This is a genomic window from Pseudomonas sp. GB2N2, from assembly GCF_054897705.1.
In genome coordinates this window covers 2,531,073-2,587,414 of the sequence record NZ_CM142701.1, presented here as the reverse complement: position 1 = coordinate 2,587,414, position 56,342 = coordinate 2,531,073, and the positions used below count along the sequence as shown (strand labels likewise).

The following is a 56,342-nucleotide window of genomic DNA, read 5'->3' as shown; positions in this document are numbered from 1 at the left end:
CGCTTCGTCGACCTGATCGAGATCGACGCCGCGAGCCGGACCAAGGTCGAAGACACCCGCGAGCTGCTCGACAACGTGCAATACGCACCAAGCCGCGGGCGCTTCAAGGTCTACCTGATCGACGAAGTGCACATGCTCTCCAGCCATTCTTTCAATGCGCTGTTGAAAACCCTTGAAGAGCCGCCGCCCTACGTCAAGTTCATCCTGGCCACGACTGACCCGCAGAAACTTCCTGCAACCATTCTGTCGCGGTGCCTGCAGTTCTCCCTGAAAAACATGACCCCGGAACGTGTGGTCGAGCATTTGACCCACGTGTTGAGCGTCGAGAACGTGCCGTTCGAAGACGATGCGCTGTGGCTGCTGGGCCGCGCTGCGGACGGTTCGATGCGCGATGCCATGAGCCTGACCGACCAGGCCATCGCCTTCGGTGAAGGCAAGGTCATGGCCACCGACGTGCGGGCGATGCTCGGCACGCTCGATCACGGCCAGGTCTATGACGTTCTGCATGCGCTGATCGAAGGCGACGCCAAGGCGTTGCTCGAGGGCGTTCGCCACCTGGCAGAACAAGGCCCGGACTGGAACGGCGTGCTCTCGGAAATTCTCAACGTGCTGCACCGTGTTGCCATCGCCCAGGCGTTGCCGGAAGGCGTCGACAACGGTCACGGCGACCGCGACAGGGTGTTGGCGCTGGCCCAGGCTTTGCCGGCCGAAGACGTGCAGTTCTACTATCAGATGGGCTTGATCGGCCGCCGTGATTTGCCGCTGGCGCCGGACCCGCGGGGTGGTTTTGAGATGGTCTTGCTGCGGATGCTGGCGTTCCGGCCCGCTGACACGGAAGACGCCCCGAGGCAACCGCTAAAGCCAGTGGGGATCAGCCAGGCCACAGTTGATTCCGCACATTCAGTGGCTGCCGCGCCGGTTGTCGCGCCGGTCGTCGCTGCGGCAGTTGCACCTGATGTTGCCGTTGTTGCTCCGGTGCCTGAGCCTGAGCCACTCGCGGCCGTTATCGAGCCTGAGCCGGTTGTCGTGCCCGAACCCGTCGCGGTTGAAGCCGTGGTCGACCTGCCATGGAATGACCCCGTCGAGCCCGAAGTCGTCCAGCAACCCGCCGTGGAGCCAGTGCTGGAAACCGCCGCTGAACAACCCGAATTGCCCCCGATGCCGCTGCCGACGCCGGACAGCGCGGTGCCGGATGCGCCGGAGTGGGCTGCTGCGCCGATCCCGGAGCCGTCCGTGGCCGACGTCGATGCCGCGACGCCCGGTGTTGACCTCGACGACGAACCGCCGCTGGACGAAGATTACATCGAGCCGGACATGGATTCGGCCTACAGCTACCTGGATGAACTGGCCAGTGAACATGCCGCCGAACCCGCGCCAGAGCCCGAGCCTGAGCCGGCCGCGATGCCCGCCACCGGTCTGGCGCTGCAATGGCTGGAATTGTTCCCGCAGTTGCCGATTTCCGGCATGACCGGCAGCATCGCCGCCAACTGCACGCTGATCGCCGTTGATGGCGATAACTGGTTGTTGCACCTGGACCCGGCGCACGGCGCCCTGTTCAACGCGACTCAGCAACGTCGCCTCAACGATGCGTTGAACCAGTTTCACGGGCGTACGCTGAACCTGAGCATGGAGCTGATCAAGCCCGAGCAGGAAACCCCGGCCCAGGCTGGGTCCCGGCGTCGTGCAAACCGTCAGCGCGAGGCCGAGGAGTCGATCCACGGTGATCCGTTCATCCAGCAAATGATCCAGCAGTTCGGCGCGGTGGTCCGTGACGATACTATTGAACCTGTCGAAGCTCTGGTCAGTCAGGGCTAATAACTGAAGGCGTCCGGCCGAACGGGCCGGGCACTGTTTTAAACCACGTACGTTGAGGTGATTCCCATGATGAAAGGTGGCATGGCCGGCCTGATGAAGCAGGCGCAGCAGATGCAGGAAAAAATGGCCAAGATGCAGGAAGAACTGGCCAACGCCGAAGTCACCGGTAAAGCGGGTGGCGACATGGTCACCGTGGTGATGACCGGTCGTCATGACGTCAAGCGCGTGACCATCGACCCAAGCCTGGTCGAAGGCCTGAGCGAAGACGACAAGGAAATGCTCGAGGCGGTGTTCGCTGCGGCTGTCAACGACGCTGTGCGCAAGATCGAAGCCAACAGCCAGGACAAAATGTCCGGCGTGACCGCTGGCATGCAATTGCCACCGGGCATGAAACTGCCGTTCTGATTCGCTAAAGCGGGTTGGACGAGCTACAAAAAAATGCCAGGCGTTGAGCCTGGCATTTTTGTTTCTGCCTGGAGGTCATGTGGCGCCTGATACGCGTTCGTTTCAGGGCAGAAACATCGAACGCCCTACCGCCACAACGGTCTGCTCCCCTATACCGCCAAATTCATCGATCAAAGGAGACGCTCACATGCCAGAAGCATTGACCCTCAACCAACGTATCGTCCTGGCATCCCGTCCTGTGGGCGCGCCCACGCCAGAGAATTTTCGCCTCGAGCGGGAAGCGCTACCCGAACTGGCCGACGGCCAGGTGTTGCTCAAGACACTTTTCCTTTCACTTGATCCCTACATGCGCGGACGCATGAGTGACGCGCCGTCCTACGCCGCGCCGGTGGAAATCGACGGGGTCATGACCGGCGGCGCTGTCAGCCGGGTCGAGCGTTCGCTGAATCCTAAATTTCAGGAAGGTGATCTGGTGGTGGGCGCTACGGGATGGCAGAGCCACAGCATCAGCGACGGCCGTAACGTGATTCCAGTGCCGTCCGGGCTGCCGAGCCCGTCCATGGCGCTGGGCGTGCTGGGTATGCCGGGCATGACGGCTTACATGGGACTGATGGAAATCGGCCAGCCCAAGGAAGGCGAAACACTGGTCGTGGCGGCAGCGTCCGGCGCAGTCGGTTCGGTGGTCGGCCAGGTGGCGAAGATCAAGGGCCTGCGGGTGGTCGGAGTGGCGGGTGGCGCGGACAAGTGCCGTTACGTGGTGGATGAGTTGGGCTTCGATGCCTGCATCGACCACAAGAGCGTGGATTTTGCTGATGAGTTGGCCTTGGCGTGCCCCAAGGGCATCGACATTTATTACGAAAACGTCGGCGGCAAGGTATTTGATGCGGTCATCCCGTTGCTCAATCCCAAGGCGCGAATTCCGCTGTGCGGCCTGATCGCTTCCTACAACGCCAGCGCGGCGCCGAGCGGTCCGGACCGCTTGCCGCACTTGCAGCGCACGTTGTTGACCAAGCGTGCACGGGTCCAGGGCTTTATCGTGTTTGATGACTACGGTGATCGTCAGCCGGAGTTTGTCAGCGCCATGGCGCCGTGGGTGCGTGATGGCAAGGTGAAGTTCCGCGAAGACGTGGTCGACGGTCTCGAGAATGCGCCCGAGGCGTTCATCGGTCTGCTGGAAGGACGCAACTTCGGCAAACTGGTGGTGCGGGTCGCGCAAGACTGAGTATTTGACGCTAAAGAGAGGCGCGGGTATAAACCGCGTCTCGTTGTTATGTCGGACGTTTCCCCCATGAGCTTCAGCCCTTTGATTCGCCAACTGATCGATGCCCTGCGAACGTTGCCAGGTGTCGGTCAGAAAACTGCCCAACGCATGGCATTGCAGCTGCTGGAGCGTGATCGCAGCGGTGGCTTGCGCCTGGCGTCGGCGCTGAACCTGGCCATGGAAGGTGTCGGCCACTGCCGGCTGTGCCGCACGTTGACCGAAGACGATCTGTGCCCGCAATGCGCCGATAACCGTCGCGACGATACTGTGTTGTGCGTGGTTGAAGGACCGATGGATGTCTATGCGGTAGAACAGACCGGTTTCCGCGGTCGGTACTTTGTGCTCAAGGGCCATCTGTCACCGCTCGACGGGCTCGGGCCGGAAGCCATCGGCATTCCGCAATTGCTGGCGCGGATCGAAGAGGCGGGCACTTTCGCCGAAGTCATCCTCGCCACCAACCCGACGGTCGAAGGTGAAGCCACGGCGCACTACATCGCCCAGTTGCTCAGCAATAAAGGTCTGATCGCTTCGCGCATCGCCCACGGTGTGCCGTTGGGGGGTGAGCTGGAGTTGGTGGATGGCGGGACGTTGGCGCATTCGTTTGCAGGGCGTAAGCCGATCGCTTTATAACGTCTGCGCGGACCCCATCGCTGGCAAGCCAGCGCCTACCAGGGCGCGTGATATTCGTAGGAGCCTGCTTGCTGGCGATCCAGGCACCTCGGTCTACCTGATTCACACAATCCTGTTGAAAACCAAGCAAGCGCTCGGTTAACGTCGCTGGACCCTTCAGTGGAGTTCGCCGATGCCTGCCTTCCAGGAATACTTCGACCCCAGCCACCAATTGGTTCGCGACAGCGTCAGACGTTTCGTCGAGCGCGAGATCCTTCCGGACATCGACCAGTGGGAAGAAGCCGAAAGCTTTCCCCGCGAGCTCTACCTCAAGGCCGGTATGGCGGGGATTCTTGGCATCGGTTACCCCGAAGCCCTGGGTGGCAGCCACGAAGGTGACCTGTTCGCCAAGGTCGCCGCCAGCGAAGAGCTGATGCGCTGCGGCTCCGGCGGATTGGTCGCGGGGCTGGGTTCGCTGGACATCGGTCTGCCACCGATCCTCAAATGGGCCCAGCCCGAGGTCCGTGATCGAGTCGTACCGCAAGTCCTGGCCGGGGAAAAGATCAGCGCTTTGGCCATCACCGAGCCCGGCGGCGGCTCCGATGTCGCCAACCTGCAAACCCGCGCCGTGCGCGACGGTGATGTCTACCGGGTCAGCGGCAGCAAAACCTACATCACCAGCGGCATCCGCGCGGATTACTACACCGTCGCGGTGCGCACCGGTGAGCCGGGTTTCGGCGGCATCAGCCTGTTACTGATCGAGAAGGGCACGCCGGGGTTCACCGTCGGCCGTCAGCTGAAGAAAATGGGCTGGTGGGCGTCGGACACTGCCGAGTTATTCTTCGACGATTGTCGTGTACCTGCCGACCATTTGATTGGCGCCGAGAACATGGGCTTCGCCTGCATCATGGGCAACTTCCAGAGTGAGCGCCTGGCGTTGGCGCTGATGGCCAACATGACCGCGCAGCTTGCGCTTGAAGAAAGCCTGAAATGGGCGCGTCAGCGCGAAGCGTTTGGCAAACCCATCAGCAAGTTTCAGGTGCTCAAGCACCGTTTGGCGGAAATGGCCACGGCGCTGGAAGTGTCACGGGAATTCACCTACCGCCAGGCGGCGAAAATGGCGGCGGGGCAGCGTGTGATCAAGGAGATTTCCATGGCCAAGAATTTTGCTACAGACACAGCGGATCGCATCACCACCGATGCGGTGCAGATTCTGGGTGGTATGGGCTATATGCGCGAGAGTCTGGTGGAGCGGCTATATCGCGACAACCGGATTCTGTCGATTGGCGGCGGGACGCGGGAAGTGATGAACGAGATTATCAGCAAGCAGATGGGGCTCTGAATCTTGCTGTGTCGCGGAGGACGCTATCGCTGGCTTGCCAGCGATAGCGTCCTCGATGGCGCCGTTTATTTATCGGTCAAGGCAAACTGCGTCAGACAAAACGTCGGAATTCCCATATCTTCAAGCCGCTGCGACCCACCTAACTCAGGCAGATCAATGATCGCCGCCGCTTCATGTACTCGTGCGCCCATGCGTCGAATCAGGTTGGCCGCCGCAATCAGCGTCCCTCCGGTGGCGATCAGGTCATCGAACATCACCACCGAATCGCCCTCGCACAGGCTGTCGGCGTGCACTTCGAGGAAGGCTTCGCCGTATTCGGTCGCGTAGCCTTCGGCCAACACGTCGGCCGGCAACTTGCCTTGCTTGCGGAACAGCACCAGTGGCTTGTTCAGTTGATAGGCCAATACCGAGCCGATCAGAAAACCACGGGCATCCATCGCGCCGATATGGGTGAAGTCGGCTTCGACGTAACGGTGGGCGAAGCTGTCCATCACCAAGCGCAGGGCCGTGGGTGACTGGAACAACGGGGTGATGTCGCGAAAGATCACGCCCGGCTTGGGGAAGTCGATCACGGGGCGGATCAGGGATTTGATGTTGAAGGAGTCGAAGACCATCGTCGAAGTGTCCTGGCAGGCTGCAAACGTCGAAGTATAACGGCATAACGGCGGCCGAGCCGTTTCGCTCAGCGGCCATCGTCGCACTCAACCTTCGATCGAGCCACCGGCCAGGGCGCAGAGCTGGATCGGGTCAAGGATGTGGATTTCCTTGCCCTCGGCGGCGATCAGCTCGTTTTGCTGGAAACGGGTGAACACCCGCGACACGGTTTCCACGGCCAGGCCCAGGTAATTGCCGATTTCGTTGCGCGACATGCTCAGGCGGAACTGATTGGCGGAGAAACCGCGAGCGCGGAAACGCGCCGACAGATTGACCAGGAACGTGGCGATGCGCTCGTCGGCGGTTTTTTTCGACAGCAGCAACATCATCTGCTGATCGTCGCGAATCTCGCGGCTCATCACGCGCATCAATTGACGGCGCAGTTGCGGCAGTTGCACCGCCAGTTCGTCGAGGCGTTCGAACGGAATTTCGCAGACCGACGTGGTTTCCAGCGCCTGGGCGGTCACCGGATGTTTTTCCGTGTCCATGCCCGACAGCCCGACCAACTCGCTCGGCAAATGGAAACCGGTGAGCTGCTCTTCACCGCCATCGCTGAGGCTGAAGGTCTTCAGGGCGCCCGAACGTACTGCATAAACGGAATCGAAAACATCGCCCTGGCGGAACAGGAACTCGCCTTTTTTCAACGGGCGGCCACGTTTAACGATTTCGTCCAGCGCATCCATGTCTTCCAGATTCAGAGAAAGTGGCAAGCACAGGGGGGCCAGGCTGCAATCCTTGCAATGGGCCTGGTGATGAGCGCGCAGTTTGACTGGCTCGGACATTTCTTCAATCCTTGTGGGAAAACACACATAAGACGTAAGGGTAACCCACGGGACGACGATCAGGCCAGCGCTGTGCCGATTTGTCACATCGCGATAAAGGGCCGCTGTCAGCGGCCGATAACCCGGTATCCACATCGACCCAAGGTACTCGCTTCATGGCCACCATCGGCGTGCTCAACCCCGGCAACAGTGGCGTGCAAACACTGCATGAACCTTCCAGCGGTTCCACCGGCGAAGAATCGACCACTGCCGCCAGTCCCATCAGTTCGCCCGTGGTCGAAGGCATCAAGGTGTCGTTGTCCGGTGCCGGTTTGGGCAAGGCCGCCGCGTCCCACGGTGATAACAAGGACATTGAAGAAAGCGGGTTGCCGGAAAACATTCAGCAGATCCTGAAGATGATTCGTCAGATTCAACGGCAGATCGAGGAGAAAGTCGCGCGCATGCAAGTGGTGATGGCCGACAAACGACTCTCGGACGAAGAGCGCAGGGCCAAGCTAGGAGCGCTGCAAGCGGCGATCAGCACGCTCAATGGCGGATTGATTACCGCCAACTTGTCCCTGTCCAAAGCCATGACCCAGCCAAACCTGACCCCGGAGCAAGTGCTGAAGACCGCCTCCCTGGCCATGAAGACTTAAATCACCCGCGAAAATCGCTGACGGTTCTGGTGTTCGAGGTATGCGTCGAACACCATGCACACCGATCGCACCAGCAAGCGCCCGGCGGGCAAGACAGTGATGCGTTCGCTGTCCAGTTCAATCAGCCCGTCCTCGGCCATGGCTTGCAGTGGGGGCCACAACTCGCCGAAGTAGCCGCGGAAATCGATGTTGAACGCCTGCTCGATGTCGGCGAACTCCACGTTGAAACTGCAAATCAATTGCTGAATCACCGCCCGCCGCACGCGGTCATCGACGTTGCACAGCAGTCCGCGGTGGGTGGCCAGTTGCGTGGAGGCGAGGGCGTTCTGGTACTGGTTCAGATCGCTGCTGTTCTGACAGTACAGGTCGCCGATCTGGCTGATGGCCGAGACACCCAGGCCAATCAAATCGCAGTGTCCGTGAGTGGTGTAGCCCTGGAAGTTGCGTTGCAGCGTCGATTCCTCCTGGGCAATCGCCAGTTCATCGTCGGGCAGGGCGAAGTGGTCCATGCCGATGTAGCGGTAGCCAGCCGCGGTCAGCTGTTCGATGGTGCGTTGGAGCATCTCCAGTTTCTGCGCGGGCGTCGGCAACTCGTCGCTGTTGATTCGCCGCTGCGGCATGAAGCGCTCGGGCAGGTGCGCGTAATTGAACACCGACAACCGGTCCGGTTGCAGGTTGATCACTTCGTCGACGGTGCGGGCGAAATTTTCCGGGGTCTGCCGGGGCAGGCCGTAGATCAGGTCGATGTTGATCGAGCGAAACTGCAAGGTCCGCGCAGCGTCGATCACCGCCCGGGTTTCCTCCAGGCTCTGCAGGCGATTCACCGCACGCTGTACCGCCGGGTCGAGGTCTTGCAGGCCGATGCTGACCCGATTGAAACCCAATTCACGAAGCAGGCCCATGGTCGACCAGTCAGCCTCGCGCGGGTCGATCTCGATGCCGTAGTCGCCGCTGTCGTCGTCCAGCAGATTGAAGCTTTTACGCAACTGGGCCATGAGTTGGCGCAGTTCGTCGTGGCTGAGATAGGTCGGCGTACCGCCGCCGAAGTGCAATTGCTCGACCTTTTGCGTCGGGTCGAGGTGGCAGGCGATCATCTGGATTTCCTGCTCCAGGCGCTGCAAATAAGGGAGGGCGCGCCCGCGATCCTTGGTGATGACTTTGTTGCAGGCGCAGTAGTAGCAAATGTTCGCGCAGAACGGCACGTGCACGTACAGCGACAACGGGCGCAGGGCCTTGCGGCTTTCGCGCAGTGCGTGAAACAGGTCGAACGTGCCGACATGGCCATCGAACTGCACGGCGGTCGGGTAGGAGGTGTAACGCGGTCCCGCCAGGTCGTAACGGCGGATCAGATCGGTGTCCCAACGAATGGCGTCGAGCATCATGCGGGCATTCCCCCGGATAGGCTGGCAGTGGCTGCGAGTCTATGGGGTGAGGCATCAGGGCATGTTGATTTGCATCAACGGCACGCAGACCTGTAGCCGCTGCCGAAGGCTGCGTTCGGCGGCGAAGCCGTCGTAAAACCAGTCACTTCGGTTTTTTCAGGGAAATTGCATTCACCGGTAAGGCGAGGACTTTGTCCTCGGACGCAGCCATTGGCAGCGGCTACAGGGGGGCTTCGCCGATTCAATGCCCCATCAGCCAATGCTGATGCGGCCCCGGCAAGGTCCAGAGGCCGAACAGCATGACCAGCAAGCCCCCGGCCATACGCACGCTGCGTTTGCGCAGCAGCGCCGTGACCCGCTCGGCCGCCAGCCCGGTGGCAAGCAGCACCGGCCAGGTGCCGAGGCCGAAGGCGAGCATCAGCAAGGCACTGTCCAGCGCATTGCCCTGGCTCGCCGACCACAGCAGCGTGCTGTAAACCAGCCCGCACGGCAGCCAGCCCCAGAGCGCACCGAGCAACAAGGCCCGGGGCAGGCTCGACACCGGCAGCAGTGTGTTTGCGACGGGTTGGATATGCCGCCACAACCCGCGCCCGAGGCTTTCGATGCGGGTCAGACCGCTCCACCAACCGGCGAGGTACAGGCCCATCGCAATCAGCAGCAACCCGGCGAGGACGCGCATGAACATCGCCGCCGGGCTGTTCGCCATCGCCCAGCCCGCCAGACCGATCAGCAGACCGGCCGTGGCATAACTGAGAATTCGCCCGAGGTTGTACGCCAGCAGCAGGCGGAAACGGCGGCTGCGTTGTTCCTTGGGAATCGCCAGGGTCAACGCACCCATCAAGCCGCCGCACATGCCGAGGCAATGTCCGCCGCCGAGCAGGCCCAGAATCACCGCTGACACTAACAGTGGCGCCAACTCAAACATGCGGCGGAGCCTTGTCGTCCGGTTTGACCGGATGGCCGCTGGCCTCGTCGACCGCCGCTGTGTGGTTCGGGTCTTGGTCGTCGAACAGGATGCTGTGGGCCGGGCCGTCGAGGTCGTCGTACTGACCGCTGTCGACCGCCCAGAAGAAGATGTAGACGGCGATGGCGACGATCAGCAACGCGGCCGGGATCATCACGTAGAGAGCTGGCATGGTGAGGCTCCATGCCCGCGCGGCTCAGGCCGGCAACGGGCGGGTTTCTGGCGTAGCGCTGGTGGCCGGCGCGCTCGGCATGCGAGTCAGGCGCAGGGCATTCAGCACCACGGTCAACGAACTGATCGACATGCCGACCGCTGCCCACACGGGCGTGATCCAGCCGAGGGCGGCGAACGGCAACATCAGGCCATTGTACAGCCCGGCCCACAGCAGGTTCTCGATGATTACCCGACGGGTGCGCCGCGCCAGGCTGAAAGCCTGCACCAGCGCGTCGAGGCGGTTCGACAGCAACACCGCGTCGGCACTGGTTTTCGCCAGATCGGTGGCCGAACCCATGGCGACGCTGATGTCGGCGGCGGCCAGCACCGGCACATCGTTGACCCCGTCCCCGAGCATCAACACCTTGCGACCTTCCCGGTGAAGCTGTTGCAGGACCTGCAATTTATCGTCCGGACGCAAACCGCCACGCGCGTCGTCAATGCCCAGTTCGGCGGCGACACTGGTGACCATCGGCGAGCTGTCGCCGGACAGCAGCAACGTACGCCAACCGCGGGCCCGGCAGGCTTCCAGCAACGCGGGCGCATCGGCACGCAAGCGGTCGTCGAGGACGAACCACGCCAGCGGCCCCTGGCTGTCGCCGAGCAGCAACCACTGGCCGGCTTCATCAGGCATCGACGGGATGGCGGCGCCACTGAGTTCGCAGACAAAACCCGCCTGGCCGATGCGCACTCGTTGTATGCCGACCACACCTTCCAGGCCCAATCCCGGTGTGCTGTGGACTTCCTCAGCGGCCAGCGGTGCCCGACCGAACGCGCGGGCGATCGGGTGTTCGGAACGGTTTTCGAGGGCGGCGGCGAGGCTCAGGCATTGATCGCTGTCGAGTGCGCCGAGCGGGCGGATCGAACGCAGCGCCAGGCGACCTTCGGTGAGGGTGCCGGTCTTGTCGAAGATCACCGTGTCGATCTGGTTCAGGCCCTCCAGCACATGGCCACGGGTCAGCAACAGACCGAGCTTGTGCAGCGTGCCGGTGGCGGCGGTGAGGGCGGTCGGCGTGGCGAGGGACAAGGCGCACGGGCAGGTCGCGACGAGCATCGCCAAGACAATCCAGAAGGCCCGCGATGAATCCAGCTCCCACCACAGCAGGCCAATGCAGGCGGAGGCGATCAGCGTCAGCAACAGGAACCATTGCGCGGCGCGGTCAGCGATCTCAGCCAGTCGCGGCTTCTCGGCCTGGGCGCGGTCCAGCAGGCGGACGATGGCGGACAGGCGGGTGTCATGGCCCAGCGCGAGGACTTCCACGGTCAGCGCGCCTTCGACGTTGAGGGTGCCAGCGGTGACGGCGTCGCCGAGCGTGCGTGGCTGCGGCAGGTATTCGCCGGTCAGCAGGGATTCGTCGATGCTCGACTGGCCGTCGAGGATCTTGCCGTCGGCCGGCAGGATCGCGCCAGGATGCACCAGAAGGTGATCGCCGACGCGCAGTTCGCTGAGCAGGATGCGCTCGCTCTGGCCGGCAGCACTTAGCCGCAGGCACGAGGCTGGCAGCAGATTGACCAGCTGCGCGGTAGCGGCTGCGGTACGTTCACGGGCGCGTCGCTCCAGATAGCGCCCGGCCAGCAGAAACAGGGCAAACATGCCGACCGCATCGAAATACAGTTCGCCGACGCCGCTGATCGCGGTCCAGATGCCGGCGATGTAGGCACTGCCAATCGCCAGCGACACCGACACGTCCATGGTCAGGTGGCGGGTGCGCAGGTCACGCATCGCCCCTTTGAAGAACGGCGCGCAGCTGTAGAACACGATCGGTGTGGTGAGGAACAGCGCGACCCAGCGCAGGATGGTGTGCAGCTCGGGGCTCAGGTCGATGTTGAATTCCGGCCAGGTTGCCATGGTCGCCATCATCGCCTGGAAACACAGCAAACCCGCCACGCCGAGTTGACGCAGGGCCAGGCGGTTTTCGCTGGCCAGTTGTTCGCTGGCGCGGTCGGCCTGATAGGGATGGGCGGCGTAACCGATGTGACGCAGTTCACTGAGCACCTGGCTCAGCGGCAGTTGCGCATCGGCCCAGCGTACATGCAGGCGATGGTTTGACAGGTTCAAGCGCGCTTCGGCGACTGCCGGCAAGCCGCGCAGGTGTTTCTCGATCAGCCAGCCGCACGCCGCGCAGCTGATGCCTTCCATGAGCAGGGTGGTTTCGGCGAGTTCGCCGTCATGGCGCACGAAGGGTTTTTGCACATCGGCGCGGTCGTACAGCGCCAGTTCGTCCACCCACTGCACCGGCAACGCTTCGGGGTTGGCCGAGGCTTCGCTGCGATGCTGGTAATAGTTCTCCAGTCCACCGGCAACGATCGCTTCAGCCACAGCCTGACAACCCGGGCAGCAGAACTCGCGGGTTTCACCGAGGACGGCCGCGGTGAAACGGCTGCCGGCCGGGACGGGCAGGGCGCAGTGGTAGCAGGGGGTTGGGGTGATCATGATGTTGGATCTATGTCGTCCGGAAGGGCCTCATCGCTGGCTTGCCAGCGATGCGCGAAGCGCGACTTTATTTTTTCAGGTCTTCGGCGCCTTGCAGTGGCTCGTCACCCAGCAGCAGGTCCTTGTCGTGACTGACCTGCTCCTCTTCGAACATGCGCCAGATATGGTCGTCCTGAGTACCCAGCAATTCGACAAAGCGGCGACCTTCGATCTTGTCGCTCAACTGACCGATGTATCGACCCTGTTCGGTTTCGCTGCGGGCGAGGGCGATCTTGCGATCCTTCTCCGGTTGGGTCGGCGAAATCAGGTTCAGTTCGAGGGTTTTCGGTTGGCTGTTGCCGCTCAGGCGCAGGTCGACTTCGCCGGTCACGTCATCCAGGTGCACGCTGGCGCGCAACAGCAGGGTTTGCGCCAGCAGTTCGCGGTCGAGCGAGCGATTGATGCCTTTGCCGGCTTCGTAGTAGTTGTCGTTGACCAGGTTGTCCGGGTTGTTCACTGCGATCGTCACCATGGACAACGTCAGCGTCACCGAACAGGCGAGGATACCGATAATGATCCACGGCCAAAGGTGCTTGTACCAGGGACTTGCGGCGTTTGCTGCGGGCATGATCACTTCTCTCAACGAATTTGTGGGCCGATGAATCGGCTCTTGGCTTCAACGTGGATGCTGTCGTCATCGGCATCCTTGAGGATGAATTTCACCTCGTTGGTGCTCGATGGCAGTTTTTCCGGGGCGATGGACAGTTCCACCGGCTGGCTGAAAATCTCGCCGGCGGCGACCTTGATCTCGCGTTTGCCTTGCAGCTTCAGGTCCGGCAAACCGGCGGCTTCCAGCACGTAGGTGTGGTCGCGCTGATCCTTGTTCATGATTTTCAGGCTGTAGACGTTTTCGATCCGGCCTTCGGCGTTCTCGCGGTACAGCACACGGTCCTTGCTGACGTCGAAACCCACCAGCGAACGCATGAAGAATGCCCCTGCCAACAAGCCCATCATCGCCAGCAGCACCACGGCATAGCCGATCAGGCGCGGGCGCAGTTTATGGGTTTTTTGCCCGGACAGGTTGTGCTCGGTGGTGTAGCTGATCAGCCCGCGCGGGTATTCCATCTTGTCCATGATGCTGTCGCAGGCATCGATGCACGCCGCGCAACCGATGCATTCGATTTGCAGGCCGTCGCGGATGTCGATGCCGGTCGGGCAGACCTGGACGCACATGGTGCAGTCGATGCAATCGCCCAGGCCCTGAGCCTTGTAGTCGACACCTTTCTTGCGCGGGCCACGACTTTCGCCGCGACGCGGATCGTAGGAGACGATCAGTGTGTCCTTGTCGAACATCACGCTCTGGAAGCGCGCGTACGGGCACATGTAGATGCACACCTGTTCGCGCAACCAGCCGGCATTGCCGTAGGTGGCGAGCGTGAAGAAACCGACCCAGAAATACGACCAGCCATCGGCCTCTCCGGTGAAGAAGTCGAGGGTCAGTTCACGGATCGGCGAGAAATAACCGACGAAAGTCATGCCGGTGACGAAACCGATCAACAGCCACATCGCGTGCTTGCTGAATTTGCGCAGCAATTTGTTGGCGCTCATCGGCGCCTTGTCGAGTTTGATGCGCTGGTTGCGGTCGCCTTCGGTGACCTTCTCGCACCACATGTAGATCCAGGTCCAGACGCTCTGCGGGCAGGTATAACCACACCAGACACGACCGGCGTACACGGTAATGAAAAACAGGCCGAAGGCGCTGACGATCAGGATTCCCGAGAGCAGGATGAAATCCTGGGGCCAGAAGGTCGCGCCGAAAATAAAGAATTTACGTTCCGGCAGGTTCCACCAGACGGCCTGATGACCACCCCAGTTCAGCCACACCGTGCCGAAATACAACAGAAACAGAAACGCCCCACCCACCATCCGCAAGTTGCGGAACAGCCCAGTAAAGGCTCGGGTGTAAATCTTTTCTCTAGAGGCGTAGAGGTCGACGCTGTTGTTCGCGTTTTTGGCGGGCGGCGTAACGTCGTGTACCGGAATCTGGTTGCTCATCGGTTACATCCCACGGCAGTGGAAAAGTGCCTCGGTCAGTGCATGCCGACCGGGGTCAGAAAGAGGTGTTGCAGTGGCGCAATGATACGCCTGAAGCTCTAGCGTAAGGGTGCGACCTTTGGTCACGTTGGTGAAAATCAATTGACGGTGTAGTGACTTGAATCAATTGACGGGTGAAATTATGGACGCTTTTGCTCAAGCGGCTAGCTCACTCGTCCCATGGATTGATCAGTGCAACACCGCTGGAGTGAAAGTCGTCGACGTTGCGAGTGACCACCGTCAGGCCGTGCACCAGCGCAGTTGCTGCGATCAGGGAGTCGCTTTCATTGGCACGGTCTGGAACATGCAGGCTGGCACAGCGCAACGCCACGGCGGCATCCACCGGAAGAATTCTCGCATCGAAGGCGGGCATGACGTGGCGCTTGAGCCAAGTGCGCAAAATCTTCCCCTGCGCGGGGTCTCGACGCTCCATGCGCAGAACACCGGTCTCCAGTTCCTTCAAGGTGATAGCTGAAATGAACATGCGTGGGGCAATGATATTTTTGGCCCAGGCGACGACATTTGCATCCGCCCGGGGTTTGCGCAGTTCGGAAATTACATTGGTATCGAGTAAAAACATCAGGACAGGTCCACGGGTCGATGAATGATCACGGCACGCTCGGTTTCGAACTCGATGTCTGCCGCTTCCGGCATCACCAATAGCTCGACAATATTGGCGTTGATGCCGGTGAGAGTTTGGTAGTCCTCAATGCTTAGCAGCACATGCGCCGGCTTGCCACGGTCGGTGATGATTACCGGGCCCTGACGCGTGGCTTTTTTGGCACTGCTTGTGTCCTGATTGAATTCACGACTGGAAATGGTGGTGATAGCTGTCATGGCAGTGCCTCCTGAAATCGCTTTGTAGAAACGTTACTACTTGGCGAGCGATCCCACAACTTTTTGCCGAAGGAGGGTGATGCCACTGGTCGGGCAAACCAGGCAGAAATGAAAACGGCCCCGTCAATTCTCATTGGCGGGGCCGTTTTTGTTTCAGGTGATCAGCTTACTCAGCGGCTTCCATCGCCGCTTTCTCACCGTGAGACAGGCTGTAGACGTACGCGGCCAGCAGGTGGACCTTGTCGTTGCCTTGCAGTTGCTCTTGCGCAGGCATCTGGCCCTGACGGCCGTAGCGGATGGTCTGCTGCAATTGAGCGAAGCTCGAACCGTAGATGAACGCGGCCGGGTGGGTCAGGTTAGGTGCGCCCATCGCGGGTGTGCCTTTGCCTTCCGGGCCGTGGCAGGCCACGCAGTTGGCGGCGAACAGTTTCTGCCCGGCCACCGGGTCAGCCTTGGTGCCTTCCGGCAACTTGCGGCCATCGAGGTTGGTCAGGACGAATGCAGCCACGTCCGAAACGCCTTGTTCGCCGATCACTTCCGCCCACGCAGGCATCACCGCGTGACGGCCGCCCATGATGGTGGTCTTGATCGTTTCCGGCTCGCCGCCCCAGCGCCAGTCGGCGTCGGTCAGGTTCGGGAAGCCATAAGCGCCCTTGGCGTCGGAGCCGTGGCAAACCGAGCAGTTGGAGGCGAACAGGCGGCCACCCATCTTCAGTGCTTGCGGGTCCTTGGCGACTTCTTCGATAGGCATGGAGGCAAACTTGGCGAAGATCGGACCGAACCTGGCGTCCGACTTGGCCATTTCCTTTTCCCACTCGTGAACGCCGGTCCAGCCGATTTGGCCGTTGGCGAACGCGGTCTGCTTGTCGTTATCCAGGTAGTTGTAACCCGGCAGCAGGCCCTTCCAGTTGCCCAGGCCCGGGTACAGAACCAGGTAGCCCAGGGCGAAGATGATGGTGCCCACAAACAACATGAACCACCATTTCGGCAGTGGGTTGTCGTACTCCTCGATCCCGTCGAAGGAGTGGCCAACCGTTTCTTCGGTGGCTTCGCTGCGCTGGCCCTTGCGGGTGGACAGCAGCAGCCAGGTCAAGGCGAAGATGGTGCCGAGACTGAGGACTGTGACGTACAGACTCCAGAACGTAGTCATTCTTTGTTACTCCTAGAAGCTTGCTCGACGTGCTTGATGGCTTCGGGATCATCCGCGAAAGGCAGCAAGGTCGCGTCTTCAAACTCCGACTTGCGCTTGGGGCTGAACACCCACAACGCCAGACCGATGAAGGCCACCATCACGACAACGGTGCCCAGGCCACGAATCATCCCGATATCCATCTAAATCACCGTTTGCTTTTGATGATGGTGCCCAGGCCTTGCAGATAGGCCACCAGCGCGTCCATTTCGGTTTTGCCCTTCACGGCATCCTTGGCACCGGCGATGTCTTCGTCGGTGTAAGGGACGCCGAGCGTGCGCAAGACTTCCATTTTCTTGGCGGTGTCTTTGCCGTCGAGCTTGTTTTCCACGAGGAACGGGTAGGCCGGCATTTTCGATTCAGGGACGACGTTGCGCGGGTTGTACAAGTGCGCACGCTGCCAGTCATCGGAGTAACGACCGCCGACACGGGCCAGGTCCGGACCGGTACGCTTGGAACCCCACAGGAACGGGTGGTCCCAGACGCTTTCACCGGCAACCGAGTAGTGGCCGTAACGTTCGGTTTCAGCACGGAACGGGCGGATCATCTGCGAATGGCAGCCGACACAACCGTTGGCGATGTAGATGTCGCGTCCTTCCAGTTCAAGGGCGGTGCGCGGCTTCATGCCTTCGACCGGCTTGTTGGTGACGTCCTGGAAAAACAGCGGAACGATCTGGGTCAGGCCGCCGACGCTGACGGCGATAACCATGAAGAAGGCCAGCAGGCCAATGTTCTTCTCGACTGCTTCATGCTTCATCAGTGAGCTCCAACTACAGCAATCTGAGCGGCGGCTTCGGCTTCAGCCGGGTTCGAGGCACGTACGGTACGCCATACGTTGTAGGCCATGAACAGCATGCCGCTGGCAAAGAACGCACCGCCCAGGGCGCGAACGATGAAACCTGGGTGGCTGGCTTGCAGCGCTTCCACGAACGAGTAGGTGAGGGTGCCGTCGTCGTTGATTGCACGCCACATCAGACCCTGGGTGATGCCGTTGACCCACATCGAAGCGATGTAAAGAACGGTACCGATGGTCGCGAGCCAGAAGTGCGTGTTGATCAGGCCGATGCTATGCATCTGCGCGCGACCGAACAGTTTCGGGATCATGTGGTAGATCGCGCCGATCGAGATCATCGCTACCCAGCCAAGAGCACCGGCGTGTACGTGGCCGATAGTCCAGTCGGTGTAGTGCGAGAGCGAGTTGACGGTCTTGATAGCCATCATCGGGCCTTCGAAGGTCGACATGCCGTAGAACGCCAGCGACACGACCAGGAAGCGCAGGATCGGGTCGGTGCGCAGCTTATGCCAGGCGCCCGACAAGGTCATCATGCCGTTGATCATGCCGCCCCAGCTCGGAGCCAGCAGAATGATCGACATCGCCATGCCCAGGGACTGAGCCCAGTCCGGCAGTGCGGTGTAGTGCAAGTGGTGCGGACCGGCCCAGATGTACAGGGTGATCAGCGCCCAGAAGTGCACGATGGACAGGCGATAGGAGTAGATCGGACGCTCGGCCTGCTTCGGAACGAAGTAGTACATCATCCCCAGGAAGCCGGTGGTCAGGAAGAACCCCACCGCGTTGTGGCCGTACCACCACTGAATCATCGCGTCCGTCGCACCCGCGTAGGCGGAGTAGGACTTGAAGAGGCTGACCGGCAGCGACATGTGGTTGACGATGTGCAGCATCGCGGTCACGACGATAAACGCGCCGTAGAACCAGTTGCCCACGTAAATGTGCTTGGTCTTGCGCTTGACGATGGTGCCGAAGAACACCAGACCGTAGGTGACCCAGACAATGGCCAGCAGAATGGCGAGGGGCCATTCCAGTTCCGCGTATTCCTTGGTGGTGGTGTAACCCAGCGGCAAGGTCACGATCGCGCCGACGATCACCGCTTGCCAACCCCAGAAGTGGAAGGCCGCGAGGCTGTCGGAAATCAGTCGCGTTTGGCAGGTTCGCTGCACGACGTAATAAGAAGTGGCAAACAGTGCACATCCACCGAAGGCGAAAATCACCAGGTTGGTGTGCAACGGGCGTAAGCGTCCAAAAGTCGTCCACGGCAGACCGAGATTCAATTCCGGCCATACAAGCTGTGAGGCGATGAAGACACCGAGCCCCATGCCAAGGATCCCCCAGACCACCGTCATGATGGCGAACTGGCGGACTACCTTATAGTTATAAGCAGTCGGACTGATTGCTGTGCTCATTCTAAGGTTCCACGGTTTGGGTGTTTTATTAGGAGTAAAAATCGGCCGCAAGTATGGAGAAAGCAGGGGGTCATTGCAACGCGCCATGACCTGAGTCAATGCTTTCAAAAGCTGATTCTGCGGCCTTTCCATGCGCCACGTAAGGACAAAATTGCTTACGAGTAAAATGTCCCGGCGAACGAAGGAGGTGAGGGGTCAGGTCGGATGTAACGGGGTGTGTTCAAACGCAACGATCAGGTCACCGACGGCAATTGGCACGACAGCCGGTATCTACCAGCCTTTGCGGCCTGTCATCGAACAGATTCGTCGAACACATCGCGTTGGGTCGACCTGGAACCGGCTCATGCCAGTCCGCATCGGAACTAGCTTAGACCCGAATCCGGGGAACCGAAAGGAGGACCATTGGGGGGTGTGACAAATGGAAGCAGCTGCAAGCGACAAGAGAGTTCTCGTCGCCTGCAGTTTTTGATTTTGCCTTTTACTTGGAGCTTGTAGCTTGAAGCTTGCCGCTCAACTGCTCTACACCTCTCGAAAGGCTGTAAACGTAAGCCGCGAGCAGTTGCACCTTATCGTTGCCGAGCAGTTCGGTCTGCGCCGGCATATGGCCCTGGCGGCCATGACGGATGGTTTGTTGCAGCTGCGCCAGGCTTGTACCGTAAATAAATCCGGCCGGTTGCGTCAGATTCGGCGCTCCCATGGCTTCAGTGCCGTGGCCGTTTGCCCCATGACAGGCTACGCACGTGGTGCTGAACAGTTGCTGTCCTGCGTGCAGATCGGCGTTGTCGCCAGCGGGCAATGGCAGGCCGGCCAGTTCATGGCGCACATAGGCGGCAACGTTCTTCACCCCGGCGTCACCGAGTATTTCGCCCCAGGCCGGCATGGCTGCCATGCGTCCGCCCATGATCGTGGACTTGATCATTTCGGCGTCGCCGCCCCAGCGCCAGTTGTTGTCGGCGAGGTTCGGAAAGCCGAAAGCGCCCTTGGCGTCCGAGCCGTGGCACACCGAGCAGTTCGAAGCGAACAGGCGACCGCCCATTTTCAGCGCTTGCGGGTCCTTTGCCACTTCCTCCAGCGGCATGGCAGCGAATTTGGCGAAGATCGGCCCGAACCTGGCGTCGGCCTTGTCCATCTCTTTTTCCCATTCGTGCACGCCGGTCCAGCCATCCTCGTAACCCGGCAGGATGCCTTTCCAGTTGCCCAGGCCGGGATAAAGGATCAGATAACCGACGGCGAACACCAGCGTGCCGGCGAACAGCATGAACCACCATTGCGGCAGCGGGTTGTCGTACTCCTCGATGCCGTCGAAGCTGTGGCCCATCGTCTGGTCGACACTGCCCTTGGTTTCGCCCTTGCGAGTGCCGATCAGCAGCCAGGTCAGGCCGATCAGGCTGCCGAGGGTCAGTACGCAAATCCACGTACTCCAGAAAGTGGTCATGACCGAGTACTCCCTGTTTCAGGTTCTTGAGTGGTGGCATCGGGCAGGGGTTCGTCGGCGAACGGCAGCAGGCGCGCTTCGGCGAATTCCGGATTGCGCTTGCGGTTGAACACCCACAACGTCAGGCCGACGAAGGCCACGAACACCACGACCGTGCCGAGGCCACGAATCATTCCGCTGCTTATTTCGCTCTCCATAAAAGAAATGACCATGATTCACCTCTTGCTCTTGATGGCAGTGCCGAGCACTTGCAGGTAAGCGACCAACGCGTCCATTTCGGTCTTGCCCTTGAGCGAGGCGACCGCGCCGGTGATGTCGTCGTCGGTGTACGGCACGCCGAGGGTGCGCATGGCCTTGATCTTGGTTTCGGTGTGGCCGCTGTCGAGCTGATTGGCCACCAGCCACGGGTAGGCGGGCATCTTCGATTCCGGCACCACGTTGCGCGGGTTGTACAAATGCGCGCGGTGCCAGTCTTCGGAGTAGCGACCGCCGACTCGGGCGAGGTCCGGCCCGGTGCGTTTCGAGCCCCAGAGAAACGGGTGATCCCAGACGCTTTCACCGGCCACCGAGTAGTGCCCGTAGCGCTCGGTCTCGGCGCGAAACGGCCGGATCATCTGCGAGTGGCAACCGACGCAGCCTTCGCGGATGTAAATGTCGCGACCTTCCAGTTGCAGCGCGGTATAGGGCTTCATGCCTTCCACCGGTTTGTTGGTCACGTCCTGGAAGAACAGCGGGACGATCTGGGTCAGACCGCCGACGCTCACGGCCAGGATCATCAGCAGCAACAGCAGGCCGACGTTTTTCTCGATGGTTTCATGTTTCATGGCGGACTCCTCAGGCCATCTGCGCGGCAGCGGCGACGTCGGCAGGCTGCGAGGCCCGCACGGTGCGCCAGGTGTTGTAAGCCATCAGGAACATGCCGCTGAGGAAGATCGCCCCGCCCACCAGTCGCACCACAAAGCCCGGGTGGCTGGCCACCAGGGTTTCGACGAAGGAGTAGGTCAGCGTGCCGTCCTCGTTCACTGCGCGCCACATCAGGCCCTGGGCGATGCCGTTGACCCACATCGACGCGATGTAGAGCACGGTGCCGATGGTCGCGAGCCAGAAGTGCGCGTTGATCAGGCCGATGCTATGCATCTGCGGCCGACCGAAAATTTTCGGAATCATGTGGTACAGCGCGCCGATGGAGATCATCGCCACCCAGCCGAGCGCGCCGGCGTGGACGTGGCCGATGGTCCAGTCGGTGTAGTGGGAAAGGGCGTTGACCGTCTTGATCGCCATCATCGGCCCTTCGAAGGTCGACATGCCGTAGAAGGCCAGCGAGACCACGAGGAAACGCAGGATCGGGTCGCTGCGCAACTTATGCCAGGCGCCCGAAAGCGTCATCATCCCGTTGATCATCCCGCCCCAGCTCGGCGCCAGCAGGATCAGCGACATCACCATGCCCAGCGATTGCGCCCAATCGGGCAGGGCGGTGTAGTGCAAGTGGTGCGGACCGGCCCAGATGTACAGGGTGATCAGCGCCCAGAAATGCACGATGGACAAGCGGTAGGAATACACCGGACGCTCGGCCTGCTTCGGCACGAAGTAATACATCATCCCGAGGAAACCGGCGGTGAGGAAAAAGCCCACGGCGTTGTGCCCGTACCACCATTGCACCATGGCGTCCGTCGCACCGGCATAGACCGAGTAGGACTTGGTGAAACTCACCGGCAGCTCAAGGTTATTGACGATGTGCAAGATCGCCACGGTGATGATGAACGCACCGAAGAACCAGTTGCCGACGTAAATGTGCCTGGTCTTGCGCTTGGCCAGCGTGCCGAAGAACACAATGGCGTAGGCGACCCAGACGATGGTGATCAGGATGTCGATCGGCCATTCCAGCTCGGCGTATTCCTTGGAACTGGTGTAACCCAGCGGCAGGCTGATCGCTGCGAGGACAATCACCAACTGCCAGCCCCAGAAGCAGAACGCGGCGATTTTTGGTGCAAACAGTTGGGTCTGGCAGGTGCGTTGCACCGAATAGAACGAACTGGCGAACAGGGCGCAACCGCCGAACGCGAAGATCACCGCGTTGGTGTGCAGAGGGCGCAAGCGGCCGAAACTGGTCCACGGCAAATTGAAGTTGAGTTCGGGCCAGACCAATTGAGCCGCGAGAAAAACCCCGAGCCCCATGCCGACGATGCCCCACACCACCGTCATAATGGCGAATTGGCGGACCACCTTGTAGTTGTAGGCGGTACTGATAGAAGTGTTCATGGTTCCCCATCCACGGTTCAGCCGAAGTGGGCGCGTGCGCAAGGCAACGTCCCCTTCGCCTGGAGTTATAGGCAGACTAAAAGCGAGGCAAGCATGGACAAAGAGCACAAAGCCAGTATTGACGGGGATCAATGGGCGCAGTGCCTGCAGGAACAGGGATGGTTGTGGAATGCCGCTTCAGCGCCGGCATCGGCGACGTTGATCCTGGCCCACGGCGCCGGTGCGCCGATGGACAGCTCCTGGATGAACGACATGGCTGCGCGCCTTGCTGCGCAGGGCGTGAACGTCGTGCGCTTCGAGTTTCCGTACATGGCGCAACGGCGTCTCGATGGCGGCAAACGCCCACCGAATCCGGCACCGAAACTGCTCGAATGCTGGCGTCAGGTGTTCGCCGAGGTGCGACGCCATGTCGCTGGGCGTCTGGCAATTGGCGGCAAGTCCATGGGCGGGCGGATGGCCAGTCTCTTGGCCGATGAGCTGGGTGCGGATGCGTTGGTGTGCTTGGGGTATCCGTTTTACGCGGTGGGTAAACCGGAGAAACCTCGGGTGGAGCATTTGGCTGCGCTCAAGACCCGGACGCTGATTGTCCAAGGCGAGCGAGATGCGTTGGGCAATCGTGAGACGGTCGAGGGGTATGCGCTGTCAATGAGTATCGAGGTGTTCTGGCTGGTGGCGGGTGATCATGATTTGAAGCCGTTGAAGGCTTCGGGGTTTACGCATGAGCAGCATTTGGCGGCTGCGGCGGGGAAGGTTGCCTCATTCATGCAGTGATATTTGCGGGGCTCCACATTGCCTCATCGCGAGCAGGCTCACTCCCACATTTGATCTCTGGGGCACTCCATTTTGTGTTCAACGCAGATCCACTGTGGGAGTGAGCCTGCTCGCGATAGCTATCTGACAGGCAATAAAAAACCCGGAGGCTTTCACCGTCCGGGTTTTTTATGACCAGCGCCATCAGCGGTTAAAACGCTCCACCAACGAATACTGGGTATTCGCCGTCCTGGTCAGCTCTTCACTCAGCAATGCAGAGTGCTGCGCCTGTTCCGAGGTTTGATCGGCCAGTTGCGAGATGTTGCTGATGTTGCGGCTGATTTCCTCGGCCACCGAGCTTTGCTCTTCGGTCGCGGCCGCAATCTGCGTGGTCATGTCGGTGATGTGCGCCACCGCTTCGCTGATCCCGACCAGGGCCTGATCCGCTTCCAGTACCCGCGCCACGCCTTCTTCCGCCTGGCGATGCCCGGCTTCCATGGTTTGCACCGCGGTGCTGGCGGTCTGTTGCAGCTTGGCGATCAGCGCGTGAATCTGCCCGGTGGACTCGCTGGTGCGCTGCGCCAGTTGGCGAACTTCGTCAGCCACCACCGCGAACCCGCGACCCATCTCACCGGCACGGGCCGCTTCGATGGCCGCATTCAAGGCCAGCAGGTTGGTCTGGTCGGCGATGCCTTTGATCACATCGACCACGCCGCCGATTTCATCACTGTCCTTGGCCAGTTGCGTCACGGTCAGGCCGGTTTCACCGACCACCACCGACAGGCGCTGAATGGCTTCGCGGGTTTCCCCGGCGATGTCGCGACCACGACCGGTCAGGCGATTGGCTTCCTGAGTGGCATCCGCGGTGCGCTGTACGTGGCTGGCGACTTCCTGAGTAGTGGCAGCCATCTGGTTGACGGCGGTGGCCACTTGCTCGGTTTCGACGCGCTGACGCTCAAGGCCGGTGGAGCTGTTGTGTGCCAAGGTGTCGGACTGCTTCGCTTGCTCGGTCAGGTGCTCGGCGGTGTCTTGCAGACGGGTCAGGCAGGTTTTCAGGCGGGCTTCCTGGCTGAGGATCGACATCTCCAGGCGCGCCTGCGCGCCGCGGCTGTCGGTGTACATCCGCGCGATCAGCGGGTCGGACGTGGTCTGCTCAGCCAGACGCAGCAAGCGCTTGAGGCCGCGCTGTTGCCAGCTCAACCCCATCAGGCCCAATGGCACTGACAAACCAGCCGCCAAGGCAAAGCCCCACTGCGACGTGAGCGTTGCACCGATCATGAAGCTCAACTGGCTGACCAGAATGAACGGCAGCCAGTCCAGAAGCACCGGCAACCATTTATCGGAGGCAGGGACCGCTGACTTGCCCTGGTTGATGCGCTGGTAGAGCGCTTCGGCGCGCTGGATCTGCTCGGCGGTGGGTTTGATCCGCACCGACTCGTAACCGATCACCTGGTTGCCGTCGAACACCGGCGTGACGTAGGCGTTAACCCAGTAGTGGTCACCGTTCTGGCAGCGATTCTTGACGATGCCCATCCATGGCAGGCCTTGTTTCAGCGTGCCCCACATGTGCGCGAACACCGCCGATGGAACGTCAGGGTGACGAACCAGGTTGTGCGGTGCGCGGATCAGGTCTTCACGAGAAAACCCGCTGATTTCAACGAACGCGTCGTTGCAGTAGGTGATCACGCCCTTTGCGTCGGTGGTGGAAATCAACCGTTGCTGGGCCGGGAACGTCCGTTCGCGCTGGGTAATGGGCTGGTTGTTACGCATGGCTTTGTCAATCCGTGAGGCTTTCAAAGGTTGTCGGCGGCGTCAGGAATTTATTGAAATTATTTTTCAATAATCAGCAGTGTGTCGCAAAACCAGCGTTGCTTCAGCTGGCCAGCATCGGATAGGTGAACAGGCCGAAATGCACCAGGTTCAATCCAAAATGCGTGGCGATGGCTGCGCCCAGACCACCAAAACGGTAGGCCAGGCCGTAGCCGATGCCCGCCAGGCTCGCCAGCAACACCCAGTGCCAGCCAGCACCCAGGTGCGCGAGGCCGAACACGAGCGAAGCGCTCAATAACGCCAGATGTTCGCCATGACGCAGGTTTTTGAAATACCGACTCAGCCCACCCTGGATGTACCCGCGAAACAGCGCCTCCTCCACCAGCGTCACCAGCAGAAGATTGTTGAACAGCCACAACCAGGCCTGATCCGGCCATTTTGGCGCCCAACTGATCACGCCCAGCCACAGCGCGCCGCCCAGCGCGAGAACGGTACTCACCGCCAGTCCCATCGCGGTGGCAACCAGGGAAAGGCGCAACGAACGCCAGCCGACAATCCACGGGCACACCAGCAACAGCCAGAAACCGATCAGCGGTTTGTCCAGATTCAGGTACATGGAAAATCGCACGGCGTCGTCAGTGAAACGTTGCGGATGAATGCCGCGACCGTTATAAAAACCGGGGAGCCAATGCAGTGCCAACGCGAGGGCCATGAACAGGAAAAGGCCGTGACCGAGGTAGTGGCCCAGGCGCAGGTGTTGTTGGCGTGCGGCGTAACCGGCGATCAATAGCAGCGCGATGGAAATCCCGGCGAGCCAGCCGAGGTGACCGTAGGTCAGCGCCAGGCAGTAACCTGCCGCAAGAAATGCCAGGTGAATCCATGGCAGAGCAAACATCTGAAGTCCTTGTGTACGAAATTCTGCGAGTCGCTTCGGACCCTTGTAGGAGTGAGCCTGCTCGCGAAGGCGGAGTCGCAGTCAAAGATGATTTTGAATGTCATGGCCCCTTCGCGAGCAGGCTCACTCCTACAGGGGATTTGTGCAGGACATGAAAAGGCCGGGGCGATTATAGAGACGTACCCACCAACAAAAACACCGCCCGAAGGCGGTGTCTTTTACAGCAAAAGCCTACGACGCGATCAACTGCCGCAACACATAATGCAAAATGCCCCCCGACTTGAAGTACTCGACTTCATTCAACGTATCGATCCGGCACAGCACCTCGATCTTCTCGCTGCGGCCGTTTTCACGGGTAATGACCAGCGACAGGTTCATCCGTGGCGTCAGTTCGACGCCGGTCAGGCCCAGAATATCCACGGTCTCCTTGCCGGTCAGGTTCAAACTCTTGCGGTTCTGATCCAGTTTGAATTGCAGGGGCAGCACGCCCATGCCCACCAGGTTGGAGCGGTGAATGCGCTCGAAGCTTTCGGCGATGACGGCTTTCACGCCCAGCAGATTGGTGCCCTTGGCCGCCCAGTCGCGGCTTGAGCCGGTGCCGTATTCTTGCCCGGCGATCACCACCAGCGGCGTGCCGGAGGCTTGATAACGCATGGCCGCATCGTAGATCGCCAGTTTCTCGCCCGTGGGGATGTAGATCGTATTGCCGCCTTCTTCGCCGCCGAGCATCTCGTTGCGAATGCGGATGTTGGCGAACGTGCCGCGCATCATCACTTCATGGTTGCCGCGCCGGGAACCGTAGGAGTTGAAGTCTCGCGGTTCCACGCCTTTCTCGCGCAGGTAATTGCCCGCCGGGCTGTCGGACTTGATGTTGCCCGCCGGGGAGATGTGGTCAGTGGTCACCGAGTCGCCGAGCAACGCAAGCACCCGCGCGCCGGCGACGTCCTTGACCACCGGTGGCGGACCGCCAATGTCGTCGAAAAACGGCGGGTGCTGGATGTACGTCGAATCGTCCTGCCAGACGTAGGTGGCCGCTTGTGGCACTTCAATCGCCTGCCATTGCTCGTCGCCGGCAAACACTTCAGCGTATTCCTTGTGGAACATGGCGGTGTTGACCTTGTTCACTGCCTCGGCGATCTCCTGGGTACTCGGCCAGATGTCCCGCAGGAATACCGGGTTGCCGTCCTTGTCATCGCCCAGTGACTCACTGCTGATATCAATGCGCACCGTGCCGGCCAATGCATACGCGACCACCAGCGGCGGCGAGGCCAGCCAGTTGGTTTTCACCAGCGGATGCACCCGGCCTTCGAAGTTGCGATTGCCCGACAGTACCGAGGCGACGGCGAGGTCGGCTTTCTGGATGGCTTTTTCAATCGGCTCGGGCAGCGGACCGGAGTTGCCAATGCAGGTGGTGCAACCGTAACCGACCAGAGCGAAACCGAGTTGATCCAGGTACTGGGTCAGGCCGGCGGCCTTGTAGTAATCGGTCACCACTTTCGAGCCGGGGGCCAGCGAGCTTTTCACCCACGGTTTGCGCTGGAGGCCTTTCTCCACGGCTTTTTTCGCCACCAGACCGGCGGCCATCATCACGCTCGGGTTGGAGGTGTTGGTGCACGAAGTGATCGCGGCGATGACCACTGCACCGTTTTTCAGGCGATAGGTGTGGCCGTCGTACTCGTAGTCCGTTTCACCGACCAGATCCGCGTTACCCACCGCGACACCGCCGCCGCCTTCGCTCTCCAGGCGACCTTCTTCCTTGCTGGTGGATTTGAATTGCAAGCCGAGGAAGTCACTGAACGCTTGCGCGACATTCGGCAGCGACACGCGGTCCTGTGGCCGTTTTGGCCCGGCGAGACTGGCTTCGACACTGGCCATGTCCAGCGCCAGGCTGTCGGTGAACACCGGTTCCTTGCCCGGCAAACGCCACAGGCCTTGCGCCTTGCTGTAGGCCTCGACCAGTTTCACCGTTTCAAGCGGCCGGCCGGACAACCGCAGGTAGTCCAGGGTCACCTCATCCACCGGGAAAAATCCGCAGGTGGCGCCGTATTCCGGGGCCATGTTGGCGATGGTCGCGCGATCCGCCAGCGGCAGGTCAGCCAGGCCATCGCCGTAGAACTCGACGAATTTGCCGACCACGCCTTTTTTACGCAGCATTTGGGTGACGGTCAGCACCAGGTCGGTGGCGGTGATGCCTTCTTTCAGCTTGCCGGTAAGTTTGAAGCCGATCACCTCGGGAATCAGCATCGACACCGGCTGGCCGAGCATCGCCGCTTCCGCTTCAATCCCGCCCACGCCCCAGCCGAGCACGCCGAGGCCGTTGATCATGGTGGTGTGGGAATCGGTGCCGACCAGGGTGTCGGGAAACGCGTAGGTGCGGCCGTCCTCATCCTTGGTCCAGACCGTGCGTCCAAGGTATTCGAGGTTGACCTGGTGGCAAATGCCGGTGCCCGGCGGCACCACGCTGAAGTTGTCGAAGGCGCTCTGGCCCCAGCGCAGAAAGGCATATCGCTCGCCGTTGCGCTGCATTTCGATGTCGACGTTCTGTTCGAAAGCGCTGGCGCTGCCGAACTTGTCGACCATCACCGAGTGGTCGATCACCAGGTCCACTGGCGACAGCGGATTGATGCGCTGCGGGTCGCCGCCGGCCTTGGCCATGGCGGCGCGCATGGCGGCCAGATCGACCACGGCGGGAACGCCGGTGAAGTCTTGCATCAGGACGCGGGCAGGGCGGTACTGGATTTCGCGGTCGGAGCGGCGCTCCTTGAGCCAAGCGGCAATCGCCTTGAGGTCGGCGCCGGTGACGGTTTTTTCGTCTTCCCAGCGCAGCAGGTTTTCCAGCAGTACTTTCAACGACATCGGCAATTTGTCGAGATCACCGAGGCTTTTGGCGGCATCGGGCAGACTGAAGTAGTGATAGGTCTTGTCGTCGATTTGCAGGGTTTTAAGGGTTTTCAGGCTATCGAGGGACGGCATTGAAATGACTCCTTAGGGTCCGCACGGCTACGGACGGAGGGGACGGACAGAGCATTAAACCTAGCCCTGTTTTAAGTAGCTGGCTAATAACTGGACTTTATGGGCGGTTCCGAGGTTGCGAACTCGGCTATCATGCGCCGGTTTTCGTGACAGGCTTTGCTTCAACGCAAGCCTGGGCATCGCGCAGTGGCTGAATTCTTCGCCAACTGCCCAGGAGTAAGAATGAACACCCTCTTTATGCATTGCCGCCCGGGCTTCGAAGGCGAAGTCTGTTCGGAGATTTCCGAACACGCCGCACGGCTGAACGTGGCGGGCTACGCCAAGGCCAAAACCGCCAGCGCCTGCGCCGAATTCATCTGCACCGAAGAAGACGGCGCCGAACGCCTGATGCGCGGCCAGCGATTTACAGACCTGATCTTCCCGCGCCAGTGGGCGCGGGGGATGTTCATCGACCTGCCGGAAACCGACCGCATCAGCGTGATCCTCGTGCATCTCGCGAATTTTCCACTGTGCGGCAGCCTGTGGCTGGAAATGGTCGATACCAACGACGGCAAGGAACTGTCGAATTTCTGCAAGAAGTTCGAAGGGCACCTGCGCAAGGCGCTGATGGCCGCCGGCAAACTGGAGGAAGACCCGCACAAGCCGCGCTTATTGCTGACCTTCAAGAGCGGCCGTGAAGTGTTCATGGGCCTGGCCGAATCGAACAACTCGGCGATGTGGCCGATGGGCATTCCGCGCCTGAAGTTCCCGCGCGAGGCGCCGAGCCGTTCGACATTGAAACTCGAAGAGGCGTGGCACCATTTCATCCCGCGCGACCAGTGGGACGAGCGTCTGCACAGCGACATGACCGCTGTCGACCTCGGCGCGGCGCCGGGTGGCTGGACCTGGCAGTTGGTCAATCGCGGCATGCTGGTAACCGCCATCGATAATGGCCCGATGGCCGAAAGCCTGATGGACACCGGGCTGGTGCAGCACTTGATGGCCGACGGTTTCACCTACAAGCCGCGGCAGCCGGTGGACTGGATGGTCTGCGACATCGTCGAGAAACCGGCGCGCAACGCCGCGATGCTCGAAGAGTGGGTTGGCGAGGGTCATTGCCGCGAAGCGGTGGTCAACCTCAAGCTACCGATGAAACAGCGTTATGCCGAGGTGAAACGCCTGCTGGAACGGATTGCCGAAGGGTTCAAGGAACGCGGGATTCGGGTCGAGATCGGCTGCAAGCAGCTGTACCACGACCGTGAAGAAGTGACGTGCCACCTGCGCCGCCTCGACGTGAAGAAACCCAAAACCCGTTGAATGACGCTGACCCTTGTAGGAGCCTGCTTGCTGGCGATAGCTGTTACGCAATAGACGTGAATCACCGCGGCGCCTGTTTCGCCAGCAAGCAGGCTCCTACAAGGACAATGTAAGGCCATAGATGACCGGACACCCGGCAATGCGCGACAATGCCGGCCAGTTTCAGGAGTTGATCATGAGTGAAATGCTTGATACGCCGGTTGACGGCACCCTCGACGCCACCGGCTTGAACTGCCCGGAACCGGTGATGATGCTGCACCAGCACATCCGCGACCTGGCGCCCGGCGGCCTGCTCAAGGTCATCGCCACCGACCCGTCAACCCGGCGCGACATCCCCAAGTTCTGCGTGTTTCTCGATCACGAACTGGTCGCGCAGCATGAAGAGGCAGGCACCTACCTCTACTGGATCCGCAAGAAACTCGCTTAACCCGCCGAACGGCTGATGCGAATCCGCTTGCGTGCACTGCGCGTCAGGCGGATCGCCAGCATCAACGCCGCGCAACTCAGGCCCACGATCAAGCCCTGCCACAGCCCGCTCGGGCCACGGGGTTCGCCGAGCCAGTCGGTCAGGCCGAGGGCGTAACCTACGGGCAAACCGATGCCCCAGTAGGCGAACAGCGTCAGGATCATCGTCACCCGCGTGTCCTGATACCCGCGCAACGCGCCGGCTGCTGTCACCTGGATGGCGTCGGAAAACTGGAACAGCGCCGAGTACACAATCAGCATCGCCGCGATATGAATCACCGTCGGGTCGGCGGTGTAGATCGCCGCGATGTGCTCGCGCAGCAGCAACATCATGCTCGCCGACAGGCAGGCGTAGGCCAGCGCAGTGCCCATGCCGACACCTGCGGCAAAACGAGCCTCGCGCGGTTCTTCCCGGCCCAGTGCCTGGCCGACGCGTACGGTCACGGCCATTCCCAGCGAATAAGGGATCATGAACACCAGCGAGCTGACATTCAGCGCAATCTGATGCCCGGCCACCACCGTGGCGCCCAGGCTGCCGATCAGCAGGGCGATCACGGCAAAGATGCTCGATTCGGCGAACACCGCGATGCCGATCGGCAGGCCAATGCCCAGCAGGCGTTTGATCACCGACCATTGCGGCCAGTCGAAACGGCTGAACAGCTGGCTCGACTGGTATGCCGGCGCCCAGCGTTCCCAGCCGGCCATGCCCAGCGCCATCACCCACATCACAATCGCCGTGGCCCAGCCGCAACCGACACCACCCATCGCCGGCACGCCGAAGTGGCCATAAATGAACACATAGTTGAGCGGGATGTTCAGCGCTAGCCCGCATAAACCCAGGACCATGGCCGGACGCGTGCGCCCCAGGCCGTCACTGAAACAGCGCAACACATGGTAGAACGCGACCGCGGGCAAACCGCTGGCGATGCCGTGCAAATACTGCATGCACGGGCCGATCAGCTCGGGGTCGACTTTCATGGCGTGCAGGATCGGCTCGGCACTGAACAACATGCCGGTCGCCATCAGGCCCACGACCAGGGCCAGCCACAACGCTTGACGCACGATCGGGCCGATTTCGCCGTGATTGCCGGCGCCGAAACGCTGGGCGACTTTCGGCGTGGTGGCCAGCAGCGTGCCGGTCATCAGCAGGAACACCGGAACCCAGATCGAGTTGCCCAGCGCCACCGCCGCGAGGTCCCGCGGCCCGACACGGCCGGCCATCACCGCATCGACGAAGCCCATCGCCGTGGTGGCCAGCTGCGCGATCATGATCGGCAGCCCCAGGCTAAGCAGGTTTTTCAGCTCCAGGCGAACCCGGGCCGGGCGGTTGAGGGAGAGGGCAACAGGGCGGTCAGTCACGGAATTCAAAGGCGAAACGTCCGAAGGATTTTGGGACACGGCCGCGCATTCTACGCCTTGACGCAGCGGTCAGGAAAAGTCCTGTGTTACCTATTTGTAATCACACTTGAACGGCGCGCAATGCTTGCTGGCCGATCGTGGCCATCTCCGCCTACACTGCCGATCCGCCAAAGGAGCCTGCCATGCTGATTGTTGCCGACGAAAATATCCCGCTGCTCGATGCCTTTTTCGAAGGTTTCGGTGAGATCCGCCGGGTGCCGGGACGCTCCATTGATCGCGCCACCGTCGAGCAGGCCGACGTGCTGTTGGTGCGCTCGGTGACCAACGTCAATCGCGCGTTGCTTGAAGGCAGCAAGGTGCGATTTGTCGGCACGTGCACCATCGGCACCGATCACCTGGACCTTGACTACTTTCAACAGGCCGGCATCACCTGGTCCAGCGCTCCCGGCTGCAATGCCCGTGGCGTGGTCGACTATGTGCTGGGCAGTTTGCTGACTCTCGCCGAGATCGAAGGCGCCGATCTCACCCGGCGTACTTACGGCGTGGTCGGTGCCGGCGAAGTCGGTGGCCGGCTGGTCAAGGTGCTGCAAGGGCTGGGCTGGAACGTGCTGGTCTGCGATCCGCCACGCGAGGCGGCTGAAGGAGGCGATTTCGTCAGCCTCGAACAGATCGTCGAGCAGTGCGACGTCATCAGCCTGCACACACCGTTGACGAAACACGGCGTCGGATCAACCTGGCACTTGTTCGACAAACACCGTTTGAATCAGCTCAACCCCGGCGCCTGGCTGATCAACGCCAGCCGTGGCCCAGTGGTGGATAACGCTGCGCTGTGCGAGGTGTTGCTGCAGCGCGAAGACCTGCAAGCGGTGCTGGACGTCTGGGAAGGCGAGCCTGAGGTTGACGTGGCGTTGGCCGACCTCTGCGTGCTGGCGACACCGCACATTGCCGGTTACAGCCTCGACGGCAAGCAGCGCGGGACGGCGCAGATCTATCAGGCGTACTGCGATTTCCTCGGGCAACCGGCGCAAGTCAGCCTGAATGATCTGCTGCCGGCACCCTGGTTGTCCCAGGTGACCTTGCACGCAGACAGCGATCCGGCCTGGGCGCTGGCGATGCTGTGCCGGGGCGTGTACGACCCGCGCCGCGATGACGCGGATTTTCGCCGCAGCCTTGTAGGCAGCGTGAATGAGCAGCGTGCGGCGTTTGATCTGCTGCGCAAGCAATATCCAGCGCGGCGTGAGATCGATGGGTTGCTGGTGCGGGTCGAGGGGGATGCGCCTGAGGTGCTGAAGATTGTGGCGGCGTTGGGCGCAACAGCTGTCTAGAGACCGAGTCGACTCCTTCGCGATACCCCGATCAGCACCCACAAAAAACCCGGCCATTCGGGCCGGGTCAAGAAAACGGTGGCTTTATCAATCTTGTTTGGCAGGCTTGACCAATCGCTTCTCCAGTTCGCGGCAGGCGTCCTGGATCATGCCTTCAGTGATCGGTACCTCTTGCCCTTTTTCGTCAATGATTGAGCAACCCAGAGACTGGTCTGGCTGTGTGCGGATCACTTGAATCTTGTCATCGCTGCTGTTTTGCAAGGACATTGCCTGTCTCCTCATCAGGTTGTGTGCCTAGTGTAGAACCGCCAGGTGACCGGGCTGTGACAACTCCCTGCGATCATTTTCGGGCGGCAATAACAGTCCACCAGAATTTTCATGACGCCGCCACCCGGACTTTAGACCGATAGCGTCTAGGGTATGGTCGTTGCGGTCATAATTAACCTGACTCATTGTGATTTACAGAGTTCCGCCCCATTGAGCAGGTATAGCTGGCCCTTTAACTTGCGAATGGAAACGTCCAATGCTCTCTGCCCGTCACCGTCGCGCGATTCGCCTGGCCAGTCGATTCCTTGTGCCGTACCGCTGGCAGTCCCTCGGCGCGTTGCTTGCGCTGATTGTCACGGCGGCCATCACCTTGTCCATGGGGCAGGGGATTCGGCTGTTGGTGGATCAGGGCTTCATGACCCGGTCAGCGCATTTGCTCAACCAGACCATTGGTCTGTTCATGCTGCTGGTGCTGGCGTTGGCAGTCGGCACGTTTGCGCGGTTTTACCTGGTGTCGTGGATCGGCGAGCGAGTGGTGGCCGACATCCGTCGTCAGGTGTTCAACCATCTGGTGTATCTGCACCCGGGTTTCTACGAAGACAATCGCAGTTCCGAGATCCAGTCGCGGCTGACCGCTGACACCACGTTGCTGCAATCGGTGATCGGCTCTTCGTTGTCGCTGTTTCTGCGCAACCTGTTGATGGTCATCGGCGGGATTGTGTTGCTGTTTGTCACCAATCCCAAACTCACCAGTATCGTCGTGGTGGCGTTGCCGCTGGTGATTGCGCCGATCCTGATTTTTGGCCGTCGGGTGCGCAGTCTCTCGCGACTGAGCCAGGACCGGATTGCCGATATCGGCAGCTACGTGTCGGAAACCCTCGGCCAGATCAAAACCGTGCAGGCCTACAACCATCAGGTCCAGGACGAACAGCGATTTGCCGTGACCGTGGAAGAGGCATTCAACACCGCCCGGAAAAGAATTCTGCAGCGAGCCTGGCTGATTACCCTGGTGATCGTGCTGGTGCTCGGCGCAGTCGGCGTGATGCTCTGGGTCGGCGGCATGGACGTGATGGCCGGGCGGATTTCCGGGGGTGAGCTGGCGGCGTTTGTCTTCTACAGCTTGATCGTCGGCAGCGCGTTCGGCACGTTGAGCGAAGTGATCGGCGAATTGCAGCGCGCCGCCGGGGCGGCCGAGCGCATTGCCGAATTGTTGCGTTCGGAGAACATCATCCAGGCACCGACGACGGGCCTGGTGACATTGCCGGAACGGGTGAGCGGGAAGCTGGTATTGGAAAACCTGCGCTTTTCCTACCCGTCGCGTCCTGAAAGCTATGCCATCGATGGCTTGAACCTGACCGTCAAGGCCGGCGAAACGCTGGCGCTGGTCGGGCCTTCCGGTGCGGGCAAGTCAACGGTCTATGACTTGTTGCTACGCTTTTACGACCCCGCCGAAGGTCGCATCCTGCTCGACGGGGTGCCGCTGACTCAACTCGATCCGTTGGACCTTCGCCGTTGCTTCGCCCTGGTTTCCCAGTCCCCAGCGCTGTTCTTCGGCAGCATCGAAGAGAACATCCGCTACGGCAATCCGGCGGCAACACTGGAGCACGTGCAGGCAGCGGCAAAAATCGCCTACGCCCATGATTTCATCGAAGCGATGCCCAACGGTTACCAGACGCACCTCGGTGACGGCGGCCTCGGATTATCCGGCGGCCAACGCCAACGCCTGGCCATTGCTCGAGCGCTGCTGGTGGACGCGCCGATCCTGCTGCTCGACGAAGCCACCAGCGCCCTTGACGCCCAGAGCGAGCACTTGATCCAGCAAGCCCTGCCCAGCCTGATGAAAAACCGCACCACCCTGGTCATCGCCCACCGCCTGGCCACGGTAAAAAACGCCGACCGGATCGCGGTGATGGATCAAGGACAACTGGTGGCGGTGGGCACGCATCAGGAGTTGATTGCGAGCAATGCGCTGTACGCGCGGCTGGCGGCGTTGCAGTTTAACGATGGGCATGAGGCGGCATAAGTCACTGGTCGAGACTTCTTGTAGGAGCGAGCTTGCTCGCGATGAACCTCAGAACGCCGCTGGATGTCAGGAACCCAGCGTTATCGTGGACGATCATCGCGAGCGAGCTCGCTCCTACAGTCGTACGCGATCACTGATCATCAAAATACCGCTCATGCCAATCCACCAGCGGCTGTGGCGAATTGAGTTTCTGGCCGTAGATCACCGAGTAAGACAGCACGTTCTGCACGTATTGGCGGGTTTCGTCGAAGGGAATGCTTTCTACCCAGACGTCGAAACTCAGGTGATCGGCGCCCCGCAGCCACTGGCGCACGCGGCCCGGGCCGGCGTTGTAGGCGGCGGAGGCGAGGACGCGGTTGCCGTTGAACTGGCTGTGCACCTGGCTCAGGTACGCGGCGCCTAGCTGGATGTTCTTGTCCGGATCCAGCACTTGCTGTGGCGATGCCAGGGGAATGCTGAACTTGCGCGCAGTTTCCTTGGCGGTGCCGGGCATCAGTTGCATCAAGCCACTGGCGCCGACGCCGGAACGGGCGTCGTCCATGAACGCGCTTTCCTGGCGGGTGATGGCGAACACCCAGCTCGAGTGCAGCCCACGAACCTTGGCTTCACGCACCAGGGTTTCGCGGTGGGCCATCGGGAAGCGAATGTCCAGGTCATCCCAGTATTGCGCCTGACTGATGGTGCGGATCGCCGGAAAATACCATTTCAGATCGTAGGCCAGTTTGGCCTGAGCGACCATTTCGTCACGGTTAAAGTGGCGGCTGACGTGATACCACTCGCGACGACCGTCAACGATCTGCCCCCGTGCGTGGAATTCCAGGGCACGACGCACACCCGGCGTGTTACGCACCTTATTGATGATCGCCTGGCTGAGCACCAGGGGTTTGTTGAGCAGCGAGTACGGCTGCTGCGAGCGGTCTGCTGCAAGGAAACCGTAGAAGTCGCGCTCGCGGGCAAGGTTTTTGTACAACGTCTGCGCTTCCGGATTTTGCGGTTGCGCTAATTCCAGGCTGCGGGCCTGCCAGTAACGCCAGCGATTAGTGGTCGCCAAATCCTGCGGCAATCGTCGGGTCAGCTGATAAGCGTCATCCCAACGGGCCAGGCGCAGCAGCAAACGCAAGCGCCATTCGGACACAGTGTTGTCGCGCAATTCCGGGTCGTACTTGGTCATCACGTCCAGGGCGCGCGGGTCGAAACGGCGCGCGAGGGTCAAGCCGATTTCCCGGGCAATCGCGACTTTTTCATCGCGGGAGAAATGCATGCTGCTGGCGTAACCGTCGAGCATCTCCATGGCTTTGTCCGGGTCTTGTTTGGCCAGACGGCGCAGGCCAAGGCTGACGATATCGGACATCGGCTCATCGGCGGGGATGAAGCGTGATGGCTGGTTGAGCAGTTCCGGTTTCTGCGCCACGTCCACCAGTAAACGGCCGCGTGGGGCGAGGGTGGTCAGGCCGTTGACCAGGCTGTTCGCCAGCGGATAGTTGCGCGCCTGAGCAGCCAGTTTGGTGCGTTCCCAGCGTTTGTCTTCGGTCAATTGGCCTTCAGCCGCCCAGGCGCCGAACAGGCCATCGCACGCGGCGGGCAGGGATTTACCCGTCAGCCAGAGTTTATTGGCGTTGGCGTAGCCTTCAGCTTTCTGGTTATGCCCGATCTGGTATTGCGCATTGAGGCAGTCCAGTTCGGTGAAATTAAGCTTGGGGTCGTAGTACTTGACGAAGGTCGCCCAGTCGCCGCGATCGGCCAGCCAGCGCAACCAGCGTAGTTTCATCCAGTTGGCCTGCGGCAGGTCACCGTGGTCAGCGAGAAATTTCTCGATCTCGGCATTGCTCGCGGTTTTCAGTCGAGCGGTCAGTTCGTCGTACGCCAGATACGGCTCCAGCGGGTAGTCGCTGAGCGCCTGGCTGTAACGGAAATAAGGCCCGGTGTCGCCATTCGCCAGGGCACGCTTGGCCTCATCGTAATATTGGCGCTGGGTGGACAGGTCAACCGCCTGGACGGTTTGAGCGGCAGTGGCGGAAAGAAGCAAACAAGACAAAAGACTGAAAAGGCGACTGCGCATGAGACATCCGGGCAGAGAAATCGTGACAAGTGCGAGCAATGCCCGCGCTGAATAATCTGTAGCTTAGCCTTTTGCCAGCAACGGGCGAAAGCTTTGCGGGCCCGTCAGCATCAGTTCGCAACATTTGTCATGCAGAGTGTCTCGAAGGTGAAATTGCCGGCCTTCTGAAGCCTCAAGTCAGGTAGAATGCGCGCCCGGTTTTTGGAGAAGCTCATGACCCTGCTCAAATTCAGCGATGTGTCCCTTGCTTTCGGCGCTATGCCGTTGTTGGACAAGGTGTCCTGGCAGATCGCCCGTGGTGAGCGGGTGTGCATCATCGGCCGCAACGGCACTGGCAAGTCCAGCATGATGAAGCTCGTCAAGGGCGACCAGAAGCCCGATGACGGGTCCGTTTGGCGCTCGCCTGGCCTCAAAATTGGCGAATTGCCGCAAGAATTGCCGGTAGCCGACGGGCGGACGGTGTTCGACGTGGTCGCCGAAGGCCTGGACGGTGTTGGCGAACTGCTTGCGCAGTATCACCACCTGAGCCAGAACATCGTCACCGACGCCGACCTGGACAAGCTGATGCACGTCCAGCACGACCTCGAAGCCCGCGACGGCTGGCGTTTGCAGCAACTGGTCGACAGCACCCTGAGCCGTCTGCAGTTGCCGGCCGACAAGACCCTCGCCGAATTGTCCGGCGGCTGGCGTCGTCGCGTCCTGCTGGCCCAGGCCCTGGTTTCCGAACCGGACCTGCTGCTGCTCGACGAACCGACCAACCACTTGGACATCGGTGCGATCGCCTGGCTCGAGGAAGCGTTGAAGGAATTCCAGGGCGCCGTGCTGTTCATCACGCACGACCGTTCCTTCCTGCAGAACCTCGCTACCCGCATCCTCGAACTGGATCGCGGCGGTTTGATCGACTGGAATGGCGACTACGCCAGTTTCCTCGTGCACAAAGAAGCGTCGCTGGCGGCTGAAGAAACTGCCAACGCGCTGTTCGACAAAAAACTGGCCCAGGAAGAAGTCTGGATCCGCCAGGGCATCAAGGCTCGCCGCACCCGAAACGAAGGCCGTGTCCGCGCCCTGAAAGCCCTGCGCAATGAGCGTAGCGAGCGTCGTGAACGCACCGGCAAAGCCAACATTCAGCTGGACACTGCCGACAAGTCCGGCAAGCAGGTGATGGTCCTCGAGAACGTGAGTTTCGCGCACCCGGGCGGCCCGTTCCTGATCAAGGATTTCTCGATGGTCCTGCAGCGGGGCGACCGTATCGGTCTACTCGGCGCCAACGGTACCGGCAAAACCACACTGCTGAAGCTGATGCTCAACGGGCTGCAACCGACCAGTGGCACAGTGGAAGAGGGGACGCGCATCGACGTGGCCTACTTCGATCAGTTGCGCCACCAGCTGGATCTGGAAAAGACCGTGATCGACAACGTGGCCGAAGGCCGCGACTTCATCGAAATCGATGGTCAGAACCGCCACGTGCTGAGCTACCTTGGCGACTTCCTGTTCAGCCCGCAGCGTGCCCGCACGCCGGTCAAGGCGCTGTCCGGTGGTGAGCGTGCCCGCCTGTTGCTGGCGAAACTGTTCAGCAAGCCGGCCAACCTGCTGGTCCTCGACGAACCGACCAACGACCTCGACGTGGAAACACTCGAATTGCTGGAAGAGGTCTTGCTGACGTTCAACGGTACCGTGCTGATGGTCAGCCACGACCGGGCATTCCTCGATAACGTGGTTACCAGCACCCTGGTCTTCGAAGGTGAAGGCAAGGTTCGCGAATACGTCGGTGGTTATCAGGACTGGCTGCGTCAGGGCGGCTCGCCGCGCCTGTTGGGCGTGACCGAGAGCAAGTCCGGCAAGGCCGACTTGAACTCTGCTGTGGTCTCTGCGGAACCTGCGCCAGTCGCAGCGGCCGTCGAAACTCCGGTGGCGAAGAAAAAGCTGAGCTACAAGTTGCAGCGCGAGCTGGAAATGTTGCCGGCGCAGATCGAAGCCATGGAACAGCAGATCGCTGCCGTTGAAGCGCAGATGGCGGATGGCGGTTTCTACCAGCGTCCTGCTGCGGAGACGGCTGCGGTGATTGCTCAGCTTGAGCAGTTACAGGCTGAGCACGACGTAATGGTCGAACGTTGGGCCGAGCTGGATGCGTGATTGATCCAGTAACAAAAAAGCCCGGCATTTAGCCGGGCTTTTTGTATGGATGATCTGTAAAACGCTGCAGACCCACATTGATCAGTGTTTGTTGGCCAGGCGCACCGCCAGTACATCGCAGGGCGCACCGTGCAGCACGTCGTTGGCGGTGGAGCCCAGCAGCAATGCCAGGCCGTGGCGGCCATGGCTGCCGACCACGATCAGGTCGCAGGTCTGTTCTTTGGCCAGATGGTGAATCTCCTGGCGCGGTTGGCCGTAAGTCAGGTGGCTGTACTCCTTGGAGAGTTCCGGATACTTCAGGATCAACCGGTCCAGACGTTCCTTGGCCTGATCAAACTGTTGCTGTTGCAGTTGCGACAGGTCCATCGGCACGTCGCCGCCAAAGGCCATGGCCATCGGCTCGACAATGTGCACAAGAGACAACTTCGCGCCGTTGCTCACCGACAATTCGCGGGCACGGTGGATGACAGGGTCGCACTCTTCGGTCAGGTCTACAGCGACCAGGATGTGGTTGTAGGGCATGAGGTGCTCCTCCTGAGGATTGCAATATTGGTAAGTATGGCTGGTTTCAAGCGCGGTGTTTTCCAAGTGACTCAAAGCGCTCATCAAGAATCGGGAGTACACATATGACGGTCTGGATAGTGGTGTCAATCCTGTTGGTGGTGCTAAGCCCGCTGGCATGGTTGCGGCCGTCCCGTGGGCAGAGCGGGCGCATGGCCCTGCGCATGGAGGCGCGGCGCATCGGGCTGGCCATGCAACTGGCGCCTCAGGAGTGGCCGCACTGGCTCAGCCAGGAACCGCCAAGCCCTTGCGCGCAGTACCATCGGCCACGTCGCGGTAACCAGCCGGCGTGCTGGATCTACTGGCAGAAGTCGCCGGGCGTGTGGGTTAATCAGTGGCAGGAGGTCTGCGAGGATCAGGCGCTGCTCAATCATTTCGAAAAATTGCCGCCTAACGTCTACAAGATCGAGGCGGACAAGCAAATGATCACATTGTATTGGGGCGAAAAGGGCGCAGCGACGGTTTTGCAACAAATCGATTCCACCCTCAAAGCCCTCGCTTGAACCCTGCCCCTCACCGCTGCCCCCCCCCCTTACCGGAAATAGGGGCAATAAAAAGCCCGACATTCAACATCGGGCTGGAGTTGGCCAGGCAGGCCGGTAATTCGCTGCGGGCTGATTTCACGCTGGGCATTCGCCAAAAGCGTTCACATTTTTCTCAACGTCCCCGCCAGCGTAGCCGGTTAAACACAGGCTGCCGCGAATTAGGGCGACTTTTCTAATGATTGATTCTATGAATGTCTACTCATGCAGCCGCGTGTTGCAGGCCTTCGTCCTACAGAAATGACCGCAAAGTCGCGTTTCAACCCGTATTTTGGGCGATTGACAATTGTCGGAAATTCCGTGAAGGTGGCGTACCCAAATCAAACGGGCGTATGAATTGAGCGTTTGCATTGCAGACTGCTCCTACAGAATCCCGACTATCGCGTTGGCGGGTGTGCCGGGTGGATAGGCGTAGCATTGACGATTAACGTCCCTGCCAAGCCATTTGCCTGGGTCCGACGTGTACTGTTCAGCTTCCATATCGTGGAGATCAGTTGATGATTTACGAAGGTAAAGCCATCACGGTTACGGCTCTTGAAAGTGGCATCGTCGAATTGAAATTCGACCTCAAGGGTGAGTCCGTCAACAAGTTCAACCGTCTAACCCTGAACGAACTGCGTCAGGCCGTAGACACCATCAAGGCAGATGCTTCGATCAAGGGTGTGATCGTCAGCAGCGGCAAGGACGTCTTCATCGTCGGCGCCGACATCACCGAATTCGTCGAGAACTTCAAGCTGCCGGATGCAGAGCTTGTCGCTGGCAACCTCGAAGCCAACAAGATTTTCAGCGATTTCGAAGACCTCAATGTCCCGACTGTCGCCGCGATCAACGGCATCGCCCTGGGTGGCGGTCTGGAAATGTGCCTGGCAGCGGACTACCGCGTCATGTCCGTTACCGCCAAGATCGGTCTGCCGGAAGTCAAGCTGGGTATCTACCCGGGCTTCGGCGGTACCGTGCGCCTGCCGCGCCTGATCGGTGCCGACAACGCCATCGAGTGGATTGCCTCCGGCAAGGAAAACCGTGCTGAAGACGCGCTGAAAGTCGGCGCAGTCGACGCAGTGGTTGCACCTGAGAAACTCCAGGAAGCCGCTCTGGAACTGATCAAGCGCGCCATCTCCGGCGAGTTTGACTACAAGGCCAAGCGTCAGCCGAAGCTGGAAAAGCTGAAACTGAACGCGATTGAACAAATGATGGCTTTCGAAACCGCCAAAGGTTTCGTCGCCGGCCAGGCGGGCCCGAACTACCCGGCGCCGGTTGAAGCGATCAAGACCATCCAGAAAGCTGCGAACTTCGGTCGCGACAAAGCGCTGGAAGTCGAGGCTGCCGGTTTCGTCAAACTGGCCAAGACTTCTGCTGCGCAGAGCTTGATCGGTCTGTTCCTGAACGATCAGGAGCTGAAGAAAAAGGCCAAGGCCTACGACGAAATCGCCCGTGACGTTAAGCAGGCTGCCGTACTGGGCGCCGGCATCATGGGTGGCGGTATCGCTTATCAGTCGGCTTCGAAAGGCACGCCGATCCTGATGAAGGACATCAACGAGCACGGTATCGAGCAAGGCCTGGCTGAAGCCGCCAAGCTGCTGGTGAGCCGCGTTGATAAAGGCCGCATGACCGCCGCGAAAATGGCTGAAGTGCTTAACGGCATTCGTCCAACCCTGTCCTACGGTGACTTCGGTCACGTGGATCTGGTCGTCGAAGCCGTCGTGGAGAATTCTAAGGTCAAGCAAGCCGTATTGGCTGAAGTGGAAGACAAGGTCAAAGAGGACACCATCCTCGCGTCCAACACCTCGACCATTTCCATCACCTTGCTGGCCAAGGCCCTCAAACGTCCGGAAAACTTCGTCGGCATGCACTTCTTCAACCCGGTGCACATGATGCCACTGGTGGAAGTGATCCGTGGCGAGAAGTCCAGCGAACTGGCCGTGGCCACCACCGTTGCCTACGCCAAGAAAATGGGCAAGAACCCGATCGTCGTCAACGACTGCCCGGGCTTCCTGGTCAATCGCGTGCTGTTCCCGTACTTCGGCGGTTTCGCCAAATTGGTCAGCGCCGGCGTGGACTTCGTCCGTATCGACAAGGTCATGGAAAAATTCGGTTGGCCAATGGGCCCGGCATACTTGATGGACGTGGTCGGCATCGACACTGGCCACCACGGTCGTGACGTGATGGCTGAAGGTTTCCCGGACCGCATGAAAGACGATCGCCGCTCGGCCATCGACGTGCTCTACGAAGCCAAGCGCCTGGGCCAGAAGAATGGCAAGGGCTTCTACGCCTACGAGACCGACAAGAAGGGCAAGCAGAAGAAAGTCGCCGATCCGTCGGTGCTGGAAGTGCTCAAGCCGATCGTTTACGAGCAGCGCGAAGTCACTGACGAAGACATCATCAACTGGATGATGATCCCGCTGTGCCTGGAAACCGTGCGTTGCCTGGAAGACGGCATTGTCGAAACCGCTGCCGAAGCCGACATGGGTCTGGTCTACGGTATTGGTTTCCCTCCATTCCGTGGCGGTGCGCTGCGCTACATCGATTCGATCGGTGTTGCCGAGTTCGTTGCCCTGGCTGACCAGTACGCTGATTTGGGCGCGCTGTACCACCCGACCGCAAAACTGCGTGAAATGGCCAAAACCGGCCAACGGTTCTTCGGTTAAGCGTCCCAACTTTTGAGCGAGAGTGAAATTTTATGAGCTTGAATCCAAGAGACGTCGTGATTGTCGACTTCGGTCGTACTCCGATGGGCCGCTCCAAGGGCGGCATGCACCGCAACACCCGTGCCGAAGACATGTCGGCACACCTGATCAGCAAATTGCTGGAACGTAACGTCAAGGTCGACCCGAACGAAGTCGAAGACGTGATCTGGGGCTGTGTGAACCAGACCCTGGAACAGGGCTGGAACATCGCGCGCATGGCGTCGCTGATGACTCAGATCCCGCACACCGCTGCCGGCCAGACCGTCAGCCGGCTGTGTGGTTCGTCGATGAGCGCGTTGCACACGGCCGCCCAAGCGATCATGACTGGCAACGGTGACGTGTTCGTCGTTGGCGGCGTCGAGCACATGGGCCACGTGAGCATGATGCACGGTGTCGATCCGAACCCGCACATGTCGCTGTACGCGGCAAAAGCCTCGGGCATGATGGGCCTGACGGCGGAAATGCTTGGCAAAATGCACGGCATCACTCGCGAACAGCAGGACGCTTTTGGCGTGCGCTCTCACCAACTCGCCCACAAGGCGACGGTGGAAGGCAAGTTCAAAGACGAAATCATCCCGATGCAGGGCTACGACGAGAACGGTTTCCTAAAACTGTTCGACTACGACGAAACCATTCGTCCGGAAACCACCCTGGAAAGCCTGGCCGCTTTGAAGCCAGCGTTTAACCCCAAGGGCGGCACCGTGACAGCCGGTACGTCGTCGCAGATCACTGACGGTGCTTCGTGCATGATCGTGATGTCGGCGCAGCGTGCACAGGACCTGGGCATCCAGCCTTTGGCGGTGATTCGCTCGATGGCAGTGGCAGGTGTGGATCCGGCAATCATGGGCTATGGTCCAGTACCGGCGACACAAAAAGCCCTGAAGCGCGCGGGTCTCGGGATTAACGATATCGACTTCTTCGAGCTCAACGAAGCTTTCGCGGCACAGGCGCTGCCAGTGCTGAAAGATCTGAAAGTGCTCGACAAGATGAACGAGAAGGTTAACCTGCACGGCGGCGCAATCGCCTTGGGTCATCCGTTCGGTTGCTCTGGTGCGCGTATCTCCGGCACCCTGCTGAACGTGATGAAGCAAAATGGCGGCACCTTCGGGGTAGCTACCATGTGCATTGGTCTCGGCCAAGGCATCTCCACCGTCTTCGAACGCGTCTAACCGTTCCGTTGACGGAAGCCGGGGCCAAGTGCCCCGGTTTTTTGTTTTTCCGGATTTATTTTTGTTTTTATTTTGAAAAGATTTGAGTGAGGGCCAAAGCATGCCGATACAACCTGGGCTCTACCAACATTACAAGGGTCCGCAGTACCGCGTTTTCAGTATTGCGCGGCATTCGGAAACGGAAGAAGAAGTGGTCTTCTACCAAGCCCTGTATGGCGATTACGGCTTTTGGGTGCGTCCCTTGAGCATGTTCCTGGAGTCGGTCGAGGTTGACGGCGAACAGGTGCCACGCTTTGCTTTGGTGCAGGTCGAACCGAGCCTTTTTTCCAAGCCATAAGCTGAGGACGCGCAAAACCCTGCGCTTGACCTCACCTTGTAGCCACTATATATAGCGGTGCCGCGTCAGGCGCCAACCGCCTTTCACTTCTAGAATTCAGGAATTTTCTGATCCATGGGCAAATCGCTGGTCATTGTGGAATCCCCGGCTAAGGCCAAGACCATCAACAAGTATCTGGGTAACCAATACGTGGTGAAGTCGAGTATCGGCCATATCCGAGACCTGCCCACCAGCGGTTCGGCTAGCGCCAGCAAAGAGCCAGCCGCCAAGCGCGGCAAGGCCGCCGCGGGTGAAGGTCCGGTGCTCACGCCGAAAGAGAAGGCGCGCAAGCAGCTGGTCTCGCGCATGGGCGTCGATCCCGATCATAGCTGGAAAGCCAAGTACGAGATCCTCCCAGGCAAAGAGAAAGTCATCGAAGAGCTGCGCCGGCTCGCCAAAGATGCTGACACCATCTATCTCGCAACCGACTTGGATCGCGAGGGGGAAGCCATTGCTTGGCACCTGCGCGAAGCCATCGGTGGTGACGACAGCCGCTACAAGCGCGTGGTGTTCAACGAAATTACCAAGAAGGCGATTCAGGAAGCCTTCTCCAAGCCGGGCGAGCTGGACATCGACCGTGTAAACGCCCAGCAAGCGCGTCGTTTCCTCGACCGCGTGGTGGGTTACATGGTTTCGCCGCTGCTGTGGGCCAAGATCGCCCGTGGCCTGTCCGCCGGTCGCGTGCAATCGGTTGCGGTGAAGCTGGTGGTCGAGCGTGAGCGCGAAATCCGTGCGTTCAACCCGGAAGAGTACTGGGAAGTCCACGCCGACCTCGGCTCCGCCAAGGGCGCGACCGTGCGCTTCGACGTGGCCCGCGAGAAAGGCGAAGCGTTCAAGCCGTTGAACGAAGCCCAGGCCATGGCCGCGCTGGAAAAGCTCAAGGCTTCCAGCTACAGCATCGTCAAGCGCGAAGATAAGCCGACCAGCAGCAAGCCGTCGGCACCGTTCATTACTTCCACCCTGCAACAGGCCGCGAGTAACCGCCTGGGCTTCGGTGTGAAGAAAACCATGATGATGGCCCAGCGCTTGTACGAAGCCGGCTACATCACCTATATGCGTACCGACTCCACCAACCTCTCGGTCGATGCCGTGACGATGGCGCGTACCTATATTGAAGGGGAATTCGGCAAGAAGTACCTGCCGGAAAACCCGAACGTCTACAGCAGCAAAGAAGGCGCACAAGAGGCTCACGAAGCGATTCGTCCGTCCGACGCGAACACCGAGCCAAGCAAGCTGTCGGGCATGGAGCGTGATGCAGAGCGGCTCTACGAGTTGATCTGGCGCCAGTTCCTCGCTTGCCAGATGCTGCCAGCACAATACCTGTCGACCACGGTGACCGTCGGTGCCGGCGAGTTCGAGTTGCGCGCCAAAGGCCGCATCCTGAAGTTCGACGGTTATACCCGCGTGATGCCACAAATCGCCAAGCCGGGCGATGACGACGTATTGCCTGACATGGCCCAGGGCGACGCGATGAAGCTGATCAAGCTTGATCCGACCCAGCACTTCACCAAGCCGCCGGCGCGCTACTCGGAAGCGAGCCTGGTGAAAGAAATGGAAAAACGCGGCATCGGTCGTCCTTCGACCTACGCCGCGATCATTTCGACCATCCAGGACCGCGGCTACGTGGCGCTGCACAACCGTCGTTTCTATTCGGAAAAGATGGGTGACATCGTTACCGAGCGTCTGTCCGAGAGCTTCCCCAATCTCATGGACTACGGCTTTACCGCCGGCATGGAAGAGAACCTCGATGACGTGGCCCAAGGCGAACGCGACTGGAAAAACGTGCTCGACGAGTTCTACGGCGACTTCAAGAAAAAGCTCGAAGTAGCCGAAAGTCCGGACAGCGGCATGCGTGCCAACCAGCCGGTGATGACCGATATTGCGTGCTTGACCTGCGGCCGCCCGATGCAGATTCGTACCGCATCGACTGGCGTGTTCCTCGGTTGCTCGGGTTACAGCCTGCCGCCGAAAGAGCGCTGCAAGGCCACCGTCAACCTGGTGCCGGGCGATGAAATCGCCGCGGACGACGAGGGTGAGTCGGAGTCGCTGGTGCTGCGCGGCAAACATCGTTGCCCGATCTGCAGCACGGCGATGGACGCGTACCTGCTTGACGAGAAGCGCAAGTTGCACATCTGCGGTAACAACCCGGATTGCGCTGGCTACGAGATCGAAGAGGGCACTTATCGCATCAAGGGCTACGAAGGCCCGAGCCTGGAATGCGACAAGTGCGGCAGCGAGATGCAGCTCAAGACGGGCCGTTTCGGCAAGTTCTTCGGCTGCACCAACGCGACGTGCAAGAACACCCGCAAATTGCTGAAAAGCGGTGACGCGGCGCCGCCGAAGATGGATCCGGTGAAGATGCCTGAGCTGAAATGCGAAAAGGTTAACGACACCTACATCCTGCGCGACGGGGCTTCCGGCCTGTTCCTGGCGGCCAGTCAGTTCCCGAAAAACCGCGAGACGCGTGCGCCATTGGTCATTGAGATCGTGCCGCACAAAGACGAGATCGATCCGAAGTACCACTTCCTCTGCGAAGCGCCGAAGAAGGACCCGGATGGCCTGCCAGCGGTGATCCGTTACAGCCGCAAGACCAAAGAGCAGTACGTGCAGACTGAAGTCGACGGCAAACCGACTGGCTGGAAGGCGTACTACGACGGCGGTAAGTGGAAAGTTGAAGACAAGCGCCCGGCTGCCAAAGCTTAAAAAGCGTTGTAATTGAAAGGCCGCATGACAACCCTCAGGTTTTCATGCGGCCTTTTTGTTTTGGGCTTGCGGTGTGCTTGGGTGATCCATGACACTGTCCGGCCTGTGTGAAGCAATTATTTCGTTGTGGAGACTGCCGTCATGGCCCACGAACTCTATACCCGTACCAATCAGAAAATCTATTTCGCCGGCCTGTCGCTGGAAGCACTCGCCAAGGCCGAAGAGGGGCGGGCCATGAACTCCCTGGCGCTGATTCAGGCGGGGCGTGAATCGGCATTGTTTCATCTGTACGGTGCGTTGCTGGGGCTGTGCCATGAAATCGCCGGTTTCTATCGTTTGCCCCAGGCCAACGCGCCTCGGGCAGAACTGCTGTTGACCCGAGAAGTGCTGGAGGCCATCGCCATACCCGAAATGGCCGAGATGGTCGAGCTGGCGCAAAACCGGGAAACTTGGTTGGCCAAGCTGCTGTCGGCGCATGCGGCATTGTTTCAACCGCCGCGTGTGCCGCACAAGCCCAAGGGTGACGTGACACAGCCGTTGATTCTGGCGGTTAATCTGGATGCAGAAGATGCGCCGGAAGAACTCGGTCGTGAAGAGCTGGAGAGCTGGCGTCAAAACCTGAAGGGGTTGGCGATCCGTTTTCGCGAAGGCTTGAGCGAGTGCTGAAGGACTGAGTGTTCGACAGGCAGTTGCAAGAGACCGTCTGTTCAGGGATGAATGCTGTCAGAAATTTCTCTTCGTAGTGGCATCTGGTCAAGATCCCGAGCGAAGCCTGGCCGATGCCTATATAATCCCCGCCTTTCGTGGAGAACAGACCTTTATGCCAACGTCCTTTCTAGAAATTGTCGAGTTACCAGACGGCCGAATCGAGCTGCGAAGGGCTGAGGACGAGGGTTCTCTGGTTACGTTGAATTTCTCCGAGGATGCCAAGGCATTCCTGCAAGGCCAGCACGTGGAAGTCGCCAAGGCGATGCTGAGCGTCGGCGTTCAGATGGCCGGTCGCTTGGTTGAAGGTGATTTCAATACGGATGAGAGCTCTCGGGTCCTTCATTGATCCCGTTCGTCGATCTGACACTGCTATAGATCGGCTTCTCTATCCTTTGAGAAGCCCTGCGTGACTCAGCGCACTCTCGTTTAACCCAATCGAATATTCAGACTTTGCGCATCCCCGATCCGGGCGGCGCTGACCAACTGTTGCCGTGCCGTGGCGCTCAACGGATTGAGCCAGCTGACGACAGTGTGGCTGCGGCCGAGGCGCAAGGCTTCGCAAGTCAGCTGCTGGGCGCTCTGGGTGCCGCGCGGTTGCAGCAACAGAATGCGTTCACGGTTCAGGCCGGCATCTCGCAGCCAGGTTTGGGTCAGGCTGGCGGGCGGGGCGATCAGCGTCAGCCAGCGTGCGTCCTGATCATCGCTCAGCTCTCTGAGTATCGGTGCCAGAAGATTCAGGCAGTTTCCAGCCGCACCACGTAAAGACAGCTCGCTGAAAACGTCAGGTTCGGCGCTCCAGGGCGACTCGATCACGTCTTTCAGGATCGGCGCCATCGGCTGCACCATGAACGCCTCGAACAACGGCAGTTGGGCTTGCTGTGATGTGTGTGGGAACTGCATAAAGCCTCCTTTAGCGGCGAATGACGCCGACGCTCAAGCCTTCGATCACCAGTTCCTGATCTTTCAGGTTCACTTCGATAGGGGCGAATTCAGGGTTTTCGGCAATCAACCAGACTTTGCTGCCGTCACGCTTGAAGCGTTTGACGGTCACCTCGTCGCCGATACGAGCAACTACGATCTGGCCGTTGCGGGCCTCACGGGTGGTGTGGACAGCCAGCAGGTCACCGTCGAAAATACCTACGTCCTTCATGCTCATGCCATGCACGCGGAGCAGGTAATCTGCGCGAGGATGGAAAAAGGCAGGGTTGATGTTGCAGGACTCTTCAATGTGCTGCTGGGCAAGGATCGGCGCACCGGCAGCGACCCGGCCGATTATCGGCAGGGTAGATTCGTCAGGTTTGGCTTCGAAGCCGGGAATGCGGATCCCGCGGGAAGCGCCCGGCGTCATCTCGATCGCGCCCTTGCGGGCCAGCGCCTTGAGGTGTTCTTCAGCCGCATTGGGCGACTTGAAACCCAGTTCCTGGGCGATTTCCGCCCGGGTCGGCGGGTAGCCGTTGTCTTCAAGGCAACGTTTGATAAAGGCCAGAATCTCGGCTTGGCGTGGCGTCAGCTTTAGCATATCGATCGCTCTGTCTTTTTATACAGTGACTGGGATTATATACAGTGAAAGCATCTTGGCAATGCCCCTTTTTTCAGCGCCCGCCAGACGGTCAATCAGCACGCTGATTAACACCGCGCAGATGTATGGTTAAATAGCTGACTGACCATTCCCGAAACGAACCGGCAGGCTTGACAAGGCCTGGGCTGAAACGTATGTTTCAAACAAGTGTTTGTCAGGCGGAGTAGCCATGGCCCAGTCGGAAACCGTTGAACGCATTCTCGATGCTGCCGAGCAGTTGTTCGCGGAAAAAGGTTTTGCTGAAACCTCGTTGCGTTTGATCACCAGCAAGGCCGGTGTGAATCTGGCGGCTGTGAACTATCACTTCGGCTCTAAGAAGGCGCTGATTCAAGCCGTGTTCTCGCGTTTCCTTGGTCCGTTCTGCCTGAGCCTCGATAAAGAGCTGGAGCGGCGTCAGGCCAAGCCGGAGAACAAGCCGACATTGGAAGAGCTGCTGGAAATCCTCGTCGAGCAAGCCCTCGTGGTGCAGCCACGCAGCGGCAACGACCTGTCGATTTTCATGCGTTTGCTGGGTCTGGCGTTCAGCCAGAGCCAAGGCCATTTGCGCCGTTATCTGGAAGACATGTACGGCAAAGTGTTCCGCCGCTACATGATGCTGGTCAACGAAGCCGCACCGCGTATCCCGCCGATCGAACTGTTCTGGCGCGTGCACTTCATGCTCGGCGCCGCGGCGTTCAGCATGTCAGGGATCAAGGCGCTGCGGGCGATTGCCGAGACAGATTTCGGCGTCAACACCTCTATCGAGCAAGTAATGCGCCTGATGGTGCCGTTCCTGGCGGCTGGCATGCGTGCCGAAACCGGCGTGACCGACACGGCCATGGCCACCGCGCAGTTGCGCCCGCGCAGCAAATCGACACAAGTTGCGGCCAAGGTTTAAGCCGCGCACGGGTGGGCGCGGCAGCTTACATCCGATAAGCTAGCCGCCCATGCCGACTCTCGTTCTGAACCCGCTCCCTATTTTCATCACCGACCTGCCGGGCCCCGCCCACGGCGTCGGATACGTGCGAGCAGGGTCCATCGTTCTCAAGGAATCTCTATGACTGCTGGCCTGCAAGGCTCGTTGATGGTGGACGTCGCCGGTAATTGGCTGACGGCTGAAGATCGCCAATTGTTGCGCCAGCCTGAAGTGGGCGGCCTGATCATTTTTGCCCGCAACATCGAGCATCCGCGCCAGGTACGCGAATTAAGCGCCGCGATCCGGGCCATTCGTCCCGATCTGCTGCTGGCGGTGGACCAGGAGGGCGGTCGCGTGCAGCGCTTGCGCCAGGGCTTCGTGCGATTGCCGGCGATGCGCGCGATTGCTGATAACCCGAACGCCGAATACCTGGCCGAGCAGTGTGGCTGGATCATGGCAACCGAAGTGCTGGCTGTCGGCCTCGACCTCAGTTTCGCCCCGGTGCTGGACCTGGATTACCAACGTAGCGCCGTGGTCGGCACCCGCTCATTCGAAAGTGACCCGGAGCGCGCCGCGCTGCTGGCGGGTGCCTTAATCCGTGGCATGAACAGCGCGGGCATGGCTGCCACCGGTAAACACTTTCCCGGCCACGGCTGGGCCGAGGCAGATTCCCACGTCGCGATCCCGAATGACGAGCGCAGCCTCGACGAGATTCGCGCCAATGACCTGGTGCCGTTCGCCCGGTTGAGCCAGCAACTGGCGGCCGTCATGCCGGCTCATGTCATCTACCCGCAAGTCGATTCCCAGCCTGCTGGCTTCTCCCGCCGCTGGTTGCAGGACATCCTGCGTGGCGAGTTGCAGTTCGATGGCGTGATCTTCAGTGATGATCTGTCGATGGCCGGTGCGCACGTGGTCGGTGATGCCGCCAGCCGTATCGAAGCGGCGCTGTCTGCCGGTTGTGACATGGGCCTGGTGTGCAACGACCGCGCCGCTGCGGAGCTCGCCTTGAGCGCCGCTCAGCGTCTGAAGGTCAAGCCGTCCGGGCGCATCGCGCGGATGCGCAGCCAGGCGAATGCGAGTACTGAATACCGTCAGGACCCGCGCTGGCTGATAGCCATTGGCGCGCTCAAAGACGCTCAACTGATTGAATAAGGACTTTACGTCATGACGGTTTACGCGATTATCGGTGGCACCGGCCTCACGCAACTCGAAGGCCTGAGCATTCGTCAGTCACTGGCGGTGGACACGCCTTACGGCGCACCTTCTGCCGAAGTGCAGATCGGTGAGTATGCCGGCAAGGAAGTGCTGTTCCTCGCGCGCCACGGTCATCCGCACCGTTTTCCGCCGCATCAGGTGAACTACCGCGCCAATCTCTGGGCGCTGAAACAGGCCGGAGCCGAAGCGATCCTGGCGGTCAATGCGGTGGGCGGGATTCATGCCGCGATGGGCACCGGGCATTTCTGCGTGCCGCATCAGCTGATTGACTACACCAGCGGTCGCGAACACACCTACTTTGCCGACGATCTGGAACAGGTCACCCACATCGACTTCAGCTACCCCTACAGCGAGCCACTGCGTCAGCAATTGATCGCGGCGCTGGCGGCTGAAGGCGTTGGCTACAGCAGTCATGGCGTCTACGCCTGCACCCAGGGCCCGCGTCTGGAAACCGTGGCAGAGATCGCCCGCCTGGAGCGCGACGGCTGCGACATCGTCGGCATGACCGGCATGCCGGAAGCCGCGCTGGCGCGTGAGCTTGAACTGGATTACGCCTGCCTGGCGCTGGTGGTCAATCCGGGCGCAGGCAAGTCGACGGCGGTGATTACCATGGCCGAGATCGAGCAAGCGCTGCATGACGGGATGGGCAAGGTGAAGTCGACGTTGGCGCGGGTGCTCAAGGGCTGAGCTCGACCTTGGCAAAATTCAGTCATTTTCAGAAGTGTTGTTTTTATGCCGTCGATCATCGAGCAAATTCATCATCTGCCGTGGACGCAGGAATTCAGCCATCGTGCGCTGGATAAAGCGCGCAGGTATGCCCATGAACATCGAGTAGAGCTCGTCGAGCTTGACGATGTGTTGGTTACTGCGACCTGCCGAGGTTCTGAAGGGTATGTCTACCAGCAGATCATTGAACTCCGCGAATTGCCATCGGGTTACTTGGCGCTGTTTTGCACGTGTTCATGTCCTGTAGGGGTCGATTGCAAGCACTGCGCGACGGTGATTTACCATTTGCAAACACTCGCCGTCGAAGCGCCTGACAGTCACGTTCCTGTTCGGCTGAATCGTGAACTGGAACGCTGGCTCAACGATATTCCCGGTGACGATGGCGGGTCCGCTAAAGGCGCCGGCACTTGCTGGGTGTACAAGCTGAAGGCGACATCGACTTCGGGCAAGTGGCTGCTGGAAATCTGCAAGGCTCGTCAGCTCCAACAAGTTGTTCCTCTACTTCGAACAGCTGCAGCCTTTGAGCGTCGGTGTCACCAGGCCAGCGCAGTTTGCCTGGGCCGAGCAAGCCAATGGCAGTTTCCGCCCTCAATGGGGTAGTGCAAAAGCCCCGGAAGAAACGATCCTGGCGCTGGAACCGTTGCATTATCTTGACCGGGAGCGGATGCAGGTCGGGCCGCTTGAAACCTCGCTTGACGCAAAACTGGCGTGTCATTTGTCCTTGGCCCCCGCCATCCCCGCTCGGCAAGCCGCGCAGTTCAGCCATCGAATGGGCGCTGCGACGCGAGTCGCACCCCCGCCGTGCGTATTGACTGACAGCTTCATTGATGACGTCGAACCCCAACCTGTGCTGACGCTGGCATCGACCAAGCGTTACAGGAGCTGGCAATACGAACTCGAACACCGCGCTGCGCTGGCGTTCACTTACAACGGCCACCTGGCGACGGGCAAGAAATCCGCCGAAGTGCTGATTCTGTCTGGCACCGAAACCCAGCATATCCAGCGCAAACCGGCTGCCGAAAAAGCCTTGCGTCAAGCCTTGCAGAAACAGGGCTTGAAAAAAGCCACCCGCAAGAGTGATGCCTTGCCCGACAGTGCCGGTGAAATGTTCGATTTGCCGGACGAATCGGCGTGGCTTGCCTTTGTCCAATCCGGTATTCCTGCGCTTAGAGAAGCGAATTGGCAGATCAGCCTCACCGACAGCTTTCATTTCAATTTGCAGCCCGTGGATGAATGGTATGCCGATGTCGAGGAGTCGCCGGGGCGGGAATGGTTTGATCTGCAATTGGGAGTCGTGGTCAATGGCGAGCGTTACAGTCTGTTGCCGATCCTCCTGCAACTGCTTCGCAAACAACCGCAGTTGTTGGAGCCGGCTAATCTGGTGTTGCGCGACGATGACGACCAGGTATTGCTCGATCTCAACGGCGGACAGTTCGGTACCGGGCCTGGCATCAAAGTCGCGCTGACTCTCGGGCGGATCAAGCCGTTGATGGCGACGCTCAGCGAGTTGTATTTAGGCGTGAGCAGCGGTGATTCGTTGCGCTTGAATGGCCCTGATGCAGCGCGCTTGAGTGTGCTTGAGGGGTTGCCGTTGGTGTGGCAGGGCGACGAACGTTTACGGGGTTTTGCCAAGCGATTACGTGAGTCGACCCAAAGCAGTGTGGCTGCACCAGAAGGCCTCAACGCGGTCCTGCGCCCTTATCAGCTCGAAGGCCTGAACTGGATGCAAACCCTTCGCGAGCTGGAAGTCGGCGGTATCCTCGGCGACGACATGGGCCTGGGCAAGACCCTACAGACCCTGGCTCATTTGCTGTTGGAGAAACAGACGGGGCGCCTCGACCTGCCGGCGCTGGCGGTGATGCCGACCAGCCTGATCCCCAACTGGCTCGACGAAGCGGCGCGTTTTACCCCGCAACTGAAAGTGCTGGCGCTCCATGGTGCCTTTCGGCAAAAAGATTTTGCCCGCCTTGCCGAATACGATCTGGTGTTAACCACCTATGCCTTGTTACCCCGGGATCTTGAGGTGTTACAGCCGCAGGTCTGGAGTGTGCTGATTCTTGATGAGGCGCAAAATATCAAAAACCCGCTGAGCAAAGCGGCGCAGGCGGCCCGGGACCTGAATGCCCGGCAGCGTTTGTGCCTGTCCGGCACCCCGCTCGAAAATCACCTCGGCGAACTCTGGTCGTTGTTCCACTTCCTGCTGCCCGGCTGGCTCGGCGACAGCAAAACCTTCAATCGCGACTACCGCACGCCGATCGAGAAGCATGGCAATAGCGAGCGGATGCACCACCTGACCGCACGGATAAAGCCTTTCCTGTTACGCCGCAAGAAGGAACAGGTCGCCACCGAGTTGCCACCCAAAACGGAGATTGTGCATTGGGTCGAGCTCAGCGACGGGCAGCGTGACGTGTATGAAACCGTGCGCGTGGCGATGGATAAAAAAGTGCGTGACGAAATCGCCCGCAGCGGGGTCGCGCGCAGCCAGATCATCATTCTCGACGCGTTGCTCAAGTTGCGTCAGGTCTGTTGCGATCTGCGGCTGGTGAAGATGACGCTGACGGCGAAAGCGCTCCGTGCGGGTAGCGGCAAGCTGACTGGGTTGATGGAGATGCTTGAAGAGTTGCTCAGCGAAGGGCGCAAGATTTTGCTGTTTTCACAGTTCACCTCGATGCTCGCGTTGATTGAGGAAGAGTTGCAACAACGAGGGATCGGGTTCTCATTGTTGACGGGTGATACAACGGATCGGCGGACGCCTGTCCAGGATTTTCAAAGCGGTAAAGTGCCGTTGTTTTTGATTAGCCTGAAGGCGGGCGGCACGGGGCTGAACTTGACGGCAGCCGACACCGTGATCCACTTCGATCCGTGGTGGAACCCAGCGGTTGAAAATCAGGCGACGGACCGCGCGTATCGTATTGGTCAGGATAAACCGGTGTTCGTGTACAAGATGATTGCGCGCGGCACCGTGGAGGAGAAGATCCAGGCGCTGCAGCAGGAGAAAGCCGCACTTGCCGGGGCGGTGCTTGAGGGCGGAACTGCGGGTGGGTGGAAACTTGAGCAGAGCGATATCGAGGCGTTATTTGCGCCGTTGCCAATCCGAAGTCCTGAAATTCGCTATTTCTCCAGCTTATCCGGTAACGGCGCAAACAACGCTTCAATGTCATCACTCTGCAACTTCCAGTCCCCGGTCTTGCGCCCATCCAGCACGCCCGCGGCCAGGTCGGACTTTTCCTTCTGCAGGTGCTGAATCTTCTCTTCCACCGTGCCCCTGGCAATCATCTTGTAAACGAACACCGGTTTTTCCTGGCCAATACGATACGCGCGGTCGGTTGCCTGATTTTCCGTCGCCGGGTTCCACCACGGGTCGTAATGAATCACCGTGTC

The 56,342-nt window shown here is 60.2% G+C and carries 50 protein-coding genes and 1 pseudogene (2 of these 51 cut by a window edge); 23 read left to right on the top strand and 28 right to left on the bottom strand.

What is annotated here, in order from left to right; genetic code table 11:
* The 5 genes from dnaX to ACYZT4_RS11990 all read left to right on the top strand — a co-directional run.
* Positions 1-1,815 carry the 3' portion of a DNA polymerase III subunit gamma/tau gene (gene dnaX, locus ACYZT4_RS12010; protein WP_461988015.1) on the top strand. 255 nt of this gene lie to the left of the window's left edge, so only the last 1,815 of its 2,070 coding nucleotides appear in the window; the start codon falls outside the window, past its left edge; it ends in the stop codon at positions 1,813-1,815.
* Positions 1,816-1,881: 66 nt separating this feature from the next.
* Positions 1,882-2,220, top strand: a complete 339-nt coding sequence (locus tag ACYZT4_RS12005) for a YbaB/EbfC family nucleoid-associated protein (protein WP_007905413.1) — start codon at positions 1,882-1,884, stop codon at positions 2,218-2,220.
* A 187-nt stretch (positions 2,221-2,407) separates the two neighbouring features.
* The gene (locus tag ACYZT4_RS12000) at positions 2,408-3,442 is read left to right on the top strand and encodes an NADP-dependent oxidoreductase (RefSeq protein ID WP_461988013.1); all 1,035 of its coding nucleotides are present in this window, start codon (positions 2,408-2,410) and stop codon (positions 3,440-3,442) included.
* 66 nt (positions 3,443-3,508) lie between these two features.
* Complete coding sequence (gene recR, locus ACYZT4_RS11995; protein ID WP_461988011.1) at positions 3,509-4,111, top strand: recombination mediator RecR; 603 nt, start codon at positions 3,509-3,511, stop codon at positions 4,109-4,111.
* Between the two features lie 172 nt (positions 4,112-4,283).
* Positions 4,284-5,432, top strand: a complete 1,149-nt coding sequence (locus ACYZT4_RS11990; RefSeq protein ID WP_461988009.1) for an acyl-CoA dehydrogenase family protein — start codon at positions 4,284-4,286, stop codon at positions 5,430-5,432.
* Positions 5,433-5,497: 65 nt separating this feature from the next.
* Here the strand turns inward: ACYZT4_RS11990 and ACYZT4_RS11985 are convergent, their stop codons facing one another.
* Together ACYZT4_RS11985 and fnr are read right to left on the bottom strand one after the other, a co-directional pair.
* On the bottom strand, positions 5,498-6,046 hold the full coding sequence (locus ACYZT4_RS11985) for an adenine phosphoribosyltransferase (protein ID WP_461988007.1): 549 nt from the start codon (positions 6,044-6,046) through the stop codon (positions 5,498-5,500).
* 87 nt (positions 6,047-6,133) lie between these two features.
* Positions 6,134-6,868, bottom strand: coding sequence for a fumarate/nitrate reduction transcriptional regulator Fnr (gene fnr, locus ACYZT4_RS11980; RefSeq protein ID WP_461988005.1), 735 nt, complete (start codon positions 6,866-6,868; stop codon positions 6,134-6,136).
* A gap of 155 nt (positions 6,869-7,023) precedes the next feature.
* Here fnr and ACYZT4_RS11975 point away from each other — a divergent pair, with 155 nt between their 5' ends.
* Positions 7,024-7,503, top strand: a complete 480-nt coding sequence (locus ACYZT4_RS11975; RefSeq protein WP_461988003.1) for a hypothetical protein — start codon at positions 7,024-7,026, stop codon at positions 7,501-7,503.
* On the opposite strand, the gene hemN is transcribed toward ACYZT4_RS11975, so the two are convergent.
* The 16 genes from hemN to ccoN (ACYZT4_RS11895) form a co-directional block, all read right to left on the bottom strand.
* On the bottom strand, positions 7,500-8,882 hold the full coding sequence (hemN, locus tag ACYZT4_RS11970) for an oxygen-independent coproporphyrinogen III oxidase (RefSeq protein WP_461988660.1): 1,383 nt from the start codon (positions 8,880-8,882) through the stop codon (positions 7,500-7,502). The two genes, ACYZT4_RS11975 and hemN, sit on opposite strands and share 4 nt — an antisense overlap.
* A 244-nt stretch (positions 8,883-9,126) precedes the next feature.
* Positions 9,127-9,810, bottom strand: coding sequence for a sulfite exporter TauE/SafE family protein (locus tag ACYZT4_RS11965; protein WP_461988001.1), 684 nt, complete (start codon positions 9,808-9,810; stop codon positions 9,127-9,129).
* Positions 9,803-10,021, bottom strand: coding sequence for a cbb3-type cytochrome oxidase assembly protein CcoS (gene ccoS, locus ACYZT4_RS11960; protein ID WP_017337529.1), 219 nt, complete (start codon positions 10,019-10,021; stop codon positions 9,803-9,805). Before ccoS ends, ACYZT4_RS11965 begins: the two co-directional genes overlap by 8 nt.
* 24 nt (positions 10,022-10,045) lie before the next feature.
* On the bottom strand, positions 10,046-12,496 hold the full coding sequence (locus ACYZT4_RS11955) for a heavy metal translocating P-type ATPase (RefSeq protein WP_461987999.1): 2,451 nt from the start codon (positions 12,494-12,496) through the stop codon (positions 10,046-10,048).
* Between the two features lie 67 nt (positions 12,497-12,563).
* Entirely contained in the window at positions 12,564-13,103 is a 540-nt protein-coding gene (locus ACYZT4_RS11950; RefSeq protein ID WP_461987997.1) for a FixH family protein, read from the bottom strand.
* Positions 13,104-13,114: 11 nt separating this feature from the next.
* Positions 13,115-14,530, bottom strand: coding sequence for a cytochrome c oxidase accessory protein CcoG (gene ccoG, locus ACYZT4_RS11945; protein ID WP_461987996.1), 1,416 nt, complete (start codon positions 14,528-14,530; stop codon positions 13,115-13,117).
* Between the two features lie 208 nt (positions 14,531-14,738).
* Positions 14,739-15,149: a PIN domain-containing protein gene (locus ACYZT4_RS11940; RefSeq protein WP_461987994.1), complete on the bottom strand. Its 411-nt coding sequence runs from the start codon at positions 15,147-15,149 to the stop codon at positions 14,739-14,741.
* Complete coding sequence (locus ACYZT4_RS11935) at positions 15,149-15,406, bottom strand: type II toxin-antitoxin system Phd/YefM family antitoxin (RefSeq protein WP_461987992.1); 258 nt, start codon at positions 15,404-15,406, stop codon at positions 15,149-15,151. The genes ACYZT4_RS11940 and ACYZT4_RS11935 overlap by 1 nt, the downstream gene beginning before the upstream one ends.
* A 166-nt stretch (positions 15,407-15,572) precedes the next feature.
* Positions 15,573-16,556 (bottom strand): cytochrome-c oxidase, cbb3-type subunit III, encoded by a 984-nt coding sequence (ccoP, locus tag ACYZT4_RS11930; RefSeq protein WP_461987990.1) that lies wholly within the window; start codon positions 16,554-16,556, stop codon positions 15,573-15,575.
* Positions 16,553-16,738 carry a CcoQ/FixQ family Cbb3-type cytochrome c oxidase assembly chaperone gene (locus ACYZT4_RS11925; protein ID WP_003175465.1) on the bottom strand — a complete coding sequence of 62 codons (186 nt, stop codon included), beginning with the start codon at positions 16,736-16,738 and terminating at the stop codon, positions 16,553-16,555. The genes ccoP (ACYZT4_RS11930) and ACYZT4_RS11925 overlap by 4 nt, the downstream gene beginning before the upstream one ends.
* 5 nt (positions 16,739-16,743) lie before the next feature.
* The gene (gene ccoO, locus ACYZT4_RS11920) at positions 16,744-17,352 is read right to left on the bottom strand and encodes a cytochrome-c oxidase, cbb3-type subunit II (RefSeq protein ID WP_010456412.1); all 609 of its coding nucleotides are present in this window, start codon (positions 17,350-17,352) and stop codon (positions 16,744-16,746) included.
* Positions 17,352-18,794 (bottom strand): cytochrome-c oxidase, cbb3-type subunit I, encoded by a 1,443-nt coding sequence (gene ccoN / locus ACYZT4_RS11915; RefSeq protein WP_461987988.1) that lies wholly within the window; start codon positions 18,792-18,794, stop codon positions 17,352-17,354. Before ccoN (ACYZT4_RS11915) ends, ccoO (ACYZT4_RS11920) begins: the two co-directional genes overlap by 1 nt.
* Before the next feature lie 478 nt (positions 18,795-19,272).
* Complete coding sequence (gene ccoP / locus ACYZT4_RS11910) at positions 19,273-20,229, bottom strand: cytochrome-c oxidase, cbb3-type subunit III (RefSeq protein ID WP_461987986.1); 957 nt, start codon at positions 20,227-20,229, stop codon at positions 19,273-19,275.
* Positions 20,226-20,426: a cbb3-type cytochrome oxidase subunit 3 gene (locus tag ACYZT4_RS11905; RefSeq protein ID WP_461988659.1), complete on the bottom strand. Its 201-nt coding sequence runs from the start codon at positions 20,424-20,426 to the stop codon at positions 20,226-20,228. Before ACYZT4_RS11905 ends, ccoP (ACYZT4_RS11910) begins: the two co-directional genes overlap by 4 nt.
* 18 nt (positions 20,427-20,444) lie before the next feature.
* Entirely contained in the window at positions 20,445-21,053 is a 609-nt protein-coding gene (gene ccoO / locus ACYZT4_RS11900) for a cytochrome-c oxidase, cbb3-type subunit II (RefSeq protein WP_461987985.1), read from the bottom strand.
* Between the two features lie 10 nt (positions 21,054-21,063).
* Complete coding sequence (gene ccoN / locus ACYZT4_RS11895; protein WP_461987983.1) at positions 21,064-22,488, bottom strand: cytochrome-c oxidase, cbb3-type subunit I; 1,425 nt, start codon at positions 22,486-22,488, stop codon at positions 21,064-21,066.
* Positions 22,489-22,581: 93 nt separating this feature from the next.
* On the opposite strand from ccoN (ACYZT4_RS11895), the gene ACYZT4_RS11890 reads away from it, so the two are divergent.
* The gene (locus tag ACYZT4_RS11890) at positions 22,582-23,259 is read left to right on the top strand and encodes an alpha/beta fold hydrolase (RefSeq protein WP_461987982.1); all 678 of its coding nucleotides are present in this window, start codon (positions 22,582-22,584) and stop codon (positions 23,257-23,259) included.
* 183 nt (positions 23,260-23,442) lie between these two features.
* On the opposite strand, the gene ACYZT4_RS11885 is transcribed toward ACYZT4_RS11890, so the two are convergent.
* The 3 genes from ACYZT4_RS11885 to acnA all read right to left on the bottom strand — a co-directional run bounded on the left by ACYZT4_RS11885 (position 23,443) and on the right by acnA (position 28,876).
* Positions 23,443-25,008, bottom strand: coding sequence for a methyl-accepting chemotaxis protein (locus tag ACYZT4_RS11885; protein WP_461987980.1), 1,566 nt, complete (start codon positions 25,006-25,008; stop codon positions 23,443-23,445).
* Positions 25,009-25,111: 103 nt separating this feature from the next.
* Entirely contained in the window at positions 25,112-25,903 is a 792-nt protein-coding gene (locus ACYZT4_RS11880) for a lysostaphin resistance A-like protein (protein WP_461987979.1), read from the bottom strand.
* Between the two features lie 231 nt (positions 25,904-26,134).
* Positions 26,135-28,876 (bottom strand): aconitate hydratase AcnA, encoded by a 2,742-nt coding sequence (gene acnA, locus ACYZT4_RS11875; RefSeq protein WP_461987977.1) that lies wholly within the window; start codon positions 28,874-28,876, stop codon positions 26,135-26,137.
* Between the two features lie 222 nt (positions 28,877-29,098).
* On the opposite strand from acnA, the gene rlmM reads away from it, so the two are divergent.
* Positions 29,099-30,172 (top strand): 23S rRNA (cytidine(2498)-2'-O)-methyltransferase RlmM, encoded by a 1,074-nt coding sequence (gene rlmM, locus ACYZT4_RS11870; protein WP_461987975.1) that lies wholly within the window; start codon positions 29,099-29,101, stop codon positions 30,170-30,172.
* 175 nt (positions 30,173-30,347) lie between these two features.
* Positions 30,348-30,599: a sulfurtransferase TusA gene (tusA, locus tag ACYZT4_RS11865; RefSeq protein ID WP_054054315.1), complete on the top strand. Its 252-nt coding sequence runs from the start codon at positions 30,348-30,350 to the stop codon at positions 30,597-30,599.
* On the opposite strand, the gene ACYZT4_RS11860 is transcribed toward tusA, so the two are convergent.
* Entirely contained in the window at positions 30,596-32,005 is a 1,410-nt protein-coding gene (locus tag ACYZT4_RS11860; RefSeq protein ID WP_461987973.1) for an MATE family efflux transporter, read from the bottom strand. The genes tusA and ACYZT4_RS11860 overlap by 4 nt on opposite strands.
* 173 nt (positions 32,006-32,178) lie before the next feature.
* Here ACYZT4_RS11860 and pdxB point away from each other — a divergent pair, with 173 nt between their 5' ends.
* Positions 32,179-33,321: a 4-phosphoerythronate dehydrogenase PdxB gene (pdxB, locus tag ACYZT4_RS11855; RefSeq protein WP_461987971.1), complete on the top strand. Its 1,143-nt coding sequence runs from the start codon at positions 32,179-32,181 to the stop codon at positions 33,319-33,321.
* An 87-nt stretch (positions 33,322-33,408) separates the two neighbouring features.
* On the opposite strand, the gene ACYZT4_RS11850 is transcribed toward pdxB, so the two are convergent.
* Positions 33,409-33,588, bottom strand: coding sequence for a PA1571 family protein (locus ACYZT4_RS11850; RefSeq protein ID WP_461987969.1), 180 nt, complete (start codon positions 33,586-33,588; stop codon positions 33,409-33,411).
* 256 nt (positions 33,589-33,844) lie between these two features.
* On the opposite strand from ACYZT4_RS11850, the gene ACYZT4_RS11845 reads away from it, so the two are divergent.
* The gene (locus tag ACYZT4_RS11845) at positions 33,845-35,611 is read left to right on the top strand and encodes an ABC transporter transmembrane domain-containing protein (protein ID WP_461987968.1); all 1,767 of its coding nucleotides are present in this window, start codon (positions 33,845-33,847) and stop codon (positions 35,609-35,611) included.
* A gap of 130 nt (positions 35,612-35,741) precedes the next feature.
* Here ACYZT4_RS11845 and ACYZT4_RS11840 read toward each other — a convergent pair whose 3' ends face one another.
* Complete coding sequence (locus tag ACYZT4_RS11840; protein ID WP_461987965.1) at positions 35,742-37,670, bottom strand: transglycosylase SLT domain-containing protein; 1,929 nt, start codon at positions 37,668-37,670, stop codon at positions 35,742-35,744.
* 213 nt (positions 37,671-37,883) lie between these two features.
* On the opposite strand from ACYZT4_RS11840, the gene ACYZT4_RS11835 reads away from it, so the two are divergent.
* Entirely contained in the window at positions 37,884-39,803 is a 1,920-nt protein-coding gene (locus tag ACYZT4_RS11835; RefSeq protein WP_461987963.1) for an ATP-binding cassette domain-containing protein, read from the top strand.
* An 81-nt stretch (positions 39,804-39,884) separates the two neighbouring features.
* Here the strand turns inward: ACYZT4_RS11835 and ACYZT4_RS11830 are convergent, their stop codons facing one another.
* Positions 39,885-40,325, bottom strand: a complete 441-nt coding sequence (locus ACYZT4_RS11830; RefSeq protein WP_461987961.1) for a universal stress protein — start codon at positions 40,323-40,325, stop codon at positions 39,885-39,887.
* 104 nt (positions 40,326-40,429) lie between these two features.
* On the opposite strand from ACYZT4_RS11830, the gene ACYZT4_RS11825 reads away from it, so the two are divergent.
* The 7 genes from ACYZT4_RS11825 (at position 40,430) to ACYZT4_RS11795 (ending at position 48,892) form a co-directional block, all read left to right on the top strand.
* Complete coding sequence (locus ACYZT4_RS11825; RefSeq protein WP_461987960.1) at positions 40,430-40,867, top strand: hypothetical protein; 438 nt, start codon at positions 40,430-40,432, stop codon at positions 40,865-40,867.
* 536 nt (positions 40,868-41,403) lie between these two features.
* Complete coding sequence (fadB, locus tag ACYZT4_RS11820; RefSeq protein ID WP_461987958.1) at positions 41,404-43,551, top strand: fatty acid oxidation complex subunit alpha FadB; 2,148 nt, start codon at positions 41,404-41,406, stop codon at positions 43,549-43,551.
* 32 nt (positions 43,552-43,583) lie between these two features.
* Entirely contained in the window at positions 43,584-44,759 is a 1,176-nt protein-coding gene (gene fadA, locus ACYZT4_RS11815) for an acetyl-CoA C-acyltransferase FadA (RefSeq protein WP_008028488.1), read from the top strand.
* A gap of 100 nt (positions 44,760-44,859) precedes the next feature.
* Entirely contained in the window at positions 44,860-45,096 is a 237-nt protein-coding gene (locus tag ACYZT4_RS11810) for a DUF1653 domain-containing protein (RefSeq protein ID WP_461987957.1), read from the top strand.
* A 114-nt stretch (positions 45,097-45,210) separates the two neighbouring features.
* Positions 45,211-47,838, top strand: coding sequence for a type I DNA topoisomerase (gene topA / locus ACYZT4_RS11805; RefSeq protein ID WP_461987955.1), 2,628 nt, complete (start codon positions 45,211-45,213; stop codon positions 47,836-47,838).
* A gap of 141 nt (positions 47,839-47,979) precedes the next feature.
* Positions 47,980-48,504, top strand: a complete 525-nt coding sequence (locus tag ACYZT4_RS11800; RefSeq protein ID WP_461987953.1) for a DUF6586 family protein — start codon at positions 47,980-47,982, stop codon at positions 48,502-48,504.
* A gap of 154 nt (positions 48,505-48,658) precedes the next feature.
* Positions 48,659-48,892, top strand: a complete 234-nt coding sequence (locus ACYZT4_RS11795) for a hypothetical protein (RefSeq protein ID WP_461987951.1) — start codon at positions 48,659-48,661, stop codon at positions 48,890-48,892.
* A gap of 80 nt (positions 48,893-48,972) precedes the next feature.
* Here the strand turns inward: ACYZT4_RS11795 and sulA are convergent, their stop codons facing one another.
* Positions 48,973-49,446, bottom strand: coding sequence for an SOS-induced cell division inhibitor SulA (sulA, locus tag ACYZT4_RS11790; RefSeq protein WP_461987949.1), 474 nt, complete (start codon positions 49,444-49,446; stop codon positions 48,973-48,975).
* A 10-nt stretch (positions 49,447-49,456) separates the two neighbouring features.
* Positions 49,457-50,065 (bottom strand): transcriptional repressor LexA, encoded by a 609-nt coding sequence (gene lexA / locus ACYZT4_RS11785; protein ID WP_461987947.1) that lies wholly within the window; start codon positions 50,063-50,065, stop codon positions 49,457-49,459.
* Positions 50,066-50,294: 229 nt separating this feature from the next.
* Between lexA and ACYZT4_RS11780 the strand changes: the two genes are divergently transcribed.
* The 4 genes and pseudogenes from ACYZT4_RS11780 to ACYZT4_RS11765 form a co-directional block, all read left to right on the top strand.
* Entirely contained in the window at positions 50,295-51,002 is a 708-nt protein-coding gene (locus ACYZT4_RS11780) for a TetR/AcrR family transcriptional regulator (RefSeq protein WP_008028474.1), read from the top strand.
* 159 nt (positions 51,003-51,161) lie between these two features.
* Positions 51,162-52,172, top strand: a complete 1,011-nt coding sequence (gene nagZ / locus ACYZT4_RS11775; protein WP_461987945.1) for a beta-N-acetylhexosaminidase — start codon at positions 51,162-51,164, stop codon at positions 52,170-52,172.
* 12 nt (positions 52,173-52,184) lie between these two features.
* Complete coding sequence (locus ACYZT4_RS11770) at positions 52,185-52,922, top strand: S-methyl-5'-thioinosine phosphorylase (RefSeq protein WP_461987943.1); 738 nt, start codon at positions 52,185-52,187, stop codon at positions 52,920-52,922.
* Between the two features lie 45 nt (positions 52,923-52,967).
* A pseudogene (locus tag ACYZT4_RS11765) lies at positions 52,968-56,058 on the top strand (DEAD/DEAH box helicase); the annotation flags it as partial.
* Positions 56,059-56,072: 14 nt separating this feature from the next.
* Here the strand turns inward: ACYZT4_RS11765 and ACYZT4_RS11760 are convergent.
* A protein-coding gene (locus ACYZT4_RS11760) for an SNF2-related protein (protein WP_461987941.1) crosses the window boundary here: on the bottom strand, positions 56,073-56,342 show its final stretch. The gene runs 2,421 nt beyond the window's last position; the window shows 270 of its 2,691 coding nt (coding positions 2,422-2,691); its start codon lies off the right edge, out of view — the gene reads right to left on this strand; it ends in the stop codon at positions 56,073-56,075.

What these genes read in the sequence shown, in the direction of transcription:
- ACYZT4_RS12005 (WP_007905413.1), top strand. Translation starts at nt 1,882, where the DNA reads ATGATGAAAGGTGGCATGGCCGGCCTGATGAAGCAGGCGCAGCAGATG.
- ACYZT4_RS12000 (WP_461988013.1), top strand. Translation starts at nt 2,408, where the DNA reads ATGCCAGAAGCATTGACCCTCAACCAACGTATCGTCCTGGCATCCCGT.
- recR (WP_461988011.1), top strand. Translation starts at nt 3,509, where the DNA reads ATGAGCTTCAGCCCTTTGATTCGCCAACTGATCGATGCCCTGCGAACG.
- ACYZT4_RS11990 (WP_461988009.1), top strand. Translation starts at nt 4,284, where the DNA reads ATGCCTGCCTTCCAGGAATACTTCGACCCCAGCCACCAATTGGTTCGC.
- ACYZT4_RS11985 (WP_461988007.1), bottom strand. Translation starts at nt 6,046, where the DNA reads ATGGTCTTCGACTCCTTCAACATCAAATCCCTGATCCGCCCCGTGATC.
- fnr (WP_461988005.1), bottom strand. Translation starts at nt 6,868, where the DNA reads ATGTCCGAGCCAGTCAAACTGCGCGCTCATCACCAGGCCCATTGCAAG.
- ACYZT4_RS11975 (WP_461988003.1), top strand. Translation starts at nt 7,024, where the DNA reads ATGGCCACCATCGGCGTGCTCAACCCCGGCAACAGTGGCGTGCAAACA.
- hemN (WP_461988660.1), bottom strand. Translation starts at nt 8,882, where the DNA reads ATGCTCGACGCCATTCGTTGGGACACCGATCTGATCCGCCGTTACGAC.
- ACYZT4_RS11965 (WP_461988001.1), bottom strand. Translation starts at nt 9,810, where the DNA reads ATGTTTGAGTTGGCGCCACTGTTAGTGTCAGCGGTGATTCTGGGCCTG.
- ccoS (WP_017337529.1), bottom strand. Translation starts at nt 10,021, where the DNA reads ATGCCAGCTCTCTACGTGATGATCCCGGCCGCGTTGCTGATCGTCGCC.
- ACYZT4_RS11955 (WP_461987999.1), bottom strand. Translation starts at nt 12,496, where the DNA reads ATGATCACCCCAACCCCCTGCTACCACTGCGCCCTGCCCGTCCCGGCC.
- ACYZT4_RS11950 (WP_461987997.1), bottom strand. Translation starts at nt 13,103, where the DNA reads ATGCCCGCAGCAAACGCCGCAAGTCCCTGGTACAAGCACCTTTGGCCG.
- ccoG (WP_461987996.1), bottom strand. Translation starts at nt 14,530, where the DNA reads ATGAGCAACCAGATTCCGGTACACGACGTTACGCCGCCCGCCAAAAAC.
- ACYZT4_RS11940 (WP_461987994.1), bottom strand. Translation starts at nt 15,149, where the DNA reads ATGTTTTTACTCGATACCAATGTAATTTCCGAACTGCGCAAACCCCGG.
- ACYZT4_RS11935 (WP_461987992.1), bottom strand. Translation starts at nt 15,406, where the DNA reads ATGACAGCTATCACCACCATTTCCAGTCGTGAATTCAATCAGGACACA.
- ccoP (WP_461987990.1), bottom strand. Translation starts at nt 16,556, where the DNA reads ATGACTACGTTCTGGAGTCTGTACGTCACAGTCCTCAGTCTCGGCACC.
- ACYZT4_RS11925 (WP_003175465.1), bottom strand. Translation starts at nt 16,738, where the DNA reads ATGGATATCGGGATGATTCGTGGCCTGGGCACCGTTGTCGTGATGGTG.
- ccoO (WP_010456412.1), bottom strand. Translation starts at nt 17,352, where the DNA reads ATGAAGCATGAAGCAGTCGAGAAGAACATTGGCCTGCTGGCCTTCTTC.
- ccoN (WP_461987988.1), bottom strand. Translation starts at nt 18,794, where the DNA reads ATGAGCACAGCAATCAGTCCGACTGCTTATAACTATAAGGTAGTCCGC.
- ccoP (WP_461987986.1), bottom strand. Translation starts at nt 20,229, where the DNA reads ATGACCACTTTCTGGAGTACGTGGATTTGCGTACTGACCCTCGGCAGC.
- ACYZT4_RS11905 (WP_461988659.1), bottom strand. Translation starts at nt 20,426, where the DNA reads ATGGAGAGCGAAATAAGCAGCGGAATGATTCGTGGCCTCGGCACGGTC.
- ccoO (WP_461987985.1), bottom strand. Translation starts at nt 21,053, where the DNA reads ATGAAACATGAAACCATCGAGAAAAACGTCGGCCTGCTGTTGCTGCTG.
- ccoN (WP_461987983.1), bottom strand. Translation starts at nt 22,488, where the DNA reads ATGAACACTTCTATCAGTACCGCCTACAACTACAAGGTGGTCCGCCAA.
- ACYZT4_RS11890 (WP_461987982.1), top strand. Translation starts at nt 22,582, where the DNA reads ATGGACAAAGAGCACAAAGCCAGTATTGACGGGGATCAATGGGCGCAG.
- ACYZT4_RS11885 (WP_461987980.1), bottom strand. Translation starts at nt 25,008, where the DNA reads ATGCGTAACAACCAGCCCATTACCCAGCGCGAACGGACGTTCCCGGCC.
- ACYZT4_RS11880 (WP_461987979.1), bottom strand. Translation starts at nt 25,903, where the DNA reads ATGTTTGCTCTGCCATGGATTCACCTGGCATTTCTTGCGGCAGGTTAC.
- acnA (WP_461987977.1), bottom strand. Translation starts at nt 28,876, where the DNA reads ATGCCGTCCCTCGATAGCCTGAAAACCCTTAAAACCCTGCAAATCGAC.
- rlmM (WP_461987975.1), top strand. Translation starts at nt 29,099, where the DNA reads ATGAACACCCTCTTTATGCATTGCCGCCCGGGCTTCGAAGGCGAAGTC.
- tusA (WP_054054315.1), top strand. Translation starts at nt 30,348, where the DNA reads ATGAGTGAAATGCTTGATACGCCGGTTGACGGCACCCTCGACGCCACC.
- pdxB (WP_461987971.1), top strand. Translation starts at nt 32,179, where the DNA reads ATGCTGATTGTTGCCGACGAAAATATCCCGCTGCTCGATGCCTTTTTC.
- ACYZT4_RS11850 (WP_461987969.1), bottom strand. Translation starts at nt 33,588, where the DNA reads ATGTCCTTGCAAAACAGCAGCGATGACAAGATTCAAGTGATCCGCACA.
- ACYZT4_RS11845 (WP_461987968.1), top strand. Translation starts at nt 33,845, where the DNA reads ATGCTCTCTGCCCGTCACCGTCGCGCGATTCGCCTGGCCAGTCGATTC.
- ACYZT4_RS11840 (WP_461987965.1), bottom strand. Translation starts at nt 37,670, where the DNA reads ATGCGCAGTCGCCTTTTCAGTCTTTTGTCTTGTTTGCTTCTTTCCGCC.
- ACYZT4_RS11835 (WP_461987963.1), top strand. Translation starts at nt 37,884, where the DNA reads ATGACCCTGCTCAAATTCAGCGATGTGTCCCTTGCTTTCGGCGCTATG.
- ACYZT4_RS11830 (WP_461987961.1), bottom strand. Translation starts at nt 40,325, where the DNA reads ATGCCCTACAACCACATCCTGGTCGCTGTAGACCTGACCGAAGAGTGC.
- ACYZT4_RS11825 (WP_461987960.1), top strand. Translation starts at nt 40,430, where the DNA reads ATGACGGTCTGGATAGTGGTGTCAATCCTGTTGGTGGTGCTAAGCCCG.
- fadB (WP_461987958.1), top strand. Translation starts at nt 41,404, where the DNA reads ATGATTTACGAAGGTAAAGCCATCACGGTTACGGCTCTTGAAAGTGGC.
- fadA (WP_008028488.1), top strand. Translation starts at nt 43,584, where the DNA reads ATGAGCTTGAATCCAAGAGACGTCGTGATTGTCGACTTCGGTCGTACT.
- ACYZT4_RS11810 (WP_461987957.1), top strand. Translation starts at nt 44,860, where the DNA reads ATGCCGATACAACCTGGGCTCTACCAACATTACAAGGGTCCGCAGTAC.
- topA (WP_461987955.1), top strand. Translation starts at nt 45,211, where the DNA reads ATGGGCAAATCGCTGGTCATTGTGGAATCCCCGGCTAAGGCCAAGACC.
- ACYZT4_RS11800 (WP_461987953.1), top strand. Translation starts at nt 47,980, where the DNA reads ATGGCCCACGAACTCTATACCCGTACCAATCAGAAAATCTATTTCGCC.
- ACYZT4_RS11795 (WP_461987951.1), top strand. Translation starts at nt 48,659, where the DNA reads ATGCCAACGTCCTTTCTAGAAATTGTCGAGTTACCAGACGGCCGAATC.
- sulA (WP_461987949.1), bottom strand. Translation starts at nt 49,446, where the DNA reads ATGCAGTTCCCACACACATCACAGCAAGCCCAACTGCCGTTGTTCGAG.
- lexA (WP_461987947.1), bottom strand. Translation starts at nt 50,065, where the DNA reads ATGCTAAAGCTGACGCCACGCCAAGCCGAGATTCTGGCCTTTATCAAA.
- ACYZT4_RS11780 (WP_008028474.1), top strand. Translation starts at nt 50,295, where the DNA reads ATGGCCCAGTCGGAAACCGTTGAACGCATTCTCGATGCTGCCGAGCAG.
- nagZ (WP_461987945.1), top strand. Translation starts at nt 51,162, where the DNA reads ATGACTGCTGGCCTGCAAGGCTCGTTGATGGTGGACGTCGCCGGTAAT.
- ACYZT4_RS11770 (WP_461987943.1), top strand. Translation starts at nt 52,185, where the DNA reads ATGACGGTTTACGCGATTATCGGTGGCACCGGCCTCACGCAACTCGAA.